General features: G+C 62.8%; 50 protein-coding genes (1 of these 50 cut by a window edge). 28 read left to right on the top strand and 22 right to left on the bottom strand.

All coding sequences use genetic code 11. The features are described 5' to 3' along the window. Window positions 1–423 (bottom strand): metal-dependent hydrolase (locus tag LG30_RS0109150; RefSeq protein WP_033130397.1); only part of this gene is annotated, 423 nt, incomplete at its 3' end. Between the two features lie 280 nt (window positions 424–703). On the opposite strand from LG30_RS0109150, the gene LG30_RS0109145 reads away from it, so the two are divergent. From LG30_RS0109145 to LG30_RS0109135, 3 genes are all read left to right on the top strand, one after another. Beyond that, on the top strand, window positions 704–997 hold the full coding sequence (locus LG30_RS0109145; protein ID WP_033130409.1) for a helix-turn-helix domain-containing protein: 294 nt from the start codon (window positions 704–706) through the stop codon (window positions 995–997). Then, the gene (locus LG30_RS0109140) at window positions 981–2,297 is read left to right on the top strand and encodes a HipA domain-containing protein (protein WP_081966113.1); all 1,317 of its coding nucleotides are present in this window, start codon (window positions 981–983) and stop codon (window positions 2,295–2,297) included. Before LG30_RS0109145 ends, LG30_RS0109140 begins: the two co-directional genes overlap by 17 nt. A 98-nt stretch (window positions 2,298–2,395) precedes the next feature. Then, window positions 2,396–2,638: a DUF3297 family protein gene (locus LG30_RS0109135; RefSeq protein WP_033130396.1), complete on the top strand. Its 243-nt coding sequence runs from the start codon at window positions 2,396–2,398 to the stop codon at window positions 2,636–2,638. 222 nt (window positions 2,639–2,860) lie between these two features. On the opposite strand, the gene LG30_RS0109130 is transcribed toward LG30_RS0109135, so the two are convergent. Further along, window positions 2,861–3,295, bottom strand: coding sequence for a DMT family transporter (locus LG30_RS0109130; protein ID WP_033130395.1), 435 nt, complete (start codon window positions 3,293–3,295; stop codon window positions 2,861–2,863). 10 nt (window positions 3,296–3,305) lie between these two features. Then, on the bottom strand, window positions 3,306–3,794 hold the full coding sequence (locus tag LG30_RS0109125; RefSeq protein ID WP_081966111.1) for a DMT family transporter: 489 nt from the start codon (window positions 3,792–3,794) through the stop codon (window positions 3,306–3,308). A 100-nt stretch (window positions 3,795–3,894) separates the two neighbouring features. On the opposite strand from LG30_RS0109125, the gene LG30_RS0109120 reads away from it, so the two are divergent. The 6 genes from LG30_RS0109120 (at window position 3,895) to tauD (ending at window position 9,802) form a co-directional block, all read left to right on the top strand. Further along, on the top strand, window positions 3,895–4,788 hold the full coding sequence (locus LG30_RS0109120) for a LysR family transcriptional regulator (RefSeq protein WP_033130394.1): 894 nt from the start codon (window positions 3,895–3,897) through the stop codon (window positions 4,786–4,788). Between the two features lie 146 nt (window positions 4,789–4,934). Next, the gene (locus tag LG30_RS0109115; RefSeq protein WP_033130393.1) at window positions 4,935–6,038 is read left to right on the top strand and encodes a YdcF family protein; all 1,104 of its coding nucleotides are present in this window, start codon (window positions 4,935–4,937) and stop codon (window positions 6,036–6,038) included. A gap of 333 nt (window positions 6,039–6,371) precedes the next feature. Next, window positions 6,372–7,346 carry a taurine ABC transporter substrate-binding protein gene (gene tauA / locus LG30_RS0109110; protein WP_033130392.1) on the top strand — a complete coding sequence of 325 codons (975 nt, stop codon included), beginning with the start codon at window positions 6,372–6,374 and terminating at the stop codon, window positions 7,344–7,346. A 16-nt stretch (window positions 7,347–7,362) separates the two neighbouring features. Continuing rightward, window positions 7,363–8,130: a taurine ABC transporter ATP-binding subunit gene (gene tauB, locus LG30_RS0109105; RefSeq protein ID WP_033130391.1), complete on the top strand. Its 768-nt coding sequence runs from the start codon at window positions 7,363–7,365 to the stop codon at window positions 8,128–8,130. Beyond that, complete coding sequence (gene tauC, locus LG30_RS0109100) at window positions 8,127–8,954, top strand: taurine ABC transporter permease TauC (RefSeq protein ID WP_033130390.1); 828 nt, start codon at window positions 8,127–8,129, stop codon at window positions 8,952–8,954. Before tauB ends, tauC begins: the two co-directional genes overlap by 4 nt. Beyond that, window positions 8,951–9,802, top strand: coding sequence for a taurine dioxygenase (gene tauD / locus LG30_RS0109095; protein WP_033130389.1), 852 nt, complete (start codon window positions 8,951–8,953; stop codon window positions 9,800–9,802). Before tauC ends, tauD begins: the two co-directional genes overlap by 4 nt. A 64-nt stretch (window positions 9,803–9,866) precedes the next feature. Here the strand turns inward: tauD and LG30_RS0109090 are convergent, their stop codons facing one another. From LG30_RS0109090 to LG30_RS0109055, 8 genes are all read right to left on the bottom strand, one after another. Beyond that, entirely contained in the window at window positions 9,867–10,235 is a 369-nt protein-coding gene (locus tag LG30_RS0109090) for a DUF1428 domain-containing protein (RefSeq protein WP_033130388.1), read from the bottom strand. 78 nt (window positions 10,236–10,313) lie between these two features. After that, complete coding sequence (locus LG30_RS0109085) at window positions 10,314–11,675, bottom strand: MFS transporter (protein ID WP_033130387.1); 1,362 nt, start codon at window positions 11,673–11,675, stop codon at window positions 10,314–10,316. A 183-nt stretch (window positions 11,676–11,858) separates the two neighbouring features. Next, a complete protein-coding gene (gene cyoE, locus LG30_RS0109080) occupies window positions 11,859–12,752 on the bottom strand; it encodes a heme o synthase (RefSeq protein ID WP_033130386.1) in 894 nt (297 codons plus the stop codon). Between the two features lie 10 nt (window positions 12,753–12,762). After that, the gene (locus LG30_RS0109075; RefSeq protein WP_033130385.1) at window positions 12,763–13,095 is read right to left on the bottom strand and encodes a cytochrome o ubiquinol oxidase subunit IV; all 333 of its coding nucleotides are present in this window, start codon (window positions 13,093–13,095) and stop codon (window positions 12,763–12,765) included. Between the two features lie 74 nt (window positions 13,096–13,169). Then, window positions 13,170–13,784 carry a cytochrome o ubiquinol oxidase subunit III gene (locus LG30_RS0109070; RefSeq protein WP_033130384.1) on the bottom strand — a complete coding sequence of 205 codons (615 nt, stop codon included), beginning with the start codon at window positions 13,782–13,784 and terminating at the stop codon, window positions 13,170–13,172. A 4-nt stretch (window positions 13,785–13,788) separates the two neighbouring features. Continuing rightward, on the bottom strand, window positions 13,789–15,765 hold the full coding sequence (gene cyoB, locus LG30_RS0109065; protein WP_033130383.1) for a cytochrome o ubiquinol oxidase subunit I: 1,977 nt from the start codon (window positions 15,763–15,765) through the stop codon (window positions 13,789–13,791). Window positions 15,766–15,768: 3 nt separating this feature from the next. Beyond that, complete coding sequence (gene cyoA / locus LG30_RS0109060) at window positions 15,769–16,797, bottom strand: cytochrome o ubiquinol oxidase subunit II (protein WP_081966107.1); 1,029 nt, start codon at window positions 16,795–16,797, stop codon at window positions 15,769–15,771. A gap of 556 nt (window positions 16,798–17,353) precedes the next feature. Continuing rightward, window positions 17,354–17,797 (bottom strand): carboxymuconolactone decarboxylase family protein, encoded by a 444-nt coding sequence (locus LG30_RS0109055; protein WP_033130381.1) that lies wholly within the window; start codon window positions 17,795–17,797, stop codon window positions 17,354–17,356. A gap of 119 nt (window positions 17,798–17,916) precedes the next feature. On the opposite strand from LG30_RS0109055, the gene LG30_RS0109050 reads away from it, so the two are divergent. Continuing rightward, on the top strand, window positions 17,917–18,828 hold the full coding sequence (locus LG30_RS0109050) for a LysR family transcriptional regulator (protein ID WP_033130380.1): 912 nt from the start codon (window positions 17,917–17,919) through the stop codon (window positions 18,826–18,828). A gap of 66 nt (window positions 18,829–18,894) precedes the next feature. Here LG30_RS0109050 and LG30_RS0109045 read toward each other — a convergent pair whose 3' ends face one another. Next, window positions 18,895–19,218 (bottom strand): DUF3634 family protein, encoded by a 324-nt coding sequence (locus LG30_RS0109045; RefSeq protein WP_033130379.1) that lies wholly within the window; start codon window positions 19,216–19,218, stop codon window positions 18,895–18,897. A gap of 87 nt (window positions 19,219–19,305) precedes the next feature. Beyond that, a complete protein-coding gene (locus tag LG30_RS0109040) occupies window positions 19,306–20,274 on the bottom strand; it encodes a nucleoside hydrolase (RefSeq protein WP_033130378.1) in 969 nt (322 codons plus the stop codon). Window positions 20,275–20,548: 274 nt separating this feature from the next. Here LG30_RS0109040 and LG30_RS0109035 point away from each other — a divergent pair, with 274 nt between their 5' ends. Further along, complete coding sequence (locus LG30_RS0109035; RefSeq protein WP_033130377.1) at window positions 20,549–21,109, top strand: HutD family protein; 561 nt, start codon at window positions 20,549–20,551, stop codon at window positions 21,107–21,109. A gap of 13 nt (window positions 21,110–21,122) precedes the next feature. On the opposite strand, the gene LG30_RS0109030 is transcribed toward LG30_RS0109035, so the two are convergent. Both LG30_RS0109030 and azu read right to left on the bottom strand, forming a co-directional pair. Next, window positions 21,123–21,326: a hypothetical protein gene (locus LG30_RS0109030; protein ID WP_033130376.1), complete on the bottom strand. Its 204-nt coding sequence runs from the start codon at window positions 21,324–21,326 to the stop codon at window positions 21,123–21,125. Between the two features lie 197 nt (window positions 21,327–21,523). Next, entirely contained in the window at window positions 21,524–21,964 is a 441-nt protein-coding gene (gene azu / locus LG30_RS0109025; RefSeq protein WP_033130406.1) for an azurin, read from the bottom strand. Window positions 21,965–22,279: 315 nt separating this feature from the next. Between azu and LG30_RS0109020 the strand changes: the two genes are divergently transcribed. From LG30_RS0109020 to LG30_RS0108975, 10 genes are all read left to right on the top strand, one after another. Next, on the top strand, window positions 22,280–23,344 hold the full coding sequence (locus LG30_RS0109020) for an FAD:protein FMN transferase (RefSeq protein WP_052100947.1): 1,065 nt from the start codon (window positions 22,280–22,282) through the stop codon (window positions 23,342–23,344). 166 nt (window positions 23,345–23,510) lie between these two features. Next, on the top strand, window positions 23,511–25,157 hold the full coding sequence (locus tag LG30_RS0109015; RefSeq protein WP_033130375.1) for a tetratricopeptide repeat-containing response regulator: 1,647 nt from the start codon (window positions 23,511–23,513) through the stop codon (window positions 25,155–25,157). A 58-nt stretch (window positions 25,158–25,215) separates the two neighbouring features. Continuing rightward, window positions 25,216–26,178: a pentapeptide repeat-containing protein gene (locus tag LG30_RS0109010; RefSeq protein WP_033130374.1), complete on the top strand. Its 963-nt coding sequence runs from the start codon at window positions 25,216–25,218 to the stop codon at window positions 26,176–26,178. A 138-nt stretch (window positions 26,179–26,316) separates the two neighbouring features. After that, a complete protein-coding gene (gene xthA / locus LG30_RS0109005; protein WP_033130373.1) occupies window positions 26,317–27,123 on the top strand; it encodes an exodeoxyribonuclease III in 807 nt (268 codons plus the stop codon). A 284-nt stretch (window positions 27,124–27,407) separates the two neighbouring features. Then, window positions 27,408–28,607, top strand: coding sequence for an efflux RND transporter periplasmic adaptor subunit (locus tag LG30_RS0109000; RefSeq protein ID WP_033130372.1), 1,200 nt, complete (start codon window positions 27,408–27,410; stop codon window positions 28,605–28,607). 9 nt (window positions 28,608–28,616) lie between these two features. Further along, a complete protein-coding gene (locus LG30_RS0108995) occupies window positions 28,617–31,745 on the top strand; it encodes an efflux RND transporter permease subunit (protein ID WP_033130371.1) in 3,129 nt (1,042 codons plus the stop codon). Between the two features lie 156 nt (window positions 31,746–31,901). Next, window positions 31,902–32,336 (top strand): hypothetical protein, encoded by a 435-nt coding sequence (locus tag LG30_RS0108990; protein WP_033130370.1) that lies wholly within the window; start codon window positions 31,902–31,904, stop codon window positions 32,334–32,336. Window positions 32,337–32,667: 331 nt separating this feature from the next. After that, entirely contained in the window at window positions 32,668–34,158 is a 1,491-nt protein-coding gene (locus tag LG30_RS0108985; RefSeq protein WP_033130369.1) for an efflux RND transporter periplasmic adaptor subunit, read from the top strand. Between the two features lie 73 nt (window positions 34,159–34,231). Then, entirely contained in the window at window positions 34,232–37,351 is a 3,120-nt protein-coding gene (locus LG30_RS0108980) for an efflux RND transporter permease subunit (RefSeq protein ID WP_033130368.1), read from the top strand. A 46-nt stretch (window positions 37,352–37,397) separates the two neighbouring features. Beyond that, window positions 37,398–37,754 carry a copper-binding protein gene (locus tag LG30_RS0108975; RefSeq protein ID WP_033130367.1) on the top strand — a complete coding sequence of 119 codons (357 nt, stop codon included), beginning with the start codon at window positions 37,398–37,400 and terminating at the stop codon, window positions 37,752–37,754. 69 nt (window positions 37,755–37,823) lie between these two features. Here LG30_RS0108975 and LG30_RS0108970 read toward each other — a convergent pair whose 3' ends face one another. From LG30_RS0108970 to LG30_RS0108955, 4 genes are all read right to left on the bottom strand, one after another. Then, window positions 37,824–39,518 (bottom strand): pyridoxal phosphate-dependent decarboxylase family protein, encoded by a 1,695-nt coding sequence (locus LG30_RS0108970; protein WP_033130366.1) that lies wholly within the window; start codon window positions 39,516–39,518, stop codon window positions 37,824–37,826. A gap of 177 nt (window positions 39,519–39,695) precedes the next feature. After that, on the bottom strand, window positions 39,696–40,712 hold the full coding sequence (locus tag LG30_RS0108965) for a lipoate--protein ligase (protein WP_033130365.1): 1,017 nt from the start codon (window positions 40,710–40,712) through the stop codon (window positions 39,696–39,698). A gap of 99 nt (window positions 40,713–40,811) precedes the next feature. Continuing rightward, on the bottom strand, window positions 40,812–41,246 hold the full coding sequence (locus tag LG30_RS0108960; protein WP_033130364.1) for a YeeE/YedE family protein: 435 nt from the start codon (window positions 41,244–41,246) through the stop codon (window positions 40,812–40,814). 11 nt (window positions 41,247–41,257) lie between these two features. After that, window positions 41,258–41,671, bottom strand: coding sequence for a YeeE/YedE family protein (locus LG30_RS0108955; RefSeq protein ID WP_033130363.1), 414 nt, complete (start codon window positions 41,669–41,671; stop codon window positions 41,258–41,260). 530 nt (window positions 41,672–42,201) lie between these two features. Here LG30_RS0108955 and LG30_RS0108950 point away from each other — a divergent pair. Then, window positions 42,202–42,570: a hypothetical protein gene (locus tag LG30_RS0108950; RefSeq protein WP_033130362.1), complete on the top strand. Its 369-nt coding sequence runs from the start codon at window positions 42,202–42,204 to the stop codon at window positions 42,568–42,570. Window positions 42,571–42,774: 204 nt separating this feature from the next. Further along, window positions 42,775–43,503, top strand: a complete 729-nt coding sequence (locus LG30_RS0108945; RefSeq protein WP_033130404.1) for an MgtC/SapB family protein — start codon at window positions 42,775–42,777, stop codon at window positions 43,501–43,503. Between the two features lie 91 nt (window positions 43,504–43,594). On the opposite strand, the gene dnaJ is transcribed toward LG30_RS0108945, so the two are convergent. From dnaJ to grpE, 3 genes are all read right to left on the bottom strand, one after another. After that, complete coding sequence (gene dnaJ / locus LG30_RS0108940; RefSeq protein ID WP_033130361.1) at window positions 43,595–44,737, bottom strand: molecular chaperone DnaJ; 1,143 nt, start codon at window positions 44,735–44,737, stop codon at window positions 43,595–43,597. A 113-nt stretch (window positions 44,738–44,850) separates the two neighbouring features. After that, entirely contained in the window at window positions 44,851–46,767 is a 1,917-nt protein-coding gene (dnaK, locus tag LG30_RS0108935) for a molecular chaperone DnaK (RefSeq protein WP_033130360.1), read from the bottom strand. A gap of 299 nt (window positions 46,768–47,066) precedes the next feature. After that, on the bottom strand, window positions 47,067–47,642 hold the full coding sequence (gene grpE, locus LG30_RS0108930; protein WP_033130359.1) for a nucleotide exchange factor GrpE: 576 nt from the start codon (window positions 47,640–47,642) through the stop codon (window positions 47,067–47,069). A 488-nt stretch (window positions 47,643–48,130) separates the two neighbouring features. Between grpE and nadK the strand changes: the two genes are divergently transcribed. From nadK to LG30_RS0108905, 5 genes are all read left to right on the top strand, one after another. Next, on the top strand, window positions 48,131–49,015 hold the full coding sequence (gene nadK / locus LG30_RS0108925) for an NAD(+) kinase (RefSeq protein WP_033130358.1): 885 nt from the start codon (window positions 48,131–48,133) through the stop codon (window positions 49,013–49,015). Between the two features lie 100 nt (window positions 49,016–49,115). Further along, a complete protein-coding gene (gene recN / locus LG30_RS0108920) occupies window positions 49,116–50,780 on the top strand; it encodes a DNA repair protein RecN (RefSeq protein WP_033130357.1) in 1,665 nt (554 codons plus the stop codon). 278 nt (window positions 50,781–51,058) lie between these two features. Beyond that, complete coding sequence (locus LG30_RS0108915) at window positions 51,059–51,940, top strand: DHHA2 domain-containing protein (protein WP_033130356.1); 882 nt, start codon at window positions 51,059–51,061, stop codon at window positions 51,938–51,940. 311 nt (window positions 51,941–52,251) lie between these two features. Further along, window positions 52,252–52,692 carry a universal stress protein gene (locus LG30_RS0108910; RefSeq protein ID WP_033130355.1) on the top strand — a complete coding sequence of 147 codons (441 nt, stop codon included), beginning with the start codon at window positions 52,252–52,254 and terminating at the stop codon, window positions 52,690–52,692. Window positions 52,693–52,930: 238 nt separating this feature from the next. After that, on the top strand, window positions 52,931–53,031 hold the 5' end (the start) of the coding sequence (locus LG30_RS0108905; RefSeq protein ID WP_033130354.1) for an efflux RND transporter periplasmic adaptor subunit. Its footprint extends 1,063 nt past the window's final position; 101 of the gene's 1,164 nt are visible here — the first part of the coding sequence; its start codon is at window positions 52,931–52,933; the stop codon falls past the right edge of the window.

The raw sequence follows: 53,031 nt of genomic DNA, 5'->3' as shown, positions 1-53,031 counted from the left end.
GAATATGGGAGGATGACCGAAGGGGGCGACCCGGATCACTTGCCAGGAGGCAAAGAAACGCTCGTCCAGCCACGGCCAGAGCCAGCCAACCCCTTTGCCGCCGGTGGTGTGGGAATCGAGCAAGCTGTGGGAGAGCAGAGAGACCAGCAGAAACGACCAGACGGTGGCAGCGCTGGCCCTAAATTGGCGGTGAAACAGCATGGCCAGAGTGGGCAGGGCAAAGGCAAACAGCAGTGAGTGGGTAAAGCCGCGGTGGCCAAAGACATGGCCGTAGGCGACCCCCAGCTTGAAGGCGAGCACATCGGCATCGGGCAGCATGGCGATGGCAACCCCTGCCAGCAGCAGACGCGGCGGAATAATCCGGCTACCAAGCCCGAGCCCAAGGCAGAGGGGCACGGCGGCGTGGGTGACTATGGTGGACATAGGGTGAAGCTCCAAATGAAAACTGTTTCCTACCCTACCCCCACTCGGTGAAGTAAACGTGAAGTGCACTGCGGCTCTGCAAGCGAGCCCCTCCCTGCCCCTCGGCCATCCCCCAGACCATCCCTCACCAACTTTTCCGCCTTAAAAAGTGAACCTCTCTACACTTTTATCTCGCAACCAGCACCAGGACCATAAAAAGTGCATCATCGTACACTTTTGATTGCTGTTTGCTCTTACCATGAGTTAAGGTGTAACAACCTACACTTTTTTCGTGATCATGATGGCAGACGCATCGTTGCAAACCGGCCCAAAAGAACTGGATCCCGCCTCGCTGGGGCTGGCGATCCGCGAGAGACGCAAGGCAGCCAAGATGACCCAGGAGGTGACGGCCTCACTGTGCGGCATCTCCAAGAAGACCCTGATCAAGATTGAAAAAGGGGGGGATGTCTACCTCTCGACCCTGTTGCAGGTGATGAAGGCGCTGGGGCTGAGGTTGCAACTGGTGCAAGAAACGGGCTCACAGGTAGCGAGCGGCAACAGCCAACCAGAGGTCGGTGATGATGAGTGGTTCTGAGCACCATCGGCTGGAACTTCGGCTGGGTAACCAGCTGATCGGCCATCTCGAATATGACTCCAGCCGGGATGCGTTTCAGCTCGGCTATACACCTGCGTGGCAGGCGCGCGGATTCCCGCTCTCTCCCCCGCTGGCGCTGGATGGCTCGGCCAGCAGCGCCCAAGTCCGGGCATATCTGGGCAATTTGCTACCAGAAAATCACGGGCTGGAGCACCTGATTGAGGCGCTCTCCGTTTCGCGCAGCAATCTCTTTGCCCTGATCCACGGCATCGGTCGCGATGTCTCCGGGGCGGTCACCTTTACCCTGCCCGCAGAGCCCGACGTCCCCACCCATTTTCGCCCCATCACCCCGGAAGAGCTGTTGCTGCGCCTCGATCAGCCCGAGATCTGGCCGCTGGAAGTCTGGGATGGTCGCCCCCGCCTCTCGGTTGCTGGCGTGCAGGCCAAGCTCAACCTGCTGCGACTCGAGGGGACGCTGGGATTTGGCGAGGGCGAGCTCTGTTCCACCCACCTCCTCAAGTTCGAGCATCACCCTCATCTGGTGATCAATGAGTTTGTGACCATGCGGCTGGCCGCACTGCTGGGCATGCAGGTGGCACAGGTCGAACTGCACAGGGTAGGTCAAGGCGATAAGTCCCACCGAAGCTTGCTGGTAGAACGCTTCGATCGGCGCCTTGACGAGGGTGGCTTGAGGGTGCGCCGTCGTCACATGATCGATGCCTGTCAGGGGCTGGGGTTTCCCGTCGCCCGAAAATATGAACGCAACTTCGGTGACGGGCGGGACGTGGCCCATATTCGGGAAGGGGTGAGCCTGCCACGGCTGTTCAGTCTCAGCGCCCTCTGTGTCAATCCGGCGCAGGCCAGACTGGACATGCTGCAATGGCTGCTCTTCAACCTCTGCGTCAACAATCATGATGCCCACGGCAAGAACTACAGCTTCTTCGTCTCGCGGGCAGGGCTGACGCCCACCCCCTGGTACGATCTGGTCAATGTGGGGCTTTACCCCGAGTTCAACCAGCATCTGGCCATGGCCATCGGCAACGAGTTTGCTCCCGAGGCGGTCAACGCATGGCAGTTGCTGGAGATGGCCGAAGCATGTGATTTGCCCAAACGCCTGTTGCAGCAAACCCTGCACAAGATAGCCAGCGACATACTGCATCATCTTGATACCGCCATCGCCCTGGTTGAGACAGACCATACCGCCGAGCTGGCTTATCTGGCAGGCTACCGAGACGACGTTAAGCGCCGTTGCCACCATTTTCAGGAGCAGGCGACGCTGTTGCCCGAGCTGCAACTGTAGCCAGACCTTGTCCACCCGCATGGGACGCAACCCAGCCTTGAGCCCGTGGCGGGCATTGCCTACAATGACCCACTTTTTATCACACTCAGGTCTATAAAATGAGCGACAACAAACCTGCACTGCCCGACCGTCTGGCGGCCAACCCGCGCAGCCCGCACCATGTGGCAGCCTGCTTCGAGCACGAGATCGGCATTCGCCTCAACGGCAAGGAGCGCACCAATGTCGAGGAGTACTGCATCAGCGAAGGCTGGGTGAAGATCCCCTCCCCCAAGGCAAAGGATCGCTACGGCAACCCCATGCTGATCACCGTCAAGGGCACCGTCGAGGCCTTCTACGCCTAAGTCGCCCAGACTGCGACGCCCCGACCCTGTTATTCCAGAACACCGGCCTAGCGCCGGTGTTCTGCGTTTTGGGGCTGGCCCTGGCCCACAGGCGGCCTCTCTTTCTTTCCCTTCATTTCTCTTCCTTTCGCCTTTTCCCTTCCGCCAGGGCGTGATCTGGTTGGTCCTTGCCAAGGCAAGGGCGGCGCGTAGGCCTCCCAGATGTCGCCACGCCAGCTCCCCTCATGTTGAAGGGCGCGGCTTGCCGGCCAGCCAGCGTTGCAGCGCGGCGCCCGCCAGCACCAGCAGAATGCCGAGCAGATCGCTCGCCGCCAGCCGTCCGGCCAGGGCATCGAGCAGTGCTCCCCCCGCCAGCTGGCCCGCGACGATCAGCAGGGCACAGGCCAGGGCACCGACCCGACCGATGGCCCAGCTGCTGATGGCGACGAACAGCGCCCCCAGCACGCCGCCGAGCAGCAGCCAGGGATCGAGCCCGGCGAGCCGCTCCCAGGGCGCCCCCTTGAGGATGAGCAGGGCGCCGAGCAGCCCAAAGCCGAGCAGGTGGTTGGCAAGGGAGGCCGTCATGGCGCCCCGGGCGCTGGCGAGGCGGCCATTGAGGGTGCGCGACAGGCTCACCGCCACGCCGTTGAGCAGTCCCAGCAGGATCAATATGGTCATGGTGTATCTCCTAATGCAGCACGATGCAGAGGGCGCCGGCCAGCACCAGCAGAGCGGCGAGCGCGTCCTTCCCCGAGGGTCGGCGGCGGGCCAGCCCGAACCAGCCTCTGGCGTCGCACAGGGCGCCAAACAGCAGCTGGCCGAGCAGCAGCAGGGCCAGGGTGCCCGCCATGCCGAGGGGGGAGTTGAGACAGAGGGCCGCCAGCACCACGGTGAGCGCCCCCGGCAGGCCGCCGAGCCAGGCCCAGGGCGGGGCGGCCTCCGGCGTCGGAGATCGGGGGGCGAGACACCACAGGAGCGCGGCCATCAGGCTGCCGACCCCGTGGGCCAGCCAGCTCCCGAGCCAGGGGTCGGTGGCGCGGGCCAGGGCGCCGTTCTGGGCGATCATCAGCGCCAGCAGCAGGCCGGCGGCGAAGGCGGCCAGAGCACCTATGGTCTGGCCAAGTGTCTGGCCGAAGGCGAGGCGTCCGGGGCGGCGGTCGATAAGAGGGGGGATCATGGGGTCACTCCTTGGTTGAACAGAGGAGCAGGGTAAATTGTTTTCGATATGAGGATAATCTACCCTATTGGAACAACATTGTTTCCAAATTGAGAACAAAATGAACCAGGATGCCTTCGCCCTGCTCCCCGCCTTCGTCGCCGTGGTGGAGGCGGGCACTTTCTCCGGCGCCGCCCGTCAGCTCGGCCTCAGCAAGTCGGTGCTGAGCAAGAAGGTGAGCCAGCTTGAGCAGCAGCTCGGTTGCCAGCTTATCTACCGCACCACCCGCTCCCTCGCCCTGACCGAGGCGGGGGAGCGCTACTTCGAGGCGGTGCGCCATGCGGTGCGCCTGGCAAGCGAAGGGGAAGATGCCATCGGCGCCCTGCAATCGGCGCCCCGCGGCCTGCTGCGGGTGACGGTGCCCATGGTCTATGGTCGGCGCCACATAGCTCCCCTTATCCCCGAATTTCTCGCCCTCTACCCCGAGTTGCAACTGCAGCTGGAGATGAGCGACGCCCGGCAGGATCTGGTGGCCGAGGGGTTCGATGTGGCGGTGCGCATCGGCGAGCTGGAAGATTCGAGCCTGGTCGCCCGCCGCCTTGCCCCCTGTCACAGCACATTGTGCGCCGCCCCCGCCTACCTGGCGCGGGCCGGCACGCCCCGTACCCCGGCGGATCTCGAGCACCACAACTGCCTCTTCTACTCCCTGTTTCGCGGCGGCACCCAGTGGCGGCTGCAAGGCCCCGAGGGGGAGGTGGCCATCACCCCGCGCGGCAATTTCGAGGTCAACAACAGCGATGCCATCCACACGGCGCTGCTGGCGGGGCTCGGCATAGGCAACATGCCGGACTTTATCGTGGAGCGGGATCTCGCCACCGGTCGGCTGGTGCCCCTGCTGCCAGACCACGCCCTGCCCGAGCACGGCATCTGGTGCCTCTATCCGAAGCGCCGCCACCTGCCCGCCAAGGTGGAGGCCTGGCTGGGGTTTCTCCACGAGCGTCTGGGTCTGCGCTAGGGGGTTACCGGGATAACCGAAGCGGTTCACGTTTTTTGCTGCCAAAGGGCGTACAATCACACATAACCAAGTTCATGTTTTTATTGAAAAAGCCCCTAGGGGTAATGCAATGGCATGGCGCCCTCAACCCTCGATGGAACTCCATGATGAAAAGAACCGCGATTGCCCTGACCCTGGCCAGCCTGTTGGCACTGCCGGCGTTTTTCCCCTCCGTCGCCTGGGCCACCCCGGTGCGCTCCCTGCAAAAGGAGCAGAATTACGATCAGTACATCAGCAAGCGCCAGGTGGTGGATCAGCTGCTGGCGGATGCCTTGCACGTCTTCAAGTCGCCGGCCCGGGTCTCGGACGCCGGCTTCACCGCCAAGATGCCGAGCAACATGGAGCGGGTCACCGAGCTGCTGCTGCAGGCCTATCAACTCGAGCCCTACCGCACCGACTTGCTGATCTCGGCAGCTAATGCCCAGATCTACAACGGCAACGTGGACAGAGCCATCGCCCTGTTCGAGCAGGCGCTCACTGCCGCGCCGGACGATCTGGATCTCAACACCTATCTCGCCACCTGGCAGCGCTTCAAGGGCGATCAGGCCAAATCCGATGGCTACGTCAAGCGGGTCGGCGAGCTCAATGCCGGTCGCGCCGCCGACTTGCAGCGCCTCTTCGACACCGTGGACAGGGTTAACGCCACCCCGCTCAAGGAGCAGCAGGGACGGGGCGAGAAGAAGGGCCGCCGCGCCATCGTCACCCTGGGCTATGCCCTCAACCCCGACGGCAGCATGCACGACATCCTGCTGGGCCGGCTCGAGACCACCCGGGCCCTGGCCCAGGCCAACCCGGCGGCCCTCATCATCCTCACCGGCGGCGTGCCCCAGAACCGCCAGACCGAGGGCAAGCTGATGGCGGACTGGCTGGCGAAGAAGGGCATAGACAGATCCCGCATCATCGAGGAGAACTACGCCACCAGCACGGTGGAGAACGCCCTCTACAGCGGCTATGTCCTCGCCCGCCACCAGATTGAGTACGCCACCCTGGTGAGCTCGGCGAGCCACGTGCGCCGGGGCCAGACTCTGCTGGAAATAGCCTGCTGGCAGAGCGGCCCCGCCGGGATCCAGATAGACAGCGTCAGCTACCCGGACAAGCCGCTGTCGACCCTGGCCAAGGCGAGCCCCGAGGAGCTGCTCGGTATCTACCGGGATGCCCTGCGCACCTACGGCCTCTGGAGTTATCGCTCGGCGCCCCTTATCGAGCGCTGATCCAGGGGGTTGCTTCCCACCACCTCCGGAGCCCGCCCACTGGCGGGCTCCGCTTATCTGGCCGCACGACCGACTCACATATCTCCCCCTCTATCCTGTGCACAACCGCCCTTCAGACGGCCCCTTCCTTCCCGCTTCTTTTTTCCCGCAAGCGAGGCCGATTGCCAGTGCGCGAATAACCTCTTCACATCCCGGCATATCTGAATTACCTCATTGATTCACCGTTCTTTTTCTAAGAACCATAACTCATGACAGCTGCCTTCTCGTTCCTTCATTTCCCGGCGCTGTTCGGGGAAAGATGAGGCCTCAATCACCCGAATGAAGGAACGCATCATGAAAGGAAAAGGAACTTCCCTCTGGCTGGCGGCACTCGCCCTGGTCACCCAATCGGCCCTGGCGGTCGAGGTCACGGTCGCCTACCAAACCTCGGCGGAACCCGCCAAGGTGGCCCAGGCCGACAACACCTTCGCCAAGGAGAGCGGTGCCAAGGTGGACTGGCGCAAGTTTGACAGCGGCGCCAGCGTGGTGCGGGCGCTCGCCTCGGGCGACGTACAGATAGGCAACATAGGCTCCAGCCCGCTGGCGGTGGCGGCCAGCCAGAACGTGCCCATCGAGGTGTTCCTGCTCGCCTCCAAGCTCGGCGACTCCGAGGCGCTGGTGGTGAAGCAAGGACTCGCCAACCCCCAGGATCTGGTGGGCAAACGCATCGCCGTGCCCTACACCTCCACCACCCACTACAGCCTGCTGGCGGCCCTCAAGCACTGGGGCGTCGATCCGGCCAAGCTGCAGATAGTGAACCTGCAACCACCGGCCATCATCGCCGCCTGGCAGCGCGGCGACATCGACGGCGCCTATGTCTGGGCCCCGGCCCTCAACCAGCTGACCAAGGAGGGCAAGGTGTTGACCGACTCGGCCCAGGTCGGTGAATGGGGGGCACCGACCCTGGATGTCTGGGTGGTACGCAAGGACTTCGCCAAGGCCCATCCCGAGGTGGTGCAGGCCTTCGTGAGCAGCACCCTGGCGGCCCAGCGTGGCTACCTCGACAACCCGGAGCTCTGGCTGGCCAAGGCGGATAACCTCGGCAAGCTGTCAAAACTGAGCGGCGTCCCCGAGGCCGACGTGCCCGGCCTGGTCAAGGGCAACACCTACCTCGACGCCCGCGCCCAGAGCGCAGAGCTGAGCGGCCTGGTGAACCAGACCATCATCGACACCGCCCGCTTCCTCGAGGCCGAGGGCAAGGTCGCGAACGCCGCCACCGACTACCGCCAGTTCGTGACGGATCGCTTCGTGAAATCCGTGCCCCAATAAGCCAGAGGAGACGATCATGCTGCAGCTCTCTTATGTGTCCGCCGAGTACGCCGGCAAGAAGGTGCTCGACAACATCAGCCTGAGCCTCCCTGAGGGCGAGTTGATGGTGGTGCTCGGCCCCTCCGGCTGCGGCAAGACCACCCTGCTCAACCTGGTCGCCGGCTTCGAGCCCTGCCAGCACGGCCACATCCGTTTGCAGGGCAAGCAGGTGAAGGGGCCGGGCGCCGAGCGCGGCGTGGTGTTCCAGAGTGAGGGGTTACTCCCCTGGCGCAACGTGCGGGACAACGTCGCCCTCGGCCTGCAACTGGCCGGGGTGCCCAAGCGCGATCGGGAGGAACAGGCGCAGGCATTGCTGGCCAGCGTGGGGCTGGAGGGGGCGGGTGATCGCCCCATCTGGCAGCTCTCCGGCGGCCAGCGCCAGCGGGTCGGCATCGCCCGCGCCCTGGCCACCCAACCCCAGCTGTTGCTGCTGGACGAGCCGTTCGGCGCCCTGGACGCCTTCACCCGGGAGCAGATGCAGACCCTGCTGCTGCGATTGTGGCATCAGGGGCGCCGCCAGGTGCTGCTCATCACCCACGACATCGAGGAGGCGGTGTTTCTGGCGACCGACTTGGTACTGCTCTCCCCCTCCCCCGGCCGGATCATGGAGCGGCTGACCCTGGATTTCGGTCGCCGCTTCGCCGCGGGGGAGCCCTGCCGCAGCATCAAATCCGATCCAGCCTTCATCGAGCGCCGTGAATACGTGCTCGGCCGGGTGTTCGAGCAGCGGGAGGCCTTCGCATGAGCATCGCCCTCACTCGTACCGCCAGCCCCCGCAAGCGGGCCCTGCACTGGCCGCTGCCGAGGCGGCTGACCCTGAGTCTCGCCACCCTGGCCGCCCTGCTGGCCCTGTGGTGGCTGGTAGCCCGGCTAGGTTGGGTCGATCCCCTGTTCCTGCCGCCCCCGGCCAAGGTGCTGACCCAGCTCATCACCATCGCAGGGCCGCAAGGCTTTATGGACGCCACCCTGTGGCAACACCTGGGGGCGAGCCTGGGTCGCATCCTCATCGCCCTGGTGGCGGCGGCCTTCTTCGGCATCGCAGCCGGCATCGCCATGGGGCTCAGCCCCACGGTGCGGGGCATGCTGGACCCGCTGATCGAGCTCTACCGGCCGGTGCCGCCGCTGGCCTACCTGCCGCTCATGGTGATCTGGTTTGGCATCGGCGAGACCGCCAAGGTGCTGCTCATCTATCTGGCCATCTTCGCCCCCGTGGCCATGGCGACCCTGGCGGGGGTGCAGAGCGCCAAGCCGGTGCGGCTGCGGGCGGCCCGGGCGCTGGGCGCCTCACCGGCCCAGGTGCTCTGGCACGTGATCCTGCCGGGGGCCCTGCCGGAGATCCTGACCGGGCTGCGCATCGGCCTCGGGGTGGGCTGGTCCACCCTGGTGGCGGCCGAGCTCATCGCCGCCACCCGGGGGGTGGGCTTCATGGTGCAATCTGCCGGCGAGTTTCTCGCCACCGACGTGGTGCTGGCAGGCATTCTGGTGATCGCGGTGATCGCCTTCGTATTGGAATTGGGTTTACGCGCACTGCAGCGCAGGCTGACACCCTGGCATGGAGAAGGACAATGAACGACAAGCTGACCATTACCCCTCTGGGACCCCATATCGGCGCCGAGATCGCCGGCCTCACCCTGGCCGAGCCCCTGACGCAGGATCACTTCGAGCAGCTCCACCGCGCGCTGCTCAAGTACCAGGTACTGTTTCTGCGGGATCAACCCATCAGCCCCAGACAACAGCGGGCACTCGCGAACCGCTTCGGGGACTTGCACATCCACCCCGTCTATCCCCACAGCGAGGAGGCCGAAGAGATCATCGTGCTCGACACCCACGACGACAACCCGCCGGACAACGACAACTGGCACACCGACGTGACCTTCATCGAGACGCCGCCGGCGCTGGCCATCCTGGCCGCCAAGCAGTTGCCGCCGACCGGAGGCGACACCCTCTGGGCCAGCGGCATAGCGGCGCTCGCGGCGCTCTCCCCGCCCCTGCAGAAGCTGCTGGTGGGGCTGGAGGCCGAGCACGACTTCACCAAGTCGTTCCCGGCTCACCGTCACAACGGCAGCGAAGAGGAACGCCAGCGCTGGCAGGCCGCCGTGGCCAACAACCCACCCCTGCGCCACCCGGTGATCCGCACTCACCCGGTGAGCGGCAGGCAGGCGCTGTTCGTCAACCAAGGCTTTACCACCCGTCTGCCGGATCTGCCGGCCCGGGAGAGCGAGGCGCTGCTCGGCTTCCTGTTCGATCACATCACCCGCCCCGAGTTTCAGGTGCGCTGGCGCTGGCAGGAGAACGACATCGCCATCTGGGACAACAGGGTGACCCAGCACTATGCCAACGCCGACTACCTGCCGGCACGACGGGTGATGCACAGGGCCACCATACTCGGGGACAAGCCCTTCTGGCGTGCGGCCTGAGCCTGCCCCCTCCATGAAAAAGCCCGCCGATGGCGGGCTTTCTTCCGTTTATCTTCTGAACAAATCAGGCCTTGAGTTCCAGCACCGTACTGAATCCGCCGAAGATCATGCGGGCGCCGTCGAACGGCATCTGCTGATGCAGGGGACCGCCCGGAGCCATTCTGGGATCCTGCATCATCTTTTGCATGGCCTCGTCCCGGGTCGCCTTGTCCGGCCACTCCACCCAGGAGAAGACCACGGTTTCATCTTCTTTCGCCGCCACGGCGCGGTAGAAATCGGTCTGCTTGCCGTGGGGCACGTCGTCCCCCCAGCACTCCAGCACCCGGGTCGCACCGAGCTCCAGGAAAATGGGATCGATGTACTTCGCATGATCGATCATGGCCTGCTTGTTCGCCGTGGGCACGGCGATCACGAATCCATCCACGTATGACATGAGAGCGTCCTCCTGTTAATGAGGATCTCAGCATAGCAAGGGGGTCGGGCCATCGCCCGACCCCGCCATGGGGGGGCATCAGGCGACGATCAGCCGCTCCAGATCGCTGCGCGTGAGGTGTTTGGTGTCCACCTTCACATACACCGAATGCTCCTCACTCACCAGCAGTACGTCGCTCACCCCGTCGCAGGCGCGGATCTTCTGCTCCAGTGCCGGGCTCGCCTCAACCCCTTCCGGCAGCACGATGCGCAGGCTGCTGACATAGGGAGGTTCTTGCATGGTGAGGCTGACCCCGAGCCAGAGCAGCGCCAGGGCGGCGCAGCCACCGAACACCAGGGGTGCCCCCCCTTGGCTGTAGAGCAGGCCACCCAGGCTGCCGCCGATGGCGACCCCGATAAACTGACTGGTGGAGTAAACCCCCATGGCGGTGCCCTTGTAACCCGGTGGCGACTCCTTGCTGATGAGGGATGGCAGCAATGCCTCCATCACGTTGAAGCCGATGAAGAAGATCTGCAGCCCCGCCAGCAGGCCCCAGAGCTGCAACCCGGCCTGCCACAGCACCACTTCGGCAACCAGCATCACCAGCACACAAATCTGGAACACCAGTTTCATCTTCCGGCGCTTCTCGGCGTAGAGGATGAAGGGTACCACGCTCACGAAGGCGACCAGCATGGTGACGAGGTAGGCCTGCCACTGCTGCTCCCGGGGCAGCCCGGCCTGTTCGAGCAGCGGCGGCAGCGCCACGAAGCTCGACATCAGCAGAGTGTGCACGCAGAGGATGCCGAGGTTGAGCTTGAGCAGGCGTGGATTGGCCAGCACGGTACGAATGCCCCCCTTCACCATGGCCGACTCGCGGTTGAGCAGATGGCCCTTCGGCTCCGGCACCCACCACAGGGTGATGCCGATGCCGCCGAGCGCCAGCAGGGCGATAAGCCAGAACAGGCCCGACAATCCCAGGGCATGGGTGATGAGCGGCCCGGTCACCATGGCGATGGCGAAGGTGATGCCAAAGCTCACCCCGATGAAGGCCATCGCCTTGGTGCGATTCTGCTCCCGGGTGAGATCCGAGAGCAGCGCCATGACGGCGGCGGAGATGGCGCCGCTGCCCTGCAGGGCACGACCGACGATGACCCCCCAGATGGAGTCGCTCATGGCGGCGATGATGCTGCCAATGGCAAACATCAGCAGGCCGCCGACGATGAGGGGTTTTCTGCCGATACGATCGGAGAGCAGCCCGAACGGGATCTGCAGCAGGGCCTGGGCCATGCCATAGACACCGATGGCGAGCCCGATCAGCGTCTCGGACGCACCGGCCAGGGACATGCCGTAGGTGGTCAGCACCGGCAGCACCATGAACATGCCGAGCATGCGCAGTGAGAAGACGGAACCGAGCGCCCAGGTTGCCCGGCGCTCGCTCCTCGTCATGGTGAAATCATTCATGATGGCCTCATCAATCAGAAAAAGAGGGGGAAGAAGGAGATGGCAGCCTGCTCGGCCGAGCCACAGAAGAAAGAGCCCCGACGGGGCGGCCCCATAATAACAGAGCCGGGAAGGTTCCCGGCTCTGGATTCTACTGATTTTCCTGTGTCATATCACAACACTGGCATCCGGATTGGCGATGCCTCAGGGCAGCATGCTCACCAGCACGGGCGCTGCGTCCGGCTGGAAGTCCACCGACATCATCACGCTCAGGCAGGTGATGGTGACAATCGAGAACATGAACAGCTTGCGGGCCCAGAGGGAGTCATCGACCGCCTGCTTGTAGCCAGACAGCGCCATCCCCAACCACCAGACACTCACCGCGGTGGCGACTATCAGGTACTTGTAACCGGCATAACCGCCGAGGAACAGCATCAGGGTCGGCACCATAAAGGCCAGGATGTAGAGGGTGATGTGGTGTTTGGCCACGGAGATCCCCTTCACCACCGGCAACACCGGAATGTTGGCCGCCTGATAATCCTTGAAGCGGAAGATGGCGATCGCATAGGAGTGCGGCATCTGCCACAGGCTGAAGATCGCCAGCAGGATCAAGGCCCCCGAGTCGAACTGACCGCTCACCGCGCAGTAGCCGATGACCGGTGGCGCGGCGCCGGAGAGGCTGCCGACCAGGGTGCCATAGACCGAGTGACGCTTCATGTAGAGGCTGTAGACCCCCACATAGACCAGGAAGCCCAGCACTGCCAGCAAGGCGGCCAACGGATTGGCCGCGAAGTACAGCAGGGCAATGCCCGCAACGCCCAGCGCGCTCGCATACCAGAGCGAGACGCCAGGGGCGATCAGCCCCTTCACCAGGGCGCGATTCTTGGTGCGCTCCATGATGCAGTCGATGTCCCGGTCGATGTAGTTGTTGAACACACAGCCGGAGGCGACCACCAGTGACACCCCGACCATGGTCAGGATGAACAGGGGGACGTCCAGGCTCCCCTTGGAGGCCAGCAAGAATCCACCGATAACCGAGATGAGGTTACCGAAGATGATGCCCGGCTTGGTCACTTGCAGGTATTGCTTCATCATCACATCAACCCGCTCAGTGAATCATCATGTTGATGTTGAGGTTGTACATGATCCACAGGGAACCCACCACCACGATGGCGATGATGAGCACGGTGAAGACCAGTGCCACCAGGTTCCAGCGCTCCTCGGAGGAGGTATTCATGTGCAGGAAGTAAGCCAGGTGTACGAAGATCTGGATCACCGCCATCCCGACCACGGTGCCGAGCACCACGGCGTGGGAGGCGCTGCCGTCCATCACCATCCAGAACGGGATCGCGGTCAGGATGAGTGACAGCACGAAGCCGATCATGTAGGACTTGGCGCTGCCGTGGCTGGCGCCGTGATTGTCAACGGTATGATTGCTCATTTGTACATTGCCCCCATCAGATAGGTTCTGGCACTGCCGTGGCTGGCCCAGTAAATATCAACGGAATGACTCATTTACATGACCCCCATCAGGTAGACCACGGTGAAGACGCAGATCCACACCACGTCCAGGAAGTGCCAGAACAGGCTCAGGCACATCAGGCGAGTTCGGTTGCGCTCGGTCAGCCCCTTCTTAGAGATCAGCACCATCATCACGATGATCCAGATAAGGCCGCTGGTCACGTGGATACCGTGGGTACCGACCAGGGTGAAGAAGGCGGACAGGAAGCCGCTGCGCTGCGGGCCGAAGCCTTCGGCGATCAGGTGATGGAACTCGTAGATCTCCATGGCGATGAAGCCGGCACCGAACAGGAAGGTCACCAGCAGCCAGCCGTTGACGGCGGCTACCTTGTTCTTGTTCATGGCCAGCATGCCAAAGCCGAAGGTGATGGAGCTCAGCAGCAGCAACATGGTTTCGGCGAACACGAACGGCAGTTCGAAGATGTCCTTGCCGGTGGGACCACCGGCGGTGCCGTTGACCAGGACTGCATAGGTTGCGAACAGGGTCGCAAACAGGATGCAGTCGCTCATCAGGTAGATCCAGAAGCCGAACACCTTGGTGGCACCGGCATCGTGGTGCCCATGATCCTCATGGGCGCCGTGAATGTGATGTAAAACGTCCGTTGCCATAGCGTCAGGCTACCTTGTTGATGTTGTCGAAATGCTGACCTTCGATGCGCTCGATCTCGTCAACCTGTACGTAGTAGTCCACATCGTCGTTGAAGCTGTGGATGATCCAGGTGCCGATCATGCCGACGAAGCCGGCGATGGCCATCCACCAGATGTGCCAGATCATGGCGAAACCAAACACCACACTGAAGGCGGCGATGATGACACCGGCACCGGAGTTCTTCGGCATGTGGATGGGGGCATACTGGGCCGGCTGGCGGTAGGCGCTACCGTCTTCCTTGGCTTCCCAGAAGGCATCCAGCCCCTTGACCTGCGGCTCGATGGCGAAGTTGTAGAAGGGCGGCGGCGAGGAAGTAGACCACTCCAGGGTACGGCCACCCCAGGGATCGCCGGTCAGATCGCGGTTCTTCTCGCGGTCACGGATACTGACCACGACCTGGATCAGCTGGCACAAGACGCCGATGGCAATCAGGCCGGCGCCGCAGGCGGCCACCACCAACCAGCCGTGGTACTCGGGCTCGATGTTCTGGCTGACGCGACGGGTCATGCCCATGAAGCCCAGTACGTAGAGCGGCATGAAGGCGACGAAGAAACCGGTGATCCAGAACCAGAAGGCACGCTTGCCCCAGACGTCATCCAGCTTGAAGCCGAACGCTTTGGGGAACCAGTAGGTGATACCGGCGAAGCAACCGAACACCACGCCGCCGATGATGACGTTGTGGAAGTGGGCGATCAGGAACAGGCTGTTGTGCAGCACGAAGTTGGCGGCCGGCACGGAGAGCAGTACCCCGGTCATGCCACCGACGGTGAAGGTGATGATGAAGCCGACGGTCCACAGCATGGGCGAGCTGAACTCGATGCGGCCGCGATACATGGTGAACAGCCAGTTGAAGATCTTCACCCCGGTCGGGATGGAGATGATCATGGTGGCGATGCCGAAGAAGGCATTCACGTTGGCGCCCGAGCCCATGGTGAAGAAGTGGTGCAACCAGACCACGAAGGCGAGCACTGTGATGGCCAGGGTAGCCCACACCAGGGAGGTGTAACCGAACAGCTTCTTCTTGCAGAAGGTCGCCACCACCTCGGAGAAGACCCCGAACACCGGCAGCACCAGGATATACACCTCGGGGTGACCCCAGGCCCAGATCAGGTTGATGTACATCATCATGTTGCCACCCATGTCATTGGTAAAGAAATGGGTACCCAGGTAGCGGTCTGCGGTCAGCAGGGCGATGGTGACGGTCAGGATCGGGAAGGAGGCGATGATCAGGATGTTGGCGCACAGGGCGGTCCAGGTGAACACCGGCAGACGCATCATGGTCATGCCCGGGGTACGCATCCGGATGATGGTGGCAAAGAAGTTGACACCGGTCAGCAGGGTCCCCAGACCCGAGATCTGCAGGCTCCAGATCCAGTAATCGACCCCGACGCCCGGACTGAACTCCAGCCCCGACAAGGGCGGATAGGCCAGCCAGCCGGTCTGGGCGAATTCACCGACCCCGAGGGAGACGTTGATCAGCACCACGGCTGCGGCGGTAAACCAGAAGCTCAGGTTGTTCAGGAAGGGGAAGGCGACGTCACGGGCGCCGATCTGCAGCGGCACGACGATGTTCATCAGGCCGATCACCAGCGGCATGGCCACGAAGAAGATCATGATGACGCCGTGGGCGGTGAAGATCTGGTCGTAGTGGTGCGGTGGCAATATGCCCTCGCCCCCGGCCGAGGCCATGACCTGCTGGGTACGCATCATCACCGCATCGGCGAAGCCGCGCAGCAGCATGACCATCCCTAGGATGAGATACATGATACCGAGGCGCTTGTGATCCACAGAAGTGAACCACTCCTGCCACAGATACCGCCACTTGCCGTAATAGGTGATGAGACCGGCGATGGCCAGCCCACCCAAAATGATACCGGCTATCGTGACCATGATAATGGGTTCATGGTACGGGACAGCCTCGAGTGTTAATTTTCCAAACATCGATTATTCCTCGGATCCTGCTTTCACACTCTTGTCATCCATCGGCATGGCCATGTGCCCGGCATGATCTTCATGTCCGGCCTCTGCCATGTCTTCGTGATTCATCCCGGCCATGTCCATCTCCTCGCCCTGCTTGGCAGTGGCGTCATGTTTCATGCCTTTGTGATCCGCGGGTTTCATGTCACCCATGAACTTGTTGATCACATTGACGAACAGCTTGGGATCGGCGCTGGCGAAGTACTCCACCGGGTGGTTTTCGCTCTTCTTGGCCAGGGTATCGAACTCACCCATGGTGCTCAGCATCTTCGGCGACTGCTTCACCTTGGCAACCCAGGCGTCGAAACCGGCTTGATCCTGGGTGGCGATGGCCTTGAACTTCATGCCCGAGAATCCGGCACCGCTGTAGCTGCCCGAGATCCCCTTGTACTGACCCGCCTCGTTGGCGATCAGGTGCAGCTTGGTCTGCATACCGGCCATGGCATAGATCTGGCCACCGAGTTGCGGAATGAAGAAGGAGTTCATCACGGTATCCGAGGTTACCCGGAAATTGATGGGGGTATTGATCGGGAAGGCCAATTCGTTGACCGAGGCGATACCCAGTTCCGGATAGACAAACAGCCACTTCCAGTCGAGGGAAATAACATCGACCTGGATCGGTTTGACATCCGATTCCAGCGGTTTGTAGGGGTCCAGATCGTGGGACGTTTTCCAGGTAATGATCGCCAGAATGACGATGATAATGACGGGAACCGTCCAGACGACTGCCTCAATCTTGGTGGAGTGGGCCCAATTCGGGGTATATGTTGCGCCGGTATTGGATGCTCTGTATTTACGAGAGAATACCACCGCCATCACAATCACCGGGATCACCACGATTAACATCAGCCCGAGGGCCGTTAATATCAGTGATCGCTGTTCCAGGCCTACCTGCCCTTTAGGGCTCATCAGAGCCATGTCACAACCACTCAGCAAGCCGGTGACTGCAATCAACAGCAAAGCACCCAAACCCCTCTTCAAATCACCAGGTCTCATGCCGTGTCCTCACCTTCCGAAGGCGTTGATGTCATAAAAATGCGGCATTTTATTGCATCTGAACGGCATGTGAACAACATGAAAAATTAATCCATCAATTGTGTTTTTTGAGGCTATTGGCGTGCTACAAATGTTAAGGACTTGACAGGCCCGACTTTATCGAAGTCATAAGCTGGCAATTCATCTTTCGTTAATTACACTCCCCTTCTTTATTGCTCACTAATTGAGCGACACGTCTGCCAAGCCTTATTATTTTCATCGTCAATACCTGATCTTCCTCATTAATAACCCTTCATGAGCATTTATCCACGACTACAACCTTGATTTGGATCAGGGTATTTTCGGCTAAAAACAAAAATTAATTAATCAAACAATGGTATGATTAACTTCCAGCAAAGCCTCAAAAGAGGCCACCAATCCAGCATAAAATCCTCTCGTCTCCTCGGGACCAGATGAAAAACGGGCCTCCCTTTGAGACCCGTTACGTGCCTTATGCGACAGAATTTGCAACATTTATTGCCAGATATGCGCGGTCATGGCAGCGATAAATCCTGCCTCAGCGGTGCTGATGCTCCATTCTGGTGGCGACCGCGATCCGGTTCCAGGCGTTGATGGTGACTATCTGCATCAGGCACTGGGCCAACAAGGTTTCACCGAGTTGCACCAGCCCCTGCTGATAAGTCTCCTCGCTCAAGCCATGGTCTGCGATCCGGGTCACCTCATCGGTCAGGGCCAGCACGGCCCGCTCCCTGGCATCAAACAGGGGGGACTCCCGCCAGGCGGCCAGCGCCAGCAGGCGTTGCGGGCTCTCCTGCTGCTGCATCGCCACCTCGGCGTGCATCTCGATGCAGTAAGCGCAACCGTTGAGCATGGAGGCCCGCAACTTGATGAGCTCCTTGAGCGACAGCGGAATGTCGCTCCCGCCGAGATAGGATTCGAGGCCCATCATGGCCTTGATGGCGGCGGGGGCCTGGCTGGCAAGCTGGATACGATCTGACATGACAATACTCCCGTGAAGATGCCCGTTGCGGGCGACAGGGACATTGTTCATCTTTCCACTTATGAATAGAATATCGTCATCATCGGCAACAGTTTTGCATTAAACGCAAAGGTAACCTCATGCTGGATCGCATTCGCATCCTGGCCCAGGTGGTGGAATCCGGCAGCTTCTCCCGCGCCGCCCGCGCCCTCAACCTGGCCCCCTCCTCGGTGACCCGCACCATAGACACCCTTGAGCAGCAGCTAGGGGTACCGCTGTTCAAACGCAGCACCCGCCAGCTGGTGCTGACCGAGCAGGGAGAGTACTTCCTCGCCCGTTCGGTGCGCCTGCTGGAGGAGGCCGATCAGCTGGTGCAATCCCTCCAGCCCCTGCCGGAGGCTCCCCGAGGGCCGCTACGGGTCTCGGTGTTCGAAAGCTTCGGGGCGGCCTGGCTGGCGCCACGGCTGCCCGCGTTTCTGGCCCGCTATCCCGGGGTGCGACTCGAGATTGAGCTCGACAACCGACTGGTGGATCTCGATGCCGACAACGTGGATGTGGCCCTTCGCATCGGACGCCCGGCCGACAGCGGCCTGCATGCCCGCAAGTTGCTCACCAACCGCACCCTGCTGGTCGCCTCCCCCGGCTACCTGGCGCAACAGGGCAAGCCCGGCCACCCCGATGAGCTTGCCACCCACAACTGCCTGATCCGCGGTCAGGGGCGACAGCGCCAGCACTGGCATTTTCGGCGGGGAGCAGAGCGGCGCAAGGTCGCGGTGCAAGGCAACCTCGCCTCCGTCGGGGGCACGCCGTTATTGTGCGCGGCCCAGGCTGGCTGCGGCCTCTTGTTGCTGTCGAGCTGGATGGTGCAGCAAGGACTGGACGACGGCTCCCTGCAATCCGTGCTGCCCGACTGGCAAGCCTCTCCTTATGAGGATCGCCATGACGAGATCTACGCGGTGTTTCGCGGTGGCCGCTTCCTGAAGCCCCAGACCCGCGCCTTCATCGATTTTCTGATCGAGGCGATCGCCCCCTTGCAGGAGGAGGCCCGCTGATGCGGAGCCGGGCCAAGAACAGAAAAAAGCCGGGCAATGGCCCGGCTTTTTATTGTTCATCTGCGGCTAACGGGGCTTGCGCCCATCCGGTGCGGCAGCGCGATAGTCGGCATAGGGGAAGACGTTGCGCAGCCGCTGGGCCACGGGTTCGGGGATGGAGCGGGAGAACACCAGCCTGACGCCGTTGCCATCGCGCTGGCCCAGGATACGCCCCCGTACCGGATCCTGCAGCAGGATCTGCTTGGCCTGGGCCAGGAAGCGTGGCGGTACCGAGCCCCGCTTCACCACCAGTTTCCCGGGCTGCAAGCGGATCTCGAACAGGGCACCACGGCCCAGTTTCATCAGCCACCAGATCAGGGCAATCGCCACCAGCAAAGACAACCAGGCCATTTGACTCCTCCTTGAACCTCGTTTTCGCCAGTATAGGCCGCACCGACGCGCAATTATCGGGTGGGCATCACGCTTTGCCTATCGGCCTCAGTGCCCCTTGCCCCAGGCCACCAGCGTCTCGCGATAGAGCGAGAGCAGGGCCTGATCCCGCACCGCCACCCCGACCCGCTGGGCGGGATAGTCGGCCCACTCATCGTGGGGATGGGACTTGCCATCGAATTTTTGCAGGGTATGCCCGATGGCGGGGCCACTGTCGATGACCCGCACCGGCCCATCCCGCAGGGTGAACAGCTCGGGGTCGACCACATAGGCGATGGCGGAGGGATCGTGCACATGGCAACCGTCCAGACCGATCCGCTCCGAGTAGAAGCGCAGGTAGAAACGGCTAACGTCCCACAGGAATCGGCCCGGCTCTCCCGCCTCGTCCCGCAGGGCATCCAGATAAGCGCCGCTGAAGAAGCTCTGCTGGGTCACGTCCAGTCCGATGATCACCACGGGCCAGTCGGCAGTGAACACCGCATCCGCGGCCTCGGGATCGTCGTGGATATTGGCCTCCGCATAGGGGGTCACGTTGCCGCGATGGCCGTTGACGCCAAAGGCGCCTCCCATCACCACCACCTGCTTCACCAACTTGGTGATCTCGGGTGCCTGCGCCAGTGCCAATGCCAGGTTGGTAAGCGGCCCTATGGTCACCAGGGTGATCTCGCCGGGGGCGGCCTTCAGCGCCTCGACGATATATTGCCAGGCCGGGCGGGAGTCTGCGCTGATGCTCACCTCCCCGGCCGTCACGTCCCCAAAACCGGTGGGACCGTGCACCACTGTGGTCGGCCCGACCGGCTCGCGCAGAAGTGGTGCCGCCGCTCCCTGAGCCACGTCGGCCTTCATGCCATATTTCTGCTTGAGCCAGAGCGCGTTGTGGGTGCCATGTTCGATGGTGGCATTGCCAAAGACGGTGGTGATGGCGAGCAGCTCGATGGCGGGGTGCGCCTCGGCGAAGAGTATTGCCATGGCATCGTCGATGCCGGGATCCGTATCCAGAATGATCTTGTGGGTCATGGTGCCTCCATACGACAGAGCTGCCAGTGTAGCGGCCCATGGCCGGTTTAACAGCGCCGGGATCACAGCCTCGCGGTTTCGTTTGCTCCATCCGCACCGACTGGCGCCATTTTGAGCAGCGGCGGTGGCAAGGAGGGCGTCGCGGCTACAAAGCAGGCCAGAGTGTCGAAATAGTGGGCAACCGCACACCGCGGGGCGCGGGCCGCCTTGTGGGCCCGTCCGCGGGATGGTATCACTTGGCCTCCTTGCCCACTCCCACAGCCGAGGCGCCATAGTGATCACCCTGATTAAAGAGTCTGACCAACTGAAGATGCCCTGGAAGAACAAGCAGGGCACCACGGCCCAGATCCTCATCTCCCCCAGGGGGGCGAGTCTGGACAAGCTCGATTTTGACTACCGACTCAGCTCGGCCCCCATCAAGGGGGCAGGCCCCTTCTCCAAGTTTCCCGGTTATCAGCGCATCCTGCTGCCCATCGGCGGGGCCGGTTTCGTGCTCAACGGCCACCCTTACGCCACCTTTGAGGCCGCCCATTTCAGCGGCGATGACGAGACCCACTGCGAGCTGCTGAAGAAAGAGGTGACGGATCTGGGGCTCATCTATGATCCCGAGCGCATCAGCGCCAACGTGCGGGTGCTCAATGTGCCCTTCCCGCTGAGCCTCAGTCTGGATACAGACAAGACCTACCTCTGCCATCTGCTGAGTGGCCAGCTCGAGGTGGATGGCCGAGCCGTCGCGGTCAACGAGACGCTGCTGGTCACGGGGGAAGAGAGCATACGACTGGAGTGTCAGAAGAAGACGGCCATCGCCTTCTTTACCCTGCAGCCACTCGGCTAAACAGCAGGCAAGATCAGCGTTTGGGGGCCCGGCCCCCACTATCGAGGCAAGCCTGCATGCTGTCGTAGGGTTCATAGTACTTGGTGCGGCTGTAGTAGGTGCCGCCCTTGGGGTGGCAGATGCCGTTGCGGCTCTTCTTGACCGGGGGCTCCGCCGCCAACGCGATAGCGCACATCAGCATCAGGCAGCAGCCGAGCACCCATTTGACTGCTCTCATTCTCTCTATCCGTTCGGTTCATCGGCGGGACGCTGGCCCGTTTGCGGCCCATTCTATCTCATCGATTCTCCGGCTACCGCCGGTCAGATCATGAAAAGAGGTGCTTATTCACCGCCCTTTTCCCCGACGTAAACTCAATGCGGCAAAAATAAAAAAGCCGGGAGATCCCGGCTTTTTTCATGACGAGGACGAGCGGCTTAGTTGACCTTGAAGCTGCCCTTCATCATGGCGAAGTGACCGGGGAAGGAGCAGAAGAAGGTGAGATCCTTGCCGGCGAGGCCATCGGTCTTGAAGGTGACGCTGGCACTCTCGCCACCGCCCACCAGCTTGGTGTGCGCCAGGATCCGGGCATCTTCCTTGGGCAGGTAATCGTGATCGGCACCGGCGCTCATGCCGGCGGTGGCGACGGCCTGATAATCGGCGGTGTTCGCCAGTACCCAGTTATGACCCATGGCGGTCACCGGCATCTTGCCCGTGTGATTGAGGGTGATGGTCACCTCTTTGCAGGTGGCGGGGACGCTCATTTCCTTGAGGTTGTACTGCATGGCATCATTGCCCTCGATGACCAATGCGCACTCATCGGCCAGGGCCGGGGCGGCCAGGGCACTCAGAAACAGCAGGGTAATTACCTTCTTCATCATCTTCTCCTTTGATTGGCAATGAATGGCAACACGCTTGCCTGCAAACTCGCACCGGCGATGGGCAAAGATGCTGTCATAATCGATCTTCATTATTGTACTTAACTGTCGTCATTCGACTATGGCTTTTGCTCAAAGCTGCGGACCAAGTCACCTGTTTGAGCCCGGACACATTCAACTTTGGAACAGATTTGGCCGGTCAACACCCTGAACCGCTTAATTATTTCCACCGCCTGTACAGGCAGGAGACTCGTCAGCCCGAGCCCCCTTGGCTAAGCTGCCTTCCTGCCTAATCTTGTCCCGCGAGAATACTGGATGCGCCTCCCTTCCCAAGCCCATGTTCCCACCAAGGCCCCTGCCCTGCGCGGCCTGCTGTTAGCCCTGACGTTGCTGCTCAGTGCCTGCCAGCCCGCCTCGCCACCCCTGACCCGCATTCAGGGCAACACCATGGGTACTTACTACGTGGTGACGGTGAACGATCCTTTCCCTGGCGGCAAGGAGGCGTTGCAACGCGAGCTCGATACCCTGCTGGCACGGATGAACAAGGAGATCTCTACCTATGATCCGGGCTCCCTCATCTCCCGCTTCAATCAAAGCACGGGCAAGGAGCCCATGCGCATCCCGGCCGGCATGGCGAAGATAGTGCAGCAGGGCATAGCCGCCGGGCACCTCACCGGCGGCAAGCTGGATGTGACTGTGGGGCCCCTGGTCAATTTGTGGGGCTTTGGGCCGGACAAGCGCCCGGTCAAGCGCCCCAGCGACGAGCAGATCGCCGAGGCCCGCCAGCGGGTGGGCATCGACAAGCTGAGCCTGAGCCGGCAAGGGGAACGCTTCCTGCTCGGCAAGTCCATCCCGGATCTGTATCTGGATCTCTCCACCCTGGGAGAGGGGGCCGCCGCCGACGAGATAGCCGCCCTGCTGGAGGCCAAAGGGGTCAACAACTACCTCATCGAGGTGGCGGGCGCGGTGCGCAGCAAGGGCCATAACAGCCAGGGCAACCTCTGGCGGGTGGCCATCGTCGAGCCCTCGGACAACCCGGGCGCCATCGAAGACGTGGTTGTCCCGAACGGCATGGCGCTCAGCACCGCCGGCAGCTATCGCAACTATTACGAGCTGGATGGTCGGCGCTACTCCCACATCATCGACCCCGCCACCGGTCAGCCCGTGACCCACAAGCTGGTCTCTGCCAGCGTGCTGACCCCGACTGCGCTGGAAGCCGACGCCCTCGATACCGCCCTCATGGTGATGGGGCCCGAGCAGGCGATGGCGTTTGCCAGGGCCCACCGGCTCGCGGTCTATCTCATCGTCAAGACGGCGCAGGGCTTCGAGAGCCGGTATACCCCCCAGTTTGCCCCCTACTTGCAGCAGAAGAAGCCTTGAGCTGACATCTTCAAGCGCAGTGAGCGCCGCACACGGCGACCGGACAGCGATGATCGGTCGCCGATTTGGGAGGGAAAGCGCGGGGCAATTGCGCCATCGGATTGCCTGCCTGCGAACTTTGGTGGCACACTTCCCTTACCGCCCGTAGCGCCTTGACTCAAGACTGATGCAGACACCGGATCCCGAGCCAGAGAAGAAAGCCCAACCCAAACCCAAGCGCATCCTGCTGGTCAATGAACAGCGCTCCTTCCAGATGATGATGAAGGCGATGCTGATCAACATCGGCATCAACCGCATCACCTACATCAACTCGGCCGACGAGGCGCGGCGTCGCTGCCAGAAAGAGACCTTCGACATCTACCTGCTCGACTACGAGCTGGGAGCAGGCGAAAATGGTCGCCAACTGCTGGAGAGCCTGCGCAACCAGCAACTGATCCCGCCCCAGAGCGTGGTGATCATGGTCAGCAGCGACAGCTCGAGGGCCATGGTGCTGAGCGCCCTCGAGGCCGAGCCCGACGAATACCTGATGAAGCCCTTCTCCCAGGAGCAGTTCTCGTTTCGCTTGAAGCGGGCCCTCGCCCGTCGTCAGGCGCTGGAGAGCGTCTTCATCGCCCTCACCCAGAACGATCTGCCGGCACTCATCGCCGCCTGCGCCGCCCAGGCCGATACGGTGCCGCGTTTCGCCAACTTCTGCCGCTGCCTGCAGGCCGATACCCAGCTCAAGCTCGGCCAGGCCAGGGAGGCGCGCAGCCTGATGCGCCAACTGCTGGCCGGACAGGAGAACAGCTGGGCCCGGCTGACCCTGGGCAAGGCCTGCCACACGCTCGGGCTGCACGAGGAGGCGGTGAGCCACCTGCAGGCGACCCTCAGGAACACCCCGCTAATGGTGGAGGCACACCTCTGGCTGGCGGAATCCCAGCTCGCCCTTGGCAAGGGGGAGCTCGCCCAGCAGGAGCTGCGGCGGGCGGTGGACATATCCCCCCAGTCGGTACAGCTCTCCCGCCGTCTGGCGGAGGTCTGCCTGCTGCGTCACGACTACGGTCAGGCCAAGGATGTGTTGCTGTCCCTCATCGATCTGTCGCGCAACTCCATCCACCGCACCCCGCATTATCTCGGGGCCTATATCCAGACCCTCACCCTCTACGCCCTCAACAGCAACGACGGCTACCACATCGCCAACCTGCAAAAGCAGGTGAACTCGGCCCTGTCACGGATCCGCGATTCCCTGATGATGGCGGAGTTCAACTACCCGGTGTTCGAGCAGATCTGCCAGGCCAGGGTGCAGATCGCTCTCGGCGAGCTGCTCAAAGGGAAGAAGATGCTCTATCGCGCGAACCAGAACTGGCTGGATCAACCGGCGACCATGCCCCCCGCCCTGCTGGGGGAGACCATACTCGCGCTCTACCAGCTCGGCGAGTTCGAGTATGCCGAGAGCCTGCAGGCGCTGCTGGCGGAGGACGAGGACAGGCTGCTGACCACCTGCATTCAGGTCACCCGGGATGACAAGACGGTGCAGGAGCGGCGCCAGCGCTATCAGCAGCTCAACGACCTTGGCATCAAGGCCTATCAGGGCGGGGAGCTGGAGCAGGCCCTCGGCCACTTCCGCGAGGCGCTGCGCCGGGCCCCCGCCAATACCGGCGCCGCCCTCAACAAGATCCAGGTGCTGCTACAGCTGATGCAGAAGAACCGCAAGAGTCCGGAATTCGGCGCCGAGTGCAAGGAGACCCTGGATGTGCTGGAAGGAATCCCCTTGAATCCCGCCCAGCAGGATCGCTTCCGCAAGCTGCGCCAGGAATTTAACCAGTTCAACTAGCCAGCCGAGCCGGCGCCTCACCTATGCTGATACAGACTCAGCAAGGAGAGGCGACAGCATGGCGATGTGCCGATATCTGGTGGCGGATGGCCGCCACTGCAGCGAAGAGGCGGGGGATCACGACTTGTGCCGCTGGCACGATCCCCAGGCCGATCACCAATCCCCCGACACCGCCCAGGCGCTGGAGAACTACGTTCGCCAGGGCGGGCTCTGCCACGGCCTGCAGCTGGCCCGCGCCGAGCTGGCCGGCCTCAACCTGGTGAACAAGCAGGATCCCCAGGGCTTCCTGCTGGAGCAGTGCAACCTCTATCGCGCCAACCTGCGCGGCGCCCACCTCTACGGCATCCGCTTTCGCGGCGGCAGCCTGATGAAGGCGGACCTCAGCGACGCCAACCTGCACTGCGCCCAGCTGCACGACATCAACCTGCTCGGCCTGCGCTGGAAGAACACCCGGCTCGACAATCTGGATACCGGCAAGCGGCTGATGCAGGACAGAAAGGGGCGAAGCGAGCGGGATCCGGCGCAGGCCCGCATCTGGTTCAAGGAGGCGGAGGAGACCTACCGGGATCTGCGCAAGGCCTCGGAGGCCCAGGGCATCTTCACCATGTCCGGCCGCTACATCCAGCAGGAGCTGACCATGCGCCGGCTGCAGCTGCCGCTCTGCTCCTACCAGCGTTTCGCCTCCTGGATAGTGGATCTGTTCTGCGGCTACGGTGAGGCCCCCATGCGGGTGGTGCTGTTCTCCCTGTTGCTGATCCTCATCTGCAGCATCTTCTACTTCTTCTTCGGCCTGAGCTTCAACGGCAACCACCTCATCTACCGCCCCGAGGCGTCCCTCGAGCAGAACGCCATCTTCCTGCTCGAATGCCTCTACTACAGCGTGGTCACCTTCACCACCCTGGGCTACGGCGACTTCACCCCCATCGGCCTGTCGCGGATCTTTGCCGCCTTCGAGGCCTTCACCGGCAGCTTCACGCTGGCGCTGTTTGTGGTGGTGTTTGTCAAGAAGATGACCCGCTGAGCACTCTGCCGCCGCTGCGAAGGCCCGGCCCGGTTCACCTAGGCCGGGTCAGGCACAGCCACCCGGCCCCTGAACTTGCATCCACGGCGGATTCCTAGTCCAATAGCGACTAATAAAAACGACATGAGCATCCCGGACATGAAGATCATCTCTTTCAATATCAATGGCCTGCGCGCCCGTCTTCATCAGCTGCAAGCCATCATCGACAAGCACCAGCCGGATGTGATCGGCCTGCAGGAGATCAAGGTCCACGACGACGCCTTCCCGGTGGCCGACGTGGAGGCCATGGGCTATCACGTGGTGTTCCATGGCCAGAAGGGTCACTACGGGGTGGCGATCATGAGCAAGCAGCCGCCCCTCGAGGTGCAAAAAGGCTTCCCGACCGATCCCGAGGATGCCCAGCGCCGCATGATCATGGCCAGCTTCAAACGCGAGGACGGCTCCCTCATCAAGGTAATGAACGGCTACTTCCCGCAAGGGGAGAGCCAGGATCACGAGACCAAGTTCCCGGCCAAGCAGAAGTTCTACGAGGACCTGCAGCACTACCTGGAGACCCACCACACCCCGGACGATCCGCTGGTGCTGATCGGCGATGTGAACATCTCCCCCACCGATCTCGACATCGGCATCGGCGAGGCGAACCGCAAGCGCTGGCTGCGAGATGGCAAGTGCTCCTTCCTGCCCATAGAACGCGAGTGGATGGAGCGCCTGAAAGGCTTCGGGCTGACCGACACCTTCCGCGCCGCTAACCCCACCGAGTGCGAGCGCTTCTCCTGGTTTGACTACCGCTCCAAGGGCTTTGACGAGAACCGCGGCCTGCGCATCGATCTCATCATGGCGTCCAACGCGCTCAAGGACAAAGTGACCGAGACCGGCATCGATTACGAGCTGCGCGGCATCGAGAAACCCTCCGATCACGCCCCCATCTGGGCCTGCTTCGCCTGATGTGCCACCCGTGGGGGCCCCTGGCCCCCACGGGAATTGCCCCACGTCTTGCTGCTGTTTATCCCTTCGCCCTCCCCGTCACAGACTGTCGCGACCTCCCCTCTTCCCCAGCCCTCTCCCCCCATTGCCGCCAAGGCACAACAGCTCCGGTTCAACTTTGTCACTCCATTATTAAAAAGCCGTTATATAGCAAAGCGTTAAATGTGCAAACATGTCGTTAACAAGCCACATTGATAATAAAATTGCGCACAGCCATACGTGGCCCAATCGGCAGGAGTGTGAAGATGAAAGTTTCAGGCATCAGGAAAAATACATTCAAACGCGGTTGCATGGCCCTGGCACTGGCCAGTGTGCTGGCGGGCTGTGGCGATAACAAAGACGGCGATGCCCAGGCCCAACCTCAGGTCCCCGTGGTGGTGGCCACCGTTACCCCGGCCGATGTGCCCCTCACCACCGACGTGGTCGGCGAAACGGCCGGCTTTCGCGAGATAGAGGTGCGCTCCAGGGTGAGCGGCATACTGCTCAAACGCACCTATGTGGAGGGCCAACCGGTCAAGGCCAATCAGGAGCTGTTCCTGATCGACCCGGCCCCCTACCAGGCCGCGCTGGAGCAGGCCCAGGGCAGTCTGGCCCAGGAGCAGGCCCGCCTCAACAAGGCCCGCGCCGACCGGGAACGGATCATCCCGCTCTACCGTCGCCAGGTGGTGAGCCGTAAGGACTACGACGATACCATCGCCAACTATGAGGCGGCCGTTGCCTCCCTGCAGGCGGCCCAGGCCCAGGTAAAGGAGGCCGCGCTCAACCTTGGTTACACCCAGGTCACGGCCCCCATCGATGGCATGGCGAGCAAGAGCTCCCAGTCCGAGGGCAGCCTCATCTCCACCAGCGGTGACAATGGCCTCTTGACCACCATCACCCAGTTCGATCCTCTCTATGTGAACTTCTCCTATTCGGAGCAGGATCGCCTCATCTTCGATAATTTCCTCAAGAGTGGTCAGGTCAAGGCCAACACGGACGCCAACTGGCGCACCCATATCCGGCTGACCGACGGCTCCGTCTATCCCCAGCCGGGCCATCTCAACTTCTCCGACAACAGGGTCGATCCCCAGACCGGCACCATACGCGCGCGCGCCATCTTCGATAACAAGCAGGGGACTCTGCTGCCCGGCCAGTTCGTACGCATGACCATAGAACTGGGGGTACGCCAGAACGCCATCCTGGTGCCCTCCCGCGCCATAGTGCAATCCCAGGCCGATCGCATGGTGATGGTGGTCAATGCCGAGAACAAAGTCGAACCCAGGGTGGTCAAGCTGGGCCAGGGCATAGAGGACAAGGTGCTGGTCACCAGCGGCCTCAACCCCGGGGAGCAGTATGTGGTCGAGGGGCTGATGAAGGCCCGTCCCGGCGCCCTGGTCAAACCCGTCTCCGCCGAGCAGATGCAAACCATCACCACCAAGGTCATTGACCACAGCGCAGGCAAATAAGGAGTTCGTATGTTTTCCAAGTTCTTCATCGAACGCCCCATCTTTGCCAGCGTGATCTCGATCATCATCGTGCTGGCGGGCCTGGCAGCGATGCGCTCCCTCTCCATCGAGCAGTATCCGCAGATCACCCCGCCCGTGGTGCAGGTCACAGCCTACTATTCAGGCGCCACCCCCGAGGTCATCTCCCAGACGGTCGCCGCCCCCATCGAGCAGCAGATCAACGGCGTCGAGGACATGATCTACATGCAGTCCGGCTCCGCCTCCAACGGCCAGATGAACCTGAACGTCTACTTCAGCATCGGCACGGATCCGGATCAGGCCACCATCAACGTCAACAACCGGGTCTCGGCCGCCATGGCCCAGTTGCCCGACGACGTGAAGCAGCAGGGAGTGACGGTGCGCAAGAAGTCCACCTCCATACTGCAGGTGATCACCCTGGAGTCGCCGGAAGCCACCTTTGATACCACCTATCTCTCCAACTACGCCCTGCTCAACATCATCGATGAGCTCAAGCGTATCCCCGGGGTCGGCGATACCACGCTGTTTGGCGGCACCGACTATGCCATGCGCATCTGGCTCAGGCCGGACCGGCTGGCCCAGCTTGGCCTGACCACCAGCGATGTGGTCAGCGCCATTCGTGAGCAGAACACCCAGTTCGCGGCCGGCAAGATAGGGGCTCAGCCCACCTCGGCCCCCATCGACTTCACCTACACGGTGCAGACCAAGGGGCGGCTCGAGGATGTGACCGAGTTCCAGAACATCATCATCCGCTCCATGCCGGACGGCTCCAAGATCCGGGTGAAAGACGTGGCCAGGGTGGAGCTCGGGGGCAAGGACTATGACGTGACTGCCAAGGCCAACGGCAAGCAGGCCATCGGCATCGCCATCTACCTGCAGCCCGGCGCCAACGCGGTCGCGGTGTCGGATCAGATCAACAGCACCATGGCTTCCCTCAAGACCCGCTTCCCCCTGGGGATGGAGTACAGGATCCCCTACGACACCACTGAGTTCGTGAAGATCTCCATCGAGGAGGTGGTACATACCCTGATCGAGGCGATCGTGCTGGTGTTCTGCGTGGTCTATCTGTTCCTGCAAAACCTGCGCGCCACCCTGATCCCCTGTATCGCGGTGCCGGTGTCGCTGATCGGGACCTTCGCCGGCATGCTGGTGCTGGGTTTCTCCATCAACTTGCTGACCCTGTTCGGCATGGTGCTCGCCATCGGCATCGTCGTGGATGACGCCATAGTGGTGCTGGAGAACGTCGAGCGGATCATGCAGGAGAAGAAGTGTTCGCCCAAGGAGGCCGCCATCCTCGCCATGCAGGAGGTCTCCGGCCCCGTGGTCGCCATCGTGCTGGTGCTGTGCGCCGTGTTCCTGCCGGTCGCCTTCATGGGCGGCATGACCGGGGTCATGTACAAGCAGTTCGCCATCACCATCGCCGTCTCCGTGACCATCTCGGGTCTGGTGGCGCTGACCCTCTCTCCGGCTCTGTGCGCCATCCTGCTCAAGGAGGGACACCATAAACCGGCGCGCTTCTTCGTCTGGTTTAACGCCCAGTTTGACAAGCTGACCTCCCGCTACGTGCGGGGGGTGGCCTTCCTCAACCGCCGGGTCGGCATCGCCTTCACCATCATCGTGCTCATCCTGGCCGGGATCTATGTGCTCTTGCTGAAGGTGCCCGGCGCCCTGGTGCCCGACGAGGATCAGGGTTACCTCATCTCCTCGGTCATGCTGCCGGACGCCTCCGCCCTCACCCGCACCCAGGCCGTCGCGGATCAGTTCGACAAGATTGCCATGGCCAACCCCAACGTGCAGGACGTGGTCACCTTCTCGGGCTTTGACATACTGTCGAGCGCCATCATCAGCAACCGGGGCCTGAGCTTCATCACCCTCAAGGACTGGGGCGAGCGTCAGGGCGAGGGCCAGGACTCCTTCTCCCTCGCCAAGACGCTGCAGGGGTTCAGCGTCATGGGGCAATCCGATGGCGTCGTCGCCTCCTTCAACCCGCCCCCCATCCAGGGCATGTCCACCACGGGCGGACTGGAAGGCTATCTGCAAGATCGGGGATCGGGTGATACCAAGGCCTTCGCCGGCGAGGTGGATCGCCTGCTGGAAGCGGCCAAACAACGGCCCGAGCTGGCCAGTGTCACCACCACCTACCGGGCCAATGTGCCCCAGGTCTTCCTGGATCTCGACAGGGAGAAGGCCAAGGCGCTGGGGCTGCCCATCAACGCGGTGTTTGACACCATGCAGGCCACCTTCGGCCAGGTCTATGTCAACGACTTCAACCAGTTCGGTCGTACCTACCGGGTCCAGTTGCAGTCCGAGGCGGACTACCGGGCCCACAAGAGTGACATTCGCAACGTCTATGTCCGCTCCGACAAGGGCGACATGATCCCCCTCACCAGCCTGGTGACGGTACGCGATGCCACCGGCCCCGAGCTGGTCGAGCGCTTCAACATCTTCCCGGCGGCCAAGATCATGGCGCAGCCAGCCCCCGGCTACAGCTCGGGTCAGGCCATCGCCGCGCTGGAGCAGGTGGCTGACGAGACCCTGGGCAACGAAGCCAAGCTGGAGTGGACCGGCTCCGCCTATCAGGAGAAAGAGGCGGCAGGCAGTGCCGGCACCGCCTTTGGCTTTGGCATCATCATGGTGTTCCTGATCCTGGCGGCCCAGTACGAGCGCTGGACCCTGCCCTTCGCGGTCATCACCGCCGTACCCTTCGCCCTGTTTGGCGCCCTCTTCGCCACCTGGGCGGTAGGGCTCACCAACAACGTCTACTTCCAGATAGGGCTGGTGACACTGGTTGGCCTCGCCGCCAAGAACGCCATCCTGATCGTCGAGTTTGCGGTGATGAAACACGAAGAGGGGATGAGCCTGCTGGAATCGGCGCTGGAGGCGGCGCGGCTGCGTTTTCGTCCCATCGTCATGACCTCGCTCGCCTTCATCCTCGGTTGTGTGCCCCTGGTCACCTCGAGCGGTGCCGGCGCCGCCAGCCGTCACGCCCTCGGCTGGCCCGTCATCGGCGGCATGCTGGCGGCCACCTTCATCGCCATCTTCTTCATCCCGCTCTTCTTCCGCCTCATCATGCGGCGATCGGAGCAAAAAGGCGCTCCCGCGCCCGAGGAGAAACACTGAGACTGACGAGCCCCCGCCATGCGGGGGCTTTTTTTGCCTGCCAATGTGACGGCCGCGCCATTCCTGTCACCGGTTTCCCATCTGATGACGTCATGCCTTGACCTTCTCCTTTCGGTAAGGTTTAAATTCACCCTATTCATCACAGGGAAAATATCCATGTTGTCCTCGAGACTGCCCACAGAGCTCATCGCCCGGCTGTTGCTGGCGCTGGTGCTCGTCTGCAATCTCACCCTCTGCGTCAGTTGGCATGGAGTGACGAATGCCACCCCGACCAACCTGGTGATGAACACAGACGCAGAGATGCCTGCCATGCAGGGGCTCGCCTGCCATGGGAGCGATGACGGACAAGCTGGCGCGACCCTGAGCCAGGGGGATTGCCAGATGCACGGCGGCCTCACCTCCCCCGGCGGCAGTGGCCTGCTCTTGCTGGCGGCGCTGCTGACCCTGCTGGTCCTCCCCCTGTTGCTGCAACCCCGCACCCTCACCGCCGTACTGGATCACTGGTTACGGGATCCGCTCCTGCGCCTGCGTGGCACTCACCCCCCTTCCTGGCCCAGACGGCATCTGATGCTCTCTGTGCTACGCCATTAGATAGACCTTCTCCTGCGCGCCCGTTGCAAGCCTTGTCTTGCACGGGATCCCGCGCCTTGCCTGATCTTGCCCCGATTGGCCATGCCCCGAGGGCGCAAGGTGCCGTGCGTCTGCTGACTCGTCAGTGACGCCCCGTTTGCCGCCAAGCCTGTCGTTCAGGTCGCCGTGACCGGTGCCAACCCCATGAGGGCTGCGCCATCTCACAGACTCCCTCAGCGCTCGCGGCCTGACAGAAGAGAAGATGTACCATGTCACCAGCCAACTTTGTCGCCTCCCCGGGCGCCCCGTCCTCCTGCACTTTCTGCATGCAGATCCGCGCCGGAGGCCTGTTATGAACAAGAGCCTGCTGATGTCCGCCCTGCTGCTCGCCCTCGGCGCCGGTGGCGGCTACTGGGCCGCCAGCCAGACCGCCGGCAGTGGGCCTGAGGCGAAGGCCCCACTCTACTGGGTCAACCCCATGGATCCGCGTGACAGGCGCGACGCCCCCGCCAAGGACAACATGGGGATGGACTTCATCCCCGTCTATGAGGAGCAGAAGAGCGGCTCCCCCGGCACCGTCACCATCAGCCCCGAGATCCAGCAGAACCTGGGGGTACGGCTCGCCAAGGTAGAGCGCCTGCCCCTCCACCAGCAGATCGAGACGGTCGGCTACGTGGGCTACGACGAGGAGCGGCTGGAGGCCATCAATGCCCGCATGGCGGGCTGGATCCGCACCCTGGCCATCAAGAACGAGGGCCAGCGCATCGCCAAGGGCAGCTTCATCTACGATCTCTACGCGCCGGATCTGGTCAACGCCCAGCACGAATACCTGCTGGCGCTCAACACTGCCAACCCGCTGCTGCTGCGCGCCGCCGAGGGCAAGCTCAAGTCCCTGCAGGTACCGGCGGATCAGATAGCCTCCCTCAAGCGCACCCGCCAGGTGAGCGAGACGGTGCGCATCTATGCCCCCAGCAGCGGCTATGTCTCCGATCTCAAGGTGCGCGAGGGCCAGTACGTGGAGCCCGCCGCCGCCCTGTTCAACATCAGCACCCTGCAGCAGGTGTGGGTCAGCGCCGAAGTGTTCGAGCGCCAGGCCGGCCAGCTGAAGGTGGGCGACCCTGTCACCATGACCCTGGATTACGCCCCCGGCCGGCGCTGGCAGGGCAAGGTGGATTACCTCTACCCCACCCTGGACGCCGCCACCCGCACCCTCAAGGTGCGACTGCGCTTCGACAACCCGGACGAGTTTTTGAAACCCAACATGTTCGCCAAGGTGAGCATTCGCAGCGGCAAGGGCGAGCCCCAGATGGTGGTACCGAGTGAGGCGGTGATCCGCACCGGCAGTCAGAACCGGCTGGTGCTGGCACTGGGGGATGGCGGCTTCAAGTCGGTGGCGGTCACCCTGGGCGCCCAGTTCGGTGACAGGGTCGCCATCCTCGACGGGGTCGAGCCGGGGGACAACATAGTCAGCTCGGCCCAGTTCCTGCTCGACTCCGAGTCCAGCATCGACTCCGACTTCCAACGCATGACGGCAGTGCGGCCGCAGCAGATCTGGACCCAGGGGGAGATCCAGTCGCTGGATCTGGCGAGCCGCACCCTGACCGTCGCCCACCAGCCGATCCCCGAGTGGCAGTGGCCCGCCATGGAGATGGACTTCGCCGTGGCAGATGGCGTCGACATGAGCAAGCTCGTCCAGGGGCAGCGCCTGCACCTGCAGGTCGAGCAGCAGGGGGATGAGTACCGCATCGTCAACATCCATGTCGAGGATGCCCCTGCCAAGGATGAGATAAAGGGCATGGACGGCATGGACCACAGCCAGCACCAGATGGGGGACAAGCCATGATCCCGTCCATCATCTGCCGCTTTGCCGGCAACCGAGTCCTGCTGCCTGCGCGCCAAGCGAGAGGAGTCAAGCCATGATCCCATCTGTCATCCGCTGGTCCGTCGGCAACCGCTTCCTGGTGTTGCTGCTCACCCTCATGCTGACCGCCTGGGGGCTCTGGTCGGTCAAGCAGACCCCGGTCGATGCCCTGCCGGACCTCTCCGACGTGCAGGTGATCATCAAGACGGCCTACCCGGGCCAGGCGCCCCAGGTGGTGGAGGATCAGGTCACCTACCCGCTCACCACCGCCATGCTGGCGGTGCCGGGCGCCACTACGGTGCGCGGCTACTCCTTCTTCGGCGACTCCTTCGTCTATGTGCTGTTTGACGACAGCACCGATCTCTACTGGGCCCGCGCCCGGGTGCTGGAGTACCTGAGCCAGGTGGCCCCGAGCCTGCCCGGCTCGGCGCAGCCCCAGCTCGGCCCCGACGCCACCGGGGTGGGCTGGGTCTACCAATACGCCCTGGTGGACAGGAGCGGCAAACACGATCTGAGCGAACTCACCTCCCTGCAGAACTGGTTCCTGAAATACGAGCTGCAGACGGTGAACGGGGTCTCAGAGGTGGCGACCGTGGGCGGCATGGTGCGCCAGTACCAGGTGCGGGTCGATCCGGACAAGCTGCGCGCCTACGGCATCCCGCTCTCCCTCATCCAGACCGCCATCGAGCAGGGCAACCAGGAGACAGGCGCCTCCGTCATCGAGATGGCGGAAGCCGAGTATATGGTGCGCTCCAACGGCTATCTGAAGAGCGTCGAAGATCTCAAGCAGATACCCCTCGGCACCCAGGTGCGGGGCGCCCCCCTGCTGCTGGGAGACGTGGCGGATGTGGTCACCGGCCCCCAGAGCCGGCGCGGCGTCGCCGAGCTCAACGGCGAGGGCGAGGTGGTGGGCGGCATCATCGTCATGCGTTTCGGCGAGAACGCCCAGCGCACCATAGACGGGGTCAAGACGCGGCTGCGCGATCTCAAGAGCAGCCTGCCGGAGGGGGTGGAGGTGGTCACCGTCTACGACCGCTCCGATCTCATCCAGCGCGCCATCGACAACCTCTCCGGCAAGCTCATCGAGGAGTTCGCGGTGGTGGTGCTGGTCTGTCTGGCCTTCCTGTTCCACCTGAGATCCTCGCTGGTGGTGGTCATCACCCTGCCCATCGCGATTCTGGTGGCCTTCATCGTCATGCACCTGCAGGGGATCAACGCCAACATCATGTCCCTTGGCGGCATCGCCATCGCCATCGGCGCCATGGTGGATGGCGCCATAGTGATGATAGAGAACGTCCACAAGCATATGGAGCGCACCGAACTCACCGACAAGAACCGCTGGCAGGTGATCGTCGAGGCGAGCATAGAGGTGGGGCCCGCCATCTTCTTCTCCCTGCTCATCATCACCATGAGCTTCCTGCCGGTGTTCGCGCTGGAGGCGCAGGAGGGGCGTATGTTCCATCCCCTCGCCTACACCAAGACCTACGCCATGGCGGCGGCGGCCGGGCTCTCCATCACGCTCGTTCCGGTGATCATGGGTTACTTCATTCGCGGCAAGGTGCTGGCGGAACAGGCCAACCCCCTCAACCGTGGCTTAAGTCAGGGCTATATCCCGCTGCTCAACGCCGTGCTGGCCCGCCCCAAGACCACCTTGCTGCTGGCGCTGACGGTGACCGTCATCGGCTTCTGGCCACTCAGATATCTGGGCTCCGAGTTCATACCGCCGTTCGATGAGGGGGACATCATGTACATGCCCACCACCGCGGCCAACATCTCGGTGGGCAAGGCCAGGGAAATACTGCAACAGACCGACAAGCTGATCCGCACCGTGCCCGAGGTGCAGAACGTGTTCGGCAAGGCGGGGCGCGCCGACAGCGCCACCGACCCTGCCGATCTGGTGATGATGGAGACCAGCATCCAGCTTAAAGATCGCGAGCAGTGGCGCCCCGGCATGACCCCGGAGAAGCTGAAGGAGGAGCTCGACTCCCTCATCCAGTTCCCCGGCCTCACCAACGCCTGGGTGCCCCCCATCAAGACCCGCATCGACATGCTGGCCACCGGCATCAAGACCCCGGTCGGCATCAAGATAGCCGGGCCGGATCTCAAAGTGATCCAGCGACTCGGCCAGCAGCTCGAGCAGATCGTCGGCAAGGTGGAGGGGGCGGCCTCGGTCTACGCCGAGCGGGTGGCCGGTGGCCGCTACGTCAAGGTGGACATAGACAGGCTCAAGGCGGCCCGCTATGGCCTCAACATCGCCGACGTGCAGGCGGTGCTGGCCACCGCCGTCGGTGGCATGGACGTGGGTCAGACCATCGAGGGGCGCGAGCGCTACCCCATCAACCTGCGCTATCCCCAGAGCTACCGCGACTCGGTAGGCAGCCTGGAGCTGCTGCCCCTGGTGACCCCCAAGGGGGAGCGGATCGCCCTGGCGGACGTGGCCAAGGTCTACATCAGCGACGAGGCCCCCATGCTGCGCAGCGAGAACGCGCGCCTGAACGGCTGGGTCTACGTGGATATCCGCGAGCGGGACATCGGCTCCTTCGTGGCCGATGCCAAGGCCCAGGTGGACAAGCAGCTGGTGCTGCCGGCGGGCTACGCCCTCACCTGGTCCGGTCAGTACGAGTACATGGAGCGGGCCAAGGCGCGCCTCGCCTACGTGGTGCCGCTTACCCTCGCCATCATAGTGCTGCTGCTCTATCTGGCGTTCCGCCGCATGCAGGAGGTGCTGCTGATCCTCACCACACTGCCGCTCGCCGTAGTCGGCGGTATCTGGACCGTCTGGCTGCTGGACTTCAACCTCTCGGTGGCGGTGGGGGTGGGTTTCATCGCCCTGGCCGGGGTGGCGGTGGAGACCGGCGTACTGATGCTGGTCTACCTCAACCACGCCTGGGACGATCTGGTGGCCCGTGGCAAACCCGACTTGCGCGGCCTGCATCAGGCCGTCATCCAGGGCGCCGCCCTGCGGCTGCGCCCCAAGATGATGACGGTGGTCACCATCATCGCCGGCTTGCTGCCCATCATGTGGAGCCACGGCACCGGCTCCGAGGTGATGCAGCGCATCGCCGCGCCCATGATAGGCGGCATGGTGACGGCCCTGGTGCTGACCCTGCTGGTGCTGCCCGCGGCCTTCTATCTGTGGCGCCGCCGTGGCCTGGCGCCCGAGCAGGCCGAATGATCCGAATTCACCACCGACTCTGCATAAACGACTCAAGGAAAACACCATGAACTACAAGACGCTGACCCTGACCCTGCTGCTTGGCCTCGCCTCTCTCCAGGCCCGGGCCGAGATGACCATGAACCACGAGGGGCACGACATGTCCCAGATGGAGGGGATGGAGATGAAACCGACAGAGGAGATCGTGATGACCAAGGGGGTCATCAGCCGCATCGACGAGGCGAACCAGAAGGTCGGGATCAAGCACGAGGCCATCGCCAACCTCAAGATGCCCCCCATGACCATGGTGTTCGTGCTGGCCGACCCGGCCCTGCTCAAGGGCCTGCAGGTGGGGGATGCGGTCGGCTTCCACGCCGAGAACCCGGCTGGCAAGCTGACCATCACCCGGCTGCAGAAGCAGTAAGCCGCGCACCGGACAAGAAGACGGCGGGCACTGGGCCCGCCGTTTCTTTATCTGCTCTCTCGGCCGGATTCAGCCGCGAATATGGTCGATAAAGGCGTCGATCTGCTCGCGGCCGCAGGCCGGGTTCATGAACACCGCCTTCTCGCCAGCGATGTAGGAGTACTTGCCGCGCTCGTCGTACTCGGAATGCGCCACCGCCTCCACCCAGTTGGTGAAGAGCCCGACCTTGCCGCGATGTTTGAACAGGCTGCGGTGATAGTCGGTGTTGCGTTGCAGCCGCGCCTTGTAGGCGGGATCGGCGCTGCGGGCCAGCTCGAAGGCGAACTCGGCCTCGGGATCGCTCACCCACTCGGGGTTGTAGATCTTGAAGCCCACGCTCGGCCCCTGGTTCTCCTGGGCCACCAGCTTGACGTTGCCAAGCTGGCTCAGGCGGAAGCGGAAGTAGTTGGCATTCTGCAGGCAGTGGGCCAGCACGGTACGATAGCCCTCCACCCCCATGTAGTTGAGCGCCGCATAGGCGCCGAACAGGCCGCTCGCCCCGCGGGAACACTCGATGGTGGACTGCAGGTGGGTCTGGCCCTGGATGTCCCGCTCGAAGTAGGAGAAGTTCTCCGGATCGTTCTCCATCGCCTTGAGATCGTCCTGCTCCTTGATCATCACCAGGCTGGAGGTGTAGGGCACATAGCCCCACTTCTGGAAGTCGACGGTGAAGGAGTCGGCGTATTTGAGCTCGGCGAAGCGCGCCACGTTGCGCTCAATTCCCGCCAGGGTGGCGGCGTTGATGGCGAGCGGGTTGACGGCGAAGTCGTAATCCAGGAAGAAGATCATCGACCAGCCGATGGCGGCATCCACGTGGATGTGGGGCTTGACCGCCACCTCGAAGCGCTCGCACAGGCGATCCCGCAGCGCCACCACGGGTTTCACCTGATCCACCCCGAAGGTGTCTGTGGTGCCCATGGTGAGCATGATGGTGGGCACCACGTGTTTGAGGGCGAAGCAGGCGGTCAGGGTGCGCTCGAGATCCACCAGATCGATGTCGTTGTTCTCGCCGACCTGGATGCGGATGGTCTTGTGCTCTATGTCCACCCCGAGCAGGGAGAGGTTGGTGATGTTGGAGTAGTGGCCTCCCTGGGAGTTGATGATGCGGTAGTCCTGATAGTGGCCGAGCCCCTTGTGCTTGGCCTCGGGCAGGCTCTTGCGGATGCCGAGCAGGTAGCCGTAGAGGTTACAGAAGGTCCCCCCCTGGGTGAAGATGCCGGTGGCGCGGGCCGGATCGTAGCCCGCCAGCAGGGCTATCTGGCGCACCACCTTCTTCTCCAGCTCCTCGGCCACCCCGGCATACTCGGAGTAGACCAGGTTGGGGTTGGCCAGGATGCCGAGCTGGGCGCCGTAGATGGCGGGATCCGCCGACATGGTGATGACGTTCTCGACGCTGGAGGGGTTCTCCCAGTCCTTGGAGAGGGCGCCGGCAAACAGCAGCTCGGCCATGGGCTCGCCCGGGGCACGCATGGCCTGGGGCACCGGCATGGTCTCGCACAGATCCGCGAGCCGGGCCCGGCCATCGGGCCAGGCGTTCAGCCGCGCGTCCGGGGCCAGGCCACGGGCACGAAACTCGTTGAGGGTGGCGAAACCGGGTTCGCGGAACACCGGCCAGAGCTCGGGATTGCGGGAGAAGTAGTGGGCTTTGACGGTGGCGAAACGACGTTCGAATGCGGGGGAGACGGCGTTGACGCCGTCATCTTTCAGATAAACCAGATCGCTCATTTTTAGACCATTAGTACTGCAAAGGTGCCCCGTTTATACCTCTGGGGCCGCGCTTGAGACAGCGACAATATCTAATGGCCTGCCCTACTTTTTATCATGGCAGCGGCAGGCCAAGGGCTGGCGGCGAGCCGCCCCTGGCCGGTCCGATGCCGTTTCGTGATCCGGGTCATGCCCGCTTCAGCGCAGCGCCGCCACCAGCCAGGCCTCGAGCTCCGCCAGCTCGCCCGCCTGGGCAGGAAACGCTAGCCCCAACTGGCGCAACAGGGCCGCGACGGCCTCGGGTCGATAGGCAGTGCCCGGCAGCCGCTCGGCCAGCGCATCCAGCGGCGCCGGATCCAGGCTGTCGCTGAAGATCTGCACCCGGCCGATGAGCCCCTTCTCCACGTCGAAGTGCAGCTCGACCCCGCCCCAGCCGAAACGTTCATTCAGCTGGTGACTGAAGGCGGGCGCGTGGCCGAAGTTCCACTCCCAGCTGCGCTGACGGGCGAAGGTCTCGGCGAAGCCGGGTAAGTCCGGCAGCTGTTCGGGGGAGATGTGCTCAGGGGCGACCCGGGCACCATGATGCGCAAAGAAGGCATCTGTCAGCGCCTGGACGACCCGCTCATGATCGACGCCGGGCAGCAGATCGCAGAGGTTGGCGACCCGGCTGCGCACCGAGGTGATCCCCTTGGCCGCCAGCTTCTTGGGATCCGGGTTCAGGTAGTTCGCGAGTCGGCTCAAGTCAGCGTCCAGCAGCAGGGTGCCGTGATGAAAACCGCGATCATGGGTCTCTCTATAGGCCGAGCCCGAGACCTTGCGATCCCCGTCCGGGGTCGCCACCAGCAGATCGTTGCGACCGGAGGCGAAAGCCTCCACCCCGAGCTGTTTCAGGGCTGACAACACGATGGCGGTGGAGAGGCTCTTGTCATAGCCGGGCTTGCCGGCCATGAAGGTGAAGCAGCTGTTGCCAAGGTCGTGAAACACGGCCCCGCCCCCGCTGCTGCGGCGGGCCAGGGTCACCCCATCCTCCTCCATCCGGCGGGTGTTGCACTCCTTCCAGGGGTTCTGGGCGCGGCCGATCACCACGGTATTGGCGTTGCGCCACAGGAACAGCACCCGCTGGGCGGGATCCATCTGGCGGAAGATGCACTCCTCCACCGCCAGGTTGAACAGGGGATCGTGAGAATCTGAGATAAGCAGGCGCAGGGGCAGCATGGGCAAGCCTTGTCAAAACAACGGGGCTCCGATGTTACCACCTTCAGCCTCGGGAGGGAGCCGTCGCGCCTGCCAGCGGCGCGATAGGCCCGGGTGACATCAGGGCTGGTTGCGCTGCTGCAGCCAGGGCAGCGTTCGATCGATGAGCAGGACGCCGGCCACCATGGCGGCCACGAACAGCCCTATCATGGGCTGGCCGCTGACGAGCAGGCTCAACGCCGGGCCCGGGCAGATCCCGGCCATGCCCCAGCCGATGCCAAACAGCGCCGAGCCGCCGAGGAGACGCGCATCCAGCACGGGTGCGGGCAGGGCGCAGATGGCGTCACCCAGCAAGCCGTGGCTGCGGGGTTTGACCAGCAGGAAGTAGCCTGGCATGAACACCAGCAGGGCCCCGCCCATCACGAATGCCAGGCTGGGGTCCCAGGCCCCCGCCACGTCGAGAAAGCCCAGGATCCTGGCCGGATCCACCATGCCGGAGAGAGCGAGGCCGAGCCCGAACAGCAGGCCGGACAACAGACTGATCAGCAGTTTCATCCCGGAGCTCCTTACAGCAGATGGTGACTGACGAACACGGTGAGCGCACCGGTGGCCATGAAGGTGAGGGTGGCGGCGAGGGAGCGACGGGACAGCCTCCCCACCCCGCAGATACCGTGACCGCTGGTGCAGCCATTGCCGAGGCGGGTGCCCATCCCGACCAGCAGCCCGGCCAGCAGCACCAGCGGCCAGGCCGGCAGCGTCGCGAAGCTCGGCATCGGGACCCACGCCAGGCGAAACGCCAGCAGCGCCCCGCCGCCCAGCCCAAGCAGGAACAGCCAGCGCCAGGCATCCGTCTGCTGCAGGGCGCCAGCCAGGATGCCGCTGATGCCGGCCACCTTGGCATTGAACAGCAACAGTATCAGGGCGGCGGATCCGATCAACATGCCGCCCCCCAAGGCAAACAGCCATTGGCTCTCAAACATAGGCACTCCTGGTAACGGGCTCAGCCTGCTGGCAGGCGGGCCCCGTGGCTTGGCCCGCCCACTGCGACGGCGGGGATTATTAATAAATTAGTGATTGCTAATGTTTGGTCATTCTACGATCCGAGAAAACATTAGCAACCGCTAATTTATAGCCGCTGCCGGCGGCAGGCGCACCCTGCCGTGGTGGCGTCGCCCTTGAGGGTGCCGGGTCGGTGAACTTGTTTCCGAATGTTGCCGCGTTAGGAGAGGGCTTTACCTCGGCGCCGCGGATGGGTACCATCTGGCCGTCCATCAACAGCGGAGACCATCAGTGGGCAATTCATCAAGTGACAGTGACAGGCCGACCCTGATCGTCGGCACCCAGGTCGCGAGATAGCCGCAGCGTTGCCTCTGCCGCCCTCTCGCAAACCTGCGAGAAGCGGAAATCCACTCCCCTCTTCTCTCGTTTTACACTTGACGTCAGGTGAGCTCCTGCCCATGTTGGCGGCCACCTTGCCTGCATAGTTTCTGCTTCCCACAAGGAGGCTGCTATGCGCTTTGTTTCGACATTATTGACCTCAACCCAGACCCGTCCACTGCTGAGCAGGCTGGGCCTGTTGCCACGCTGGCCGCGCGGCAAGCAGCGCCAGCACCACTACCGGCTGCAGATCCGTTGTCAGGATCGCGCCGACATGGAGCTGGTGCTGGGCATGGTGGCCCACAGCCTGCAACCGGCCGGGCTGCGCCCCATGCAGTCGCTGCGGCCGGGCCGCGGCGATGGCCGGGAGCTGGTGCTCAACCTGAGCTGCACCCCTTCCCAGCGCCGTTACCTGGTGCAGTTCGTCCATCAGGTCGGGGTCGCTCACCCCGTTCGTTGGGAGCTGCACCCGCGGCGGGGTGACGAGCCCCGGCTCAATTAAATGAAAAAGGGGCCAACTTGGTTGGCCCCGTTCAATCACACTTTAGTGCCCGCCCGCCGACGGTCTGAGAACGCGGGCCGGCTCGGCCTGTGCGCCCGCTTTCCATCATCATGATGGCCTTCACCGCTCAGACGCCATTTATCGGGGCATCCGACGGCCCCCTCATCCATGCCGAAGGCCATCTTCAACCAGAAGGAGTACGCCATGAGAATGTGGCAACAACTAGACATGATTTCCCTGCTCGACACCCTGGCCAGCCTGCTGCTGGCCTTCGTGCTGGGCAGCCTGGTCGGGCTGGAGCGCCAGTACCGCCAGCGTACCGCCGGCCTGCGCACCAACGTGCTGGTCGCCGTGGGGGCGGCCCTGTTCGTCAGCCTGGCCCAGCGCATCTATGACCTGCACGGCGGCAACTACAACGTGGTCCACGTGGTGGCCTACATCGTCTCCGGCATCGGCTTTCTCGGTGCCGGCGTCATCATGCGCGAGTCCGGCAACATTCGCGGCATCAACACCGCCGCCACCCTGTGGGGCGTGGCCGCGGTCGGGGCCGCCTGCGGTGCCGGGCTGGCCATGGAGGCTGTGCTTGGCGCCCTGTTCGTGCTGGCCGCCAACACCCTGCTGCGGCCGCTGGTCAATCAGATCAATCGCCGGCCGGTGGACAACACCGACACCGAGGTGACCTATCGCGTCACCGCCCTCATCCGGCGCGAGCACCAGAAGGAGGTACTGCCCTGGCTGGAGAAGATGCTGGATCAGGCCAACTACCCCCTGAGCGAGCTGGATATCGAGCCCTTCGGGGAGCAGGATCTGGAGATCTCGGCGGTGCTGCTGGCCACCTCCATCGACGGCGTCGAGCTGGATGCCCTGATGCAGACGCTCGGGCAGCACCCCTGCATCCGGCAGATCTTCTGGCGCACCAGCATCACGGATTGATAGCTGGGAGCGAGTCAGGGGCACCGGGGGGGCGCCCCGCAGACAAAAAGAAAGCCGGCACAGAGGCCGGCTTGCATCACGCTTGCGGTGATTACTTGGTCAGGTCATCGAAGAAGCGTTTCACCCCTTCGAAGAAGCCTTCCGATTTTGGCTTGTGGGTCTTGGCGGCGGCACCGCTGAACGACTCGTCCAGCTGACGCAGCAGCTCTCGCTGGGTCTCGGTCAGCTTGACCGGGGTCTCGATCACCACCTTGCACATCAGATCGCCGACCTGGCCGGAGCGCACGGACTTGACGCCCTTGCCACGCAGACGGAACAGCTTGCCGGTCTGGGTTTCCGCCGTGACCTTGAGCTTGACCCGACCATCCAGGGTCGGCACCTCGATCTCGCCACCGAGCGCCGCCGTGGTGAAGCTGATGGGCACTTCGCAGTAGAGATCGTTGCCGTCACGCACGAAGATCTCATGCTCCTTGACGTGTACCTGTACGTACAGATCCCCTGCCGAGGCCCCCGCCTCCCCCGCTTCCCCTTCACCGGAGAGACGGATGCGGTCGCCGGTATCGACCCCGGCCGGGATCTTGACCGACAGGGTCTTGGTCTTCTGGTAGCGACCCTCACCGTGACACTTGCGGCACGGATCCTTGATGATCTTGCCACGACCGTGGCAGTGCGGGCAGGCCTGCTGCACCGCGAAGAAGCCCTGGCGCATCTGCACCTGACCCGCACCGTGGCAGGTCGGACAGGTATGGGCCTGACTGCCGGTGTGGGCACCCGAGCCGTTACAGACCTCGCAGTGGACCTGAGTCGGTATCTTGATCTCCTTGGAGACCCCGCGTACCGCCTCTTCCAGGGTCAGCTCCATGTTGTAGCGCAGGTCGGAGCCACGGGCCGGGCCACGCCGGCCACCGCCACTGCGGCCACCGAAGATGTCACCAAAGATATCGCCGAATGCATCACCGAAGTCCGCGCCGCCGCCAAAGCCGCCGTGACCACCGCCCCCCTGGCTTTGATCCACCCCGGCATGACCGTACTGGTCATAGCGGGCGCGCAGGTTCTCGTCGGTCAGCACCTCGTAGGCTTCCTTGACCTCTTTGAACTTCTCTTCGGATGCGGCATCACCCTGGTTGCGATCCGGGTGATACTTCATCGCCAGACGCTTGTACGCCTTCTTGATCTCGCGCTCATCGGCACCTTTCGACACCCCGAGCACTTCATAGAAATCGCGCTTCGACATACTCATCCTGTTGCTACTTAAACAGTTATGCAGACGGGCGTTGGTCACCCAACGCCCGCAAATTCAGTGACTAAGCCAATGGGCAGAGCGAACTCTGCCCAGCTGGGTATGGCTTATTTCTTGTCGTCTTTCACTTCTTCGAACTCGGCGTCGACCACGTCGTCTTCGGCCTTGGCAGAAGAAGTCTGACCGGCATCGGCACCAGCGCCCTGTGACTGCTGCTGGGCAAGCTCCATCAGCTTCTGGGACGCTTCCAGCAAAGCCTGTTGCTTGGCTTCGATGGCCGCCTTGTCGTCACCCTTGATGACGGCTTCCAGCTCGCTCAGTGCGGTTTCGATCTTGGTCTTCTCGTCGGCGGGCAGGGCGTCACCGGCTTCGGTGATCTGCTTGCGGACCGAGTGGACCAGACCGTCAGCCTGGTTGCGGGTCTGCACCAGCTCCTCGAACTTCTTGTCTTCGGCCGCGTTGGCTTCCGCCTCGCGTACCATGCGTTCGATCTCCTCGTCGGACAGACCGGAAGAAGCCTGGATGGTGATCTTCTGCTCCTTGTTGGTCTCCTTGTCCTTGGCGGAGACGTGCAGGATGCCGTTGGCATCGATATCGAAGGTCACTTCGATCTGCGGCAGACCGCGCTGTGCCGGACGGATGCCTTCCAGGTTGAACTGGCCCAGAGACTTGTTGTCGCTGGCGCGCTTGCGCTCACCCTGCAGCACGTGAATGGTCACGGCAGACTGGTTGTCTTCGGCAGTGGAGAACACCTGGGACTTCTTGGTCGGAATGGTGGTGTTCTTCTCGATCAGCGCAGTCATCACGCTACCCATGGTTTCGATACCCAGGGAGAGCGGAGTCACATCCAGCAGCAGCACGTCGGTCTTCTCACCAGACAGGACCGCGCCCTGAATGGCAGCACCCATGGCCACGGCTTCGTCCGGGTTGACGTCTTTGCGCGGCTCTTTGCCGAAGAAGTCAGCCACGGTCTTCTGCACCAGCGGCATACGGGTCTGACCACCCACTAGGATGACGTCGTCGATCTCGCCGACTGCCAGACCGGAGTCTTTCAGGGCGACACGGACCGGCTCCAGGGAGTCTTTCACCATGTCTTCCACCAGGGATTCCAGCTTGGCGCGGGTCACCTTGATGTTCATGTGCTTGGGACCGGTGGCATCTGCAGTGATGTACGGCAGGTTCACGTCGGTCTGCTGCGCGGAAGAGAGCTCGATCTTGGCTTTCTCGGCGGCATCTTTCAGACGCTGCAGGGCCAGCTGGTCGTTGCGCAGGTCGATGCCCTGCTCACGCTTGAACTCGTCAACCAGATAGTTGATGACACGGTTGTCGAAGTCTTCACCACCTAGGTGGGTGTTACCGTTGGTCGCCAGTACTTCGAAGGTGGTTTCCCCTTCGACTTCGTCGATCTCGATGATGGAGATGTCGAAGGTACCGCCGCCCAGGTCGTATACGGCAACCTTGCGCTCACCCTTGACCTTGTTCACGCCGTAGGCAAAGGCCGCAGCGGTCGGTTCGTTGATGATGCGCTTGACGTCCAGACCGGCGATGCGACCGGCATCCTTGGTGGCCTGACGCTGGGCGTCGTTGAAGTAGGCCGGTACCGTGATGACGGCTTCGGTCACCGGCTCGCCCAGGTAATCCTCGGCGGTCTTCTTCATCTTCTTCAGCACTTCGGCAGAGATCTGCGGCGGTGCCATCTTCTTGCCTTTGACTTCTACCCAGGCGTCACCGTTGTCGGCCTTGGCGATGGCGTACGGCATGATCTTCAGATCGCGCTGCACTTCTTCATCCTCGAAACGACGGCCGATCAGACGCTTGATTGCAAACAGCGTGTTCTTCGGGTTGGTGATGGCCTGACGCTTAGCCGGCTGACCAACCAGGATTTCGCCGTCATCGGCATAGGCAATGATGGACGGAGTAGTACGGTCGCCTTCCGCGTTCTCGATCACGCGAGCATGGTCGCCATCCAGAATAGCAACACAGGAGTTGGTAGTACCCAGGTCAATACCGATGATTTTACCCATTTGACGAATCTCCAAATACTTTGAATAAACTGGCGAGGTGCTCGCCTTAATACGTTAACGGCTAGGTGGGGGCTGCCACTGTGGCTTTCAAGCTCCCGACATCAAATTCTTGCCACTGTGCAGTGCAATAGTCTGTGCCGCCGTGGCCTTGCCACCTATATGGGGCCGCGATGTTGAGCTTCAAGTCCTGCGCATAAAAAACCGTACCAACTTGTCGGTCAGCGGCCACATTTGCACCCACTCGCCGCGGATCCCAATAAAAAGCCCGCCGAGCGGCGGGCTCAATGGGGGGATGCGTCTCAGGCAGGGGCCTTGGAGACCATCACCATGGCCGGACGAATGACCCGACCGTTGAGCTCGTAGCCCTTCTGCATCACGGCGATGACGGTGTTGGGTGCCAGCTCGGCATTCTCGATCATGCTGATGGCCTGATGGGCATTGGGGTCGAACGGCTGGTTCAGGGGATCCAGCGCGACCAGACCGAACTTGCCCACCGAGCTCTGCATGGACTTGAGCGTCAGCTCAACCCCTTCGATCATCGGCTTGAGGGCTTCGTCTTCTTTGTCTGCCAGCTCGATGGCCCGCTCCAGGTTGTCCAGCACCGGCAACAGTTCCCCGGCAAACTTCTCCAGCGCGAACTTGTGTGCCTTCTCCACGTCCTGGGCGACGCGGCGACGCAGGTTTTCCATCTCGGCGGCGGCGCGAATGGCACGCTCTCGCTCGTCGGCAGCGGCCTGCTGGGCAGCTTCCAGCTGGGCTTCCAGCTCGGCAATGCGGGCCTGTTCGGCTGTCACTTCACTGTCTACATCGGTCGGCTCGACTGGCTGGACTTCCACTTGCTCCATCGCTTCAACCTTTTGTTCTTCGTGGTTCATGACATCTCCAATATTCAGGGTTACTTGTTAGGGTCTGTTGACGTTTAGGCGCAAGCCGCGTTGCTGCAACAAATGACGTCAGGCTAGGCGCGAAACGCTGGCAATGGTTGTTCCCTTGGCAAGTTCCGCAACAACGCATGACCTCATTTGCGGCGCAACCCGCAGGGACGGGTCAGTTTTTGCGTGTAACGTCGTTACTCGACGGCTCATTTGGATGACCAAACTTCGCGTCTCGCGCCTAGCTCCGCGCAAAAACTGACTCCGTCGCGGTCGCGACGAAACATCAACAGACCCTATGTTGGCGCTATTATGGGGACGTCGCCCCGGCTTTCAAGGGGAAAAGGGCCCTCTCATGGCCAATGAGGTGAGCCAACCGGCATTTTTGCCGCTTTTCCGGGCCGGATCCGCCCGCCGGGCATGGCAGCAGACAAATCCCCACCAAAGCGCGGTATACTCCCCTCAATACTCAGCCCCAGACCCGATAACCTATGGATTCTCCGTTCAAAACCATCGCCCTGATCGGCAAACCCCATCATGAAGGTGCCAACCAGACCCTCAGCGGCCTCTATCAATACCTGAGCAGCCGCGGCTTTCGGGTGCTGCTCGAGAGCCGGGTCGCCCACACCCTGGGCGTGCTCTGCGATGACGTGATGGATCTGGTGCAGCTCGGGGAGCAGGCGGATCTGGCCATCGTGGTCGGCGGCGACGGCAACATGCTGGGGGCCGCCCGGGTGCTGTCGCGCTTCGATGTGGCGGTGATCGGCGTGAACCGGGGCAATCTCGGCTTCCTGACGGATCTCTCGCCCCAGGACTACCTGCCGCCCCTGGAGCAGGTGCTCTCCGGCCACTTCAAGAGCGAGCATCGCTTCCTGCTGGAGGCCGCCGTCTATCGCCACGGTGAGCGCAAGTCCAGCAACCTGGCGGTGAACGAGGCGGTGCTGCACCCGGGCAAGATAGCCCACATGATCGAGTTCGAGGTCTACATCGATGGCAGCTTCATGTACAGCCAGCGCTCGGACGGCATCATAGTCGCCACCCCCACCGGCTCGACCGCCTATTCCCTGTCGGCGGGGGGCGCCATCCTCACCCCCAAGCTCAATGCCATCACGCTGGTCCCGATGTTTCCGCACACCCTGAGCAGCCGCCCCATAGTGCTGGATGCGGACAGCGAGGTGCGCCTGCTGGTCTCCCCCGACAATCAGGATGACGCCATGCAGGTGAGCTGCGACGGCCAGGTGACCCTGGCGGTGCACCCGGGTGACGAGATCCTCATCAAGAAGAGCAGCCACAAGCTGCATCTGGTCCACCCCCTCGATTACAGCTACTTCCACGTGCTGCGCAACAAGCTCGGCTGGGGCAGCAAGCTGTTTTAAGCCAGTCAGACAGCCTGTGTGAGGCCGACACTTTACTGTATGGAAAACCAGTATATACTGGATGCATACACAGTAATGTTGGCCTATACAGGATGAGACCATGCTGACCCAGCTGACCGTCAACAACTTCGCTATCGTCAAGTTTCTCGAACTCGATCTGCAATCCGGCATGACCTGCATCACGGGTGAAACCGGCGCAGGCAAATCCATTGCCATCGACGCGCTCGGCCTCTGCCTCGGCGAGCGGGCCGAGGCCAGCATGGTGCGACCGGGCAGCGACAAGGCCGAGGTCAGCGCGCGTTTCCTGCTAGATGGCAACCCGGCCGCCCGCGCCTGGCTCACCGCCAACGAGCTGGAAAACGAGGGGGAGTGCATAGTGCGGCGGGTGCTCTCCGCCGAGGGGCGCTCCCGCAGCTACATCAACGGGGTGCCCGTTCCCCTGGTGCAGCTGCGCAGCCTTGGTCAGTTGTTGGTCAACGTCCACGGCCAGCACGCCCACCAGATGCTGCTCAAGCCCGATTATCAACTTGCCCTGCTGGATGGGTACGCCGGCCACCATCTGCTGCTGGACGAGGTGCGCCAGCACTACCAGCAGTGGCGCCAGCTGCAAAACGAGCTCAACCGCCTCAAGGCCGAGCAGCAGCAGCGGGAGGCTCGCCGCCAGCTGATCGAATACCAGGTGCAGGAGCTGGATGAATTCGCCCTGCAACCGGGGGAGTTTGAAACCATCGAGGAGGAGCATCAGCGGCTCGCCAACGGCACCGAGCTGATGCAGGAGTGCGGCCAATGCCTCGATCTGCTCTATGACAACGAGGAGACCACCATCGCCGGCCTGCTGCAGGTGGCGGTGGACAGGGCCGAGACCCTGGTCGCCATGGATGGTCGTCTCGGCAACGTGCTGGGGATGCTCAACGAGGCCCTGATCGGGGTGCAGGAGAGTCACAGCGAGCTGCGCAGCTACCTCGATCTGCTGGAGCTGGATCCCGAGCGCTTCAACGAGCTGGAGGCCCGCCTCTCCAAGGCCATCAATCTGGCCCGCAAACACCATGTCAAACCGGCTGAGCTGGCCCTGCATCATCAGGATCTCGCCAGCGATCTCGCCCGCCTCAACTCGGATGAGGAGCGCCTCGAAGGCATGGAAGACGAGCTGGCCCAGGCCCGCCTGGCCTTCGTGCAGGCGGCAGAGGTGCTCAGCCAGAGCCGCCAGCGCTATGCCGAGGAGCTCGGCGCAAAGGTGACCAGTAGCATGCACGAGCTGGCCATGCCAGATGGCCGCTTCATCATAGAGGTGCGACCGGATGCCCAGAGCAGCCTATCCCCCCTTGGCATAGATAGGGTGGAATTCATGGTGACCACCAACCCGGGTCAGCCGATCCAGCCCCTTGGCAAGGTCGCCTCCGGCGGGGAGCTGTCGCGCATCAGCCTCGCCATCGTGGTGATCAGCGCCCGCAAGGTGTCGACACCGACCCTCATCTTCGATGAGGTGGATGTGGGGATCAGCGGCCCGACCGCGGCCGTGGTCGGCCGTCTGCTGCGCCAGCTCGGCGAATCCACCCAGGTGATGGTGGTCACCCACCTGCCGCAGGTGGCCGGCAAGGGGCACCAGCACATGGTGGTCAGCAAGCATACCGATGGCAAGACCACCGAAACCCAGATGCGGGTCCTCAACCCGGGCGCCCGTCTCAACGAGCTGGCCCGCCTGCTGGGGGGGGATCAGATCACCGACAATACCCTGGCCAACGCGCGCGAGCTGCTGACCTGCTGAGTACCGCACGGGAAGGGGGATATTTCTCCTTCCCACTCACGTTCATCAGAATATTCAACACGCCAAGCGCACCAACAACACAGGTACAACCACAAAACGATTAATCTTCAACATCTCAAGCTACTGCCACGCACTCACTCTGGATTTTCTCCCTCTCCTCCGAGCGGTAGAGTGACGGCTATGGGGCTGCCCCGTGTACACTGTCATCATCAGCCCACCCCTTTTACCCGAGCCCGGCAACGGATCCCCTGCCAGGCCCAGCAACTCAGGAACCGTCCATGCTTCATGTCTTTGGTCACAAGAATCCCGATAGCGACAGCATCTGCACCGCACTGGTCGCCGCCGACTGGCTGAACGGCCAGGGCCGCCCTGCCCAGGCCTTTGCGCTGGGGACGCCCATCGCCGAGACGCGCTTCATTCTGGAAACAGCTGGAGTGGAGGCGCCGCCCGTACTCACCGAGAGCGTGGCCGACAAGCCGGTCTTTCTGGTGGATTTCAGCGAGCTGGAGCAGGGGCCGGAAGGGCTGGCCGATGCCGATGTGCAGGGCCTCATCGATCACCACCGCATCGGTACCCTCATTACCCGCGGCCCGCTCGATGCCTGGGTCAGGGCGGTCGGCTGCAGTGCCACAGTGCTGCTGGAGCTGATGGGTTACGACCAGCTCTCCCGTGCCCAGGCCAGGTTGCTGCTGGGGGCCATCGTCAGCGATACCTTCAACTTCACCTCCCCCACCACCACGGCGCAGGACAGGATCGCGGCCGACCGGCTGCTCCCCATCGCCGAGCTTGCGCTGGCTCCCTTTGCCCAGACCCTGCTGGAGCGTCGCACCCAGATCGGTGATGCCGCCCTGGCCGATCTGCTGGTCTTGGACGAAAAGGAGTACCAGATTGCCGGTCACAAGCTGTTCGTCAGCCAGATCTGCGTGATGAACCCAGCCGAAATCCAGGCGCGTCAAACCGAGCTGGATCAGGCGATGCAAGCTCGCGTGGCGCAAGATGGTCTGGATGGTTATGTGCTGATGCTGACGGACTTGGCCAAGGGAGACAGCCAGCTCCATTTCGCCAGCCAGGGACTCTTGCCGGCAGATCCCGTCCACCTTGCCGGCGCCGTCAGCCGCAAGAAAGAAGGCTTGCCCTGGCTCGCCAGGCATTTCGCCTGATGGCCAGACTGACTCGATCATCGACAGACAACTTGAACCTCCTTCCCTGAGTCCTCATCTCATGTTCGTTCAGGGGGCTCGGGCCACATTTTGAATCCATTTGTGGCCCTGCCCCCCAATCCCTTCATTTTCCATTCAACTCAATCTGTTATGATGATGTAAACGGACCTGATGCGTTCTGGCATCGCCGACAAGAGGTGACGCTGAACGAGTGAGACGGGTTCGTTTGATGGGACTATCCCGCGGGCTCCGGATGGTGAGAGACAAGGGCCTCATCCTCCTTGACCCGCACCTGAGAAGGAGAACTGCTTATGACCCCAACCAATATTGTGCTGTTGCTGGAAGGCAAGGGTTACGAGCAGGAGACGCTGGCCAAGGCGAGTCGGCTGGCGCAAGGAATGGGCTGCGAGCTGACCCTGCTGCACCTGACCCACAGCAGCAAAGTCCGGCGCAACAGCCTGTCGCTGTCACAAGAAGAGCGCAGTGCCCAGGGCACCCTGGATGCCAAAGCCATCATCAGCCAGCTCATCACCCTCCTGCCCCACCCGGTCGATTACCAGTGTCTGGTGGTGGATGATGTGGTGGCAGACTTGAGCCGTTGGCTGGCATCACACCCGACCGAGCTGCTGCTGGTTGGCAGCCGTCACCACTGGATGGAAGGCTCCCTGGCACGCTTGCTCATCTACAAGCTGCCCGTCGATATCCAGATCTGCCACGAACCCTATACCGAACAGCTAAAAGCCGTCGGTTGATGGCGGCCTGAGATAGGGGAGGCCCCGCTCGTTCTGCGGGGGCTCCCCTTGTTCCCTCCGTTCATCTTCCTTTGTTCCCGCACCGCCGCTCTCCTCGCCCCCTGTACGCCTCGCCGCAGCCACCTCTAGTGACAAATTCATCTACATGATTTCTTACACATTGCTCGCTTTTGTTTAGGCCCCGTTTGCTGCAGGATGTTGGCCTCGCGCGCCTTCGCATGTTTCATTCAGGTGGAAAATGAAAACTCTTCCCAGACAGGGCAAGCTTGCCCTGTTCATCCTCATTCCGCTCGCCATCCTCGTGTGGCTGGTGTGGCCCGGCAAGACGCCAGATCCCGT

The sequence above is a fragment of the Aeromonas aquatica genome (assembly GCF_000764655.1).
GTDB lineage: Bacteria > Pseudomonadota > Gammaproteobacteria > Enterobacterales > Aeromonadaceae > Aeromonas > Aeromonas aquatica.
Note: the sequence above shows the minus strand (reverse complement) of the source record. Positions and strands in the feature narration are given on the sequence as shown.

Coding starts and splice junctions, on each gene's coding strand:
- LG30_RS0109135 (WP_033130396.1), top strand. CDS start 2,396: ATGAGCGACAACAAACCTGCACTGCCCGACCGTCTGGCGGCCAACCCG.
- tauB (WP_033130391.1), top strand. CDS start 7,363: ATGCTGCAGCTCTCTTATGTGTCCGCCGAGTACGCCGGCAAGAAGGTG.
- LG30_RS0109030 (WP_033130376.1), bottom strand. CDS start 21,326: ATGAGAGCAGTCAAATGGGTGCTCGGCTGCTGCCTGATGCTGATGTGC.
- LG30_RS0108995 (WP_033130371.1), top strand. CDS start 28,617: ATGTTTTCCAAGTTCTTCATCGAACGCCCCATCTTTGCCAGCGTGATC.
- LG30_RS0108945 (WP_033130404.1), top strand. CDS start 42,775: ATGAGAATGTGGCAACAACTAGACATGATTTCCCTGCTCGACACCCTG.
- recN (WP_033130357.1), top strand. CDS start 49,116: ATGCTGACCCAGCTGACCGTCAACAACTTCGCTATCGTCAAGTTTCTC.
- LG30_RS0109050 (WP_033130380.1), top strand. CDS start 17,917: ATGCTGGATCGCATTCGCATCCTGGCCCAGGTGGTGGAATCCGGCAGC.
- LG30_RS0109045 (WP_033130379.1), bottom strand. CDS start 19,218: ATGGCCTGGTTGTCTTTGCTGGTGGCGATTGCCCTGATCTGGTGGCTG.
- LG30_RS0109020 (WP_052100947.1), top strand. CDS start 22,280: ATGCGCCTCCCTTCCCAAGCCCATGTTCCCACCAAGGCCCCTGCCCTG.
- LG30_RS0109000 (WP_033130372.1), top strand. CDS start 27,408: ATGAAAGTTTCAGGCATCAGGAAAAATACATTCAAACGCGGTTGCATG.
- LG30_RS0108975 (WP_033130367.1), top strand. CDS start 37,398: ATGAACTACAAGACGCTGACCCTGACCCTGCTGCTTGGCCTCGCCTCT.
- LG30_RS0109140 (WP_081966113.1), top strand. CDS start 981: ATGATGAGTGGTTCTGAGCACCATCGGCTGGAACTTCGGCTGGGTAAC.
- azu (WP_033130406.1), bottom strand. CDS start 21,964: ATGAAGAAGGTAATTACCCTGCTGTTTCTGAGTGCCCTGGCCGCCCCG.
- LG30_RS0109115 (WP_033130393.1), top strand. CDS start 4,935: ATGAAAAGAACCGCGATTGCCCTGACCCTGGCCAGCCTGTTGGCACTG.
- nadK (WP_033130358.1), top strand. CDS start 48,131: ATGGATTCTCCGTTCAAAACCATCGCCCTGATCGGCAAACCCCATCAT.
- LG30_RS0108985 (WP_033130369.1), top strand. CDS start 32,668: ATGAACAAGAGCCTGCTGATGTCCGCCCTGCTGCTCGCCCTCGGCGCC.
- LG30_RS0109040 (WP_033130378.1), bottom strand. CDS start 20,274: ATGACCCACAAGATCATTCTGGATACGGATCCCGGCATCGACGATGCC.
- dnaJ (WP_033130361.1), bottom strand. CDS start 44,737: ATGTCGAAGCGCGATTTCTATGAAGTGCTCGGGGTGTCGAAAGGTGCC.
- xthA (WP_033130373.1), top strand. CDS start 26,317: ATGAAGATCATCTCTTTCAATATCAATGGCCTGCGCGCCCGTCTTCAT.
- tauC (WP_033130390.1), top strand. CDS start 8,127: ATGAGCATCGCCCTCACTCGTACCGCCAGCCCCCGCAAGCGGGCCCTG.
- LG30_RS0109085 (WP_033130387.1), bottom strand. CDS start 11,675: ATGAATGATTTCACCATGACGAGGAGCGAGCGCCGGGCAACCTGGGCG.
- LG30_RS0108950 (WP_033130362.1), top strand. CDS start 42,202: ATGCGCTTTGTTTCGACATTATTGACCTCAACCCAGACCCGTCCACTG.
- LG30_RS0109075 (WP_033130385.1), bottom strand. CDS start 13,095: ATGAGCAATCATACCGTTGACAATCACGGCGCCAGCCACGGCAGCGCC.
- LG30_RS0108965 (WP_033130365.1), bottom strand. CDS start 40,712: ATGCTGCCCCTGCGCCTGCTTATCTCAGATTCTCACGATCCCCTGTTC.
- LG30_RS0109120 (WP_033130394.1), top strand. CDS start 3,895: ATGAACCAGGATGCCTTCGCCCTGCTCCCCGCCTTCGTCGCCGTGGTG.
- LG30_RS0109055 (WP_033130381.1), bottom strand. CDS start 17,797: ATGTCAGATCGTATCCAGCTTGCCAGCCAGGCCCCCGCCGCCATCAAG.
- LG30_RS0108980 (WP_033130368.1), top strand. CDS start 34,232: ATGATCCCATCTGTCATCCGCTGGTCCGTCGGCAACCGCTTCCTGGTG.
- tauD (WP_033130389.1), top strand. CDS start 8,951: ATGAACGACAAGCTGACCATTACCCCTCTGGGACCCCATATCGGCGCC.
- dnaK (WP_033130360.1), bottom strand. CDS start 46,767: ATGGGTAAAATCATCGGTATTGACCTGGGTACTACCAACTCCTGTGTT.
- LG30_RS0108990 (WP_033130370.1), top strand. CDS start 31,902: ATGTTGTCCTCGAGACTGCCCACAGAGCTCATCGCCCGGCTGTTGCTG.
- LG30_RS0108970 (WP_033130366.1), bottom strand. CDS start 39,518: ATGAGCGATCTGGTTTATCTGAAAGATGACGGCGTCAACGCCGTCTCC.
- LG30_RS0109070 (WP_033130384.1), bottom strand. CDS start 13,784: ATGGCAACGGACGTTTTACATCACATTCACGGCGCCCATGAGGATCAT.
- LG30_RS0109090 (WP_033130388.1), bottom strand. CDS start 10,235: ATGTCATACGTGGATGGATTCGTGATCGCCGTGCCCACGGCGAACAAG.
- LG30_RS0109015 (WP_033130375.1), top strand. CDS start 23,511: ATGCAGACACCGGATCCCGAGCCAGAGAAGAAAGCCCAACCCAAACCC.
- LG30_RS0109125 (WP_081966111.1), bottom strand. CDS start 3,794: ATGATCCCCCCTCTTATCGACCGCCGCCCCGGACGCCTCGCCTTCGGC.
- LG30_RS0108960 (WP_033130364.1), bottom strand. CDS start 41,246: ATGAAACTGCTGATCAGTCTGTTGTCCGGCCTGCTGTTCGGGCTCGGC.
- LG30_RS0109010 (WP_033130374.1), top strand. CDS start 25,216: ATGGCGATGTGCCGATATCTGGTGGCGGATGGCCGCCACTGCAGCGAA.
- cyoA (WP_081966107.1), bottom strand. CDS start 16,797: ATGAGACCTGGTGATTTGAAGAGGGGTTTGGGTGCTTTGCTGTTGATT.
- tauA (WP_033130392.1), top strand. CDS start 6,372: ATGAAAGGAAAAGGAACTTCCCTCTGGCTGGCGGCACTCGCCCTGGTC.
- LG30_RS0108955 (WP_033130363.1), bottom strand. CDS start 41,671: ATGTTTGAGAGCCAATGGCTGTTTGCCTTGGGGGGCGGCATGTTGATC.
- LG30_RS0108910 (WP_033130355.1), top strand. CDS start 52,252: ATGACCCCAACCAATATTGTGCTGTTGCTGGAAGGCAAGGGTTACGAG.
- LG30_RS0108915 (WP_033130356.1), top strand. CDS start 51,059: ATGCTTCATGTCTTTGGTCACAAGAATCCCGATAGCGACAGCATCTGC.
- grpE (WP_033130359.1), bottom strand. CDS start 47,642: ATGAACCACGAAGAACAAAAGGTTGAAGCGATGGAGCAAGTGGAAGTC.
- LG30_RS0109145 (WP_033130409.1), top strand. CDS start 704: ATGGCAGACGCATCGTTGCAAACCGGCCCAAAAGAACTGGATCCCGCC.
- cyoB (WP_033130383.1), bottom strand. CDS start 15,765: ATGTTTGGAAAATTAACACTCGAGGCTGTCCCGTACCATGAACCCATT.
- LG30_RS0109130 (WP_033130395.1), bottom strand. CDS start 3,295: ATGACCATATTGATCCTGCTGGGACTGCTCAACGGCGTGGCGGTGAGC.